Source organism: Georgenia sp. Z1344, from assembly GCF_049856295.1.
Taxonomy (GTDB): domain Bacteria; phylum Actinomycetota; class Actinomycetes; order Actinomycetales; family Actinomycetaceae; genus JB111.
Window position 1 is genome coordinate 115,344 of record NZ_JBNDMZ010000007.1, and the last position, 57,671, is coordinate 173,014.

Below are 57,671 nucleotides of genomic sequence, written 5' to 3' on the forward strand. Positions count from 1 at the left end.
TGACCGTGGCGGCCTCCGCCTCGACGAGCTCGCCCGCCTCCGCGAGCTGCTCCGCCCGCCGTTCCGCCTCGAGCTCGCCGGACAGGTCCGCGAGCAGCAGGTCCTCCCACGCCACCCGGCCAACCTAGGTCGTCGCGCGCCACCGTGGGCCCGGACGACGCACGGATCTCACGAACGCCGGACGGCATCGTCCCGCGCGACACGCCGACACCCTTGCGCATCTCGTCACACCTGTGCCAGCGTTCAGCCATCATTCGACACGAACGAGCACGAACGGACACGTTCGGCGGGACGGCGGCGACATGGCACGGAGCGAGCGCACGAGAGAACCGAGACCGCACGCGCGATCGGCACCACCGCCCGGCGACGGGCGCCCGGCACGGGTCGGCGGCACCGCCCTCGCCCTCCTGGCGACCGCCGCGGTGACCGCCCCGCTCGCCGTCGGGCTCGGCCGGACCGGGTGGAGGGCGGTCGTCGACCTGGCCGCCCGGCCGGTGCTCGGCGCGAACGACGTGCCCGACCTCGTGGCGGGGCCGCTCCTCGTGGCCGGCGCCGCGGCGGCCGCCTGGTACGCGCTCACGGCGATCGCGGGCCTCGGCGTGCTCCTGCTCCCGCGGGCGGGGGCGGGCGCCCACCTGCGCCGATCGCTGACAGGTCTCGTCGGCAGCATCGGCGCTCCTGTGCTGCGGCGCGTCGCCACGGGCAGCGCGGTGGCGGGCCTGTCCCTGGGGCTGGCCGTCGCGCCCGCCGGGGCGACCACGGGCGGACCGGAGGGCACCGGCGACGGGCCCGACCTGCCGGCGGTCCCCACCCTCCCGGAGGTGCCGGACGCCCCCGACACCCCCGGCGGGCCCTGGGTCGACGGCCCGTCGCCCGCGGAGGCCGAGCCGGCGGGCGACGAGCCCACGGGGAACGAGCCGGCGACGTCGGCGTACACCGTCGCGCCGGGTGACTCCCTCTGGACGATCACCGAGGACCACCTCGGCCCCTCGGCCACCAGTGCGGAGATCGCCGAGGCATGGCCCGAGCTCTACGCGGCCAACGCCGATGCGGTCGGCGCCGACCCCCATCTCGTCCGCCCCGGCACCCACCTGACGGTGCCCGCCGCCCTGGAGTCCCGATGAGCGCCCAGCCCACCCACGAGCTCCGTCCGGTCCCCCTCCCGTCGGGACCCCGGCTCGCGGCGGTCCCCGACGCCCCCGGCCGTGTCACCCGCACGACGCCGCGCACCGGACCCGCCGTGGCACCTCACGCCCCGCGCACCTCCGACGAGCGGCCGTGGGACCGGGTGCGCTTCAGCGGCGAGTGCCGCAGGGGCGCCGAGCAGTTCGAGGAGGAGCCGACCGGCGAGCATGCCCCGTCGACCGACGAGGGGCTCGACCGCCTGGCGGCCGGGATCGCCCAGCACGCGGTCGAGGCGCTGCTCGGCTCCCGGTCGGCGGCGCAGCTGTCCCGGTGGCTCGCCCCGGACCTCTACGAGTCGCTGTCGCGGCGGGTCGGGCTCGCCGGCCGCCTCCAGGGACGCCCGCGACTCGTCCGGCACGTCGCCGTCCGGCACGTGCACGGGTGCGCGCCGAGCGAGCGTGCCCGCGAGGTCAGCGTCGTCCTCCACGACGGCGAGCGGGTGCGGGCGGCCGCCGTCCGGCTCGAGGCGTTCCGCTCGCGCTGGCGGGCCGTGGCCCTCGAGATCGGCTGACCGGCGGGCGACGCGCGACCCGGACGACCGGACGGCCGTGACCCCGGGGGGAGGTCACGGCCGTCCGGCAGCGGGTGGGCGGCCGGGCCACGGGGCCCGGCGCCGTCGGTGTCGCGGGGTCAGGCCCCCATCGACCGGAGCATCGAGGAGAAGTCGGGGACGGCGTCGAACTCGTCGGCCGTGTTCCGCGGGTCGGCGGCCGCCACGGCCGTGGCCAGCTCGCCGCCGGCGCGGGCGATGCGGCCGGGCAGGCTGCCGCCGTCGCGCCCCTCGGCGTCGCCGGCCCAGTCGTCCGTCGCGGCGTACACGCCGGTCGACATCGCGCGTCCCCGCAGGTAGGCCACGAGCGGCCGCACCGCGTAGTCGATCGCGAGCGAGTGCCGCGGGGTCCCGCCGGTCGCGCCGATGAGCAGCGGCGTGCCGTCGATCGCCCCCTGGTCGAGGATGTCGAGGAACATCTTGAGCAGGCCGGAGTACGACCCGGAGTAGACCGGGGTCGTCACCACGAGCCCGTCGGCCGAGGCTGTCGCGGACATCGCGTCCTCCAGGGCGCCCGTCCGCACCCCGGTGAGCATCGCGTTGAGGATGTCGTGGGCATGGTCGCGCAGGTCCACGGTCGTCACCTCGGCCGCGACCCCCTGCTCCCGCAGGGCGGTGACGGTGGCCTGGCCGAGCCGGTCGGCGAGCATCTGCGTCGAGGACGGCTGCGAGGTCCCGGCCGAGACCGACACGATGCGCCGGCCGGGAGCTCCGGCCGCGGCGCGGTCGTCGCCCAGGGGGCCCGGGCCGGCCTCGCGCGCGGCGTCGTCGTCGGGCAGGTCGAAGGGGAACGTCATGCTCAGACCTCCAGATCCTCGGCGCGGCGGCCGGTGACGTCGTCGCCGGTGCCGCCCACGTGGGCCGCGCCGGCCGTCCCGCCGGCGAGGGCGGCGGCGACGCGCTCGGCGTGGGTGGGGGCGGCGGCAGGCACGTGCGCGGGGCGGGTCGACTCGGCCTCCCTGCGCAGGGCCGGGACCACCTCGGTGGCGAGGAGGTCGATCTGCTCGAGCACCGTCTTGAGCGGCAGGCCCGCGTGGTCGATGAGGAAGAGCTGGCGCTGGTAGTGGCCGACGTTCTCCCACATCTTCCCGTAGCGGTCGATGACCTCCTGGGGCGAGCCGACGGTCAGCGGCGTCTCGGCGGTGAACTGCTCCATCGTCGGGCCGTGGCCGTAGACGGGCGCGTTGTCGAAGTAGGGGCGGAACTCCGTCTTCGCGTCCTGGCTGTTCGCGCGCATGAAGACCTGACCGCCGAGCCCGACGATCGCCTGGTCAGCCTGACCGTGGCCGTAGTGCTCGTAGCGCTCGCGATAGAACTGCACCATCCGCTTCGTGTGCCGCATCGGCCAGAAGATGTTGTTGTGGAAGAAGCCGTCGCCGTAGTACGCGGCCTGCTCGGCGATCTCGGGGCTGCGGATCGAGCCGTGCCAGACGAACGGCGCGACGCCGTCGAGCGGACGGGGGGTCGCCCTGAAGCCCTGGAGCGGGGTGCGGAACTTGCCCGACCAGTCGACGACCTCCTCGGTCCACAGCCGGCGCAGGAGCGCGTAGTTCTCGATCGCGAGGTTGATGCCCTCGCGGATGTCCTTGCCGAACCACGGGTAGACGGGGCCGGTGTTTCCACGGCCCATCATGAGGTCCATCCGCCCGTCCGAGATGACCTGGAGCATCGCGTAGTCCTCGGCGATCTTCACCGGGTCGTTCGTCGTGATGAGGGTGGTCGAGGTGGACAGGATGATGTTCTTGGTCCGCGCCGCGAGGTAGCCGAGCATCGTGGTCGGCGAGGAGGCGACGAACGGCGGGTTGTGGTGCTCGCCGGTGGCGAAGACGTCGAGCCCGGCGGCGTCGGCGTGCTCGGCGATGGTGAGCATCGCGCGCACCCGCTCGGTGTCCGTCGGCGTGCTGCCGGTCGTCGGGTCCGTCGTGACGTCGCTGACGGTGAAGATTCCGAACTGCATGTCGCCCCTCCTCGTGCTCGCTCGGTTCGATGCTTTTGCATCGATACTACCGCCAACGTCGCCGCCCCCGCATTCATTCCCCGCCGGCCGGGAGGGAGGTCACACCGCGGCCCGGGCGGGCACGGACGCGCCCGCGAGACCGGTCGGCGGGCGCCGGCAGGTCGGCGGGCGCCGGCAGGTCGGCGGGCGCCGGCAGGTCGGCGGGCGCCGGCAGGTCGGCGGGCGCCGGCAGGTCGGCGGGCGCCGGCGGGTCGGCAGGCGTCGCCCGGCGGGCGCACGAACGACGACGGCGACCCACCGTGGTGGGTCGCCGTCGTCGGGGTGGCGCGGGCCGCTCGGGGCCGGACCCTGCGTCAGCCGCGCTTGCGGGCCTTCTTCGCCTGCGCGCGCCGCTGGGCGCGGTTTAGCCCGTCAGCCCCGCCGTCGCCGTCCGCGGCGGAGTCGCCTCCTCGGGCCGGCCGACGGGTCGGCGCGTCGTCGTCGGCACCGGACGTCGCCGAGCTCGTGCCCGAGTAGGTCAGCCCGGTGGGGCGCCGCGGGGCGTCCAGGCCGAGCAGCTCGTCGTCCGTCGGTGTGGCGCCGGACCCCTCGCCCGCCGGGGCGTCGTCGGCGTCGCCCGTGGCGTCCTCGCCGAGGCCGGCGGCGTCCGGGGCGAGCCCGGCGGCGTCGTCCGAGGCGAGCGAGGCGGAGTCCTCCGGCGCCCCGCCGGCATCCGAGGACGCGTCCTCCGACGTGCTCGCGGACGCCGACGCGGCACCCCGCGCGCCGATCGCGGCGCCGGCCGCCGCGCCTCCGCCGGGCACGGGCGGCGCGGGCGTGGCCCCGCCGAGCGCGGACGCGGCGAAGGCGGACCCGGCGGCCGCGGCCTTCTGGGTCGCGGCGGTGCCGGTCCCCGTGCGGGGAGCGGCCGCCCCGGTGCGGGGAGCGGCCGTCGCGCGGCCCGCGGCCGAGACCGCCGTGGCCGCGGCGGAGGAGGCGTCGACCGCCGTCTGCCCGGCCGGCTTGATCTCGAGGTTGAACACGTAGCGGACGGTGTCCTCGCGGATGGCCTCGTTCATCGCCTGGAAGAACGTGAAGCCCTCGCGCTGGTACTCGACCAGCGGGTCGCGCTGACCGGCGGCGCGGAGCTGGATGCCCTGGCGCAGGTAGTCCATCTCGTAGAGGTTCTCGCGCCAGTGCCGGTCGAGGACGGACAGGACCACGCGGCGCTCGAGGCGGCGCATGAGGTCCTCCCCCACCTCCTCCTCGCGGGTGTCGTAGGCGACCGAGATGTCGGAGCGCAGCTCGGTGCGCAGGAGCTCGGGCGTCACGCGGTCACGGTGGCCGGCCTGGTCGACGAGGTCCTCCTCGGTCACCGACACCGGGTAGAAGGCACCGAGCTCCCCGAGGATCGCGTCGAGGTCGCTGTCCTCCGCCGCACCGCCGCCCGCGTGCTGGTCGACGATCGCGTCCACGAGGTCGGAGGCGAAGGTGCGCACCTGGTCCTCGATGTCCTCGCCGTGCAGCACCCGGCGGCGCTGCTCGTAGATGACGGTGCGCTGCTTGTTCATCACGTCGTCGTACTTGAGGACGTTCTTGCGCTGCTCGAAGTTGCGTGCCTCGATCGCCTCCTGGGCGCGCCGGATGCCCGACGACACCCACTTGTGCTCGAGCGCCATGTCGTCGGGGTAGGACGCGTTGTCCATGAGGCGGGCGGTCGGGCCGGAGCCGAACAGCCGCATGAGGTCGTCCTCGAGCGAGAGGTAGAACCGGGACTCGCCGGGGTCGCCCTGACGCCCGGCACGGCCGCGCAGCTGGTTGTCGATGCGGCGCGACTCGTGCCGCTCGGTGCCGAGGACGTACAGCCCGCCGGCGTCGAGCACCGCCTGGTGCTCGTCCTTGACCTGCTCCTGGGCGGCCTCGAGCGTCTCGGCCCACGCCGCCTCGTACTCCTCGGCGTTCTCGGTGGGATCGAGCCCCCGGTCGCGCAGCACGTTCTGGGCGATGTGCTCGGGGTTGCCGCCGAGCATGATGTCGGTGCCTCGGCCGGCCATGTTGGTGGCGACGGTGACGGCGCCCTTGCGGCCCGCCTCCGAGACGATCGCGGCCTCACGCTCGTGCTGCTTGGCGTTGAGGACGTCGTGCGCGACCCCGGCCTCCGACAGCAGCTCCGAGAGCCGCTCGGACTTCTCCACCGAGGTGGTGCCGAGGAGGACCGGCTGCCCGGTCTCGTGACGCTCCTTGACGTCGGCGACGATCGCCTTGTACTTCTGCTCGATGTTCTTGTAGACGAGGTCGCCCTCGTCCTTGCGGATCATCGGCTTGTTCGGCGGGATCGGCACCACGCCGATCTTGTACGTCGAGGAGAACTCGGCGGCCTCGGTCTCGGCCGTACCGGTCATGCCGGAGAGCGTGTCGTAGAGCCGGAAGTAGTTCTGCAGCGTGATCGTGGCGAGCGTCTGGTTCTCCGCCTTGATCTTCACGCCCTCCTTGGCCTCGATGGCCTGGTGCATGCCCTCGTTGTAGCGGCGTCCGCGCAGGCGACGGCCCGTGTGCTCGTCGACGATCGTCACCTCGCCGCCCTCGACGATGTAGTCCTTGTCCCGCTGGTAGAGCTCCTTGGCCCGCAGCGAGTTGTTGAGGAACGAGATGAGCGGGGTGTTGAGCGACTCGTAGAGGTTGTCGATGCCGAGCAGGTCCTCGACCTTCTCGATGCCGGGCTCGAGTATGCCGATGGTCCGCTTCTTCTCGTCGACGTCGTAGTCGACGTCCACCTCGAGCTTCGGCGCGATCTTCGCGAACGCCGCGTACCAGGGGTTGACGTCGCCCTCGGCCGGGCCCGAGATGATGAGCGGGGTGCGCGCCTCGTCGATGAGGATCGAGTCCACCTCGTCGACGATGACGAAGTTGTGACCGCGCTGGACGAGGTCGTCGGTGCTCAGCGCCATGTTGTCGCGCAGGTAGTCGAACCCGAACTCGTTGTTCGTGCCGTACGTGATATCGGCCGCGTACATCTCGCGCCGCTGGGCGGGCGTCTGACCGGAGAGGATGCAGCCGGTCGTCAGGCCGAGGAAGCGGTGGACACGCCCCATGAGCTCGGACTGGTAGGAGGCCAGGTAGTCGTTGACGGTGACGACGTGGACGCCCTTGCCCTCGAGCGCGTTGAGGTAGCTCGGCAGCGTGGCGACCAGCGTCTTGCCCTCACCGGTCTTCATCTCGGCGATGTTGCCCTGGTGGAGCGCGGCGCCACCCATGATCTGCACCCGGTAGTGCCGCTGGCCGAGCACGCGGCGGGCGGCCTCACGGACGACGGCGAACGCCTCGGGGAGGATGTCGTCGAGCGTCTCGCCGTCCTCGAGGCGCTCCCGGAACTCGGTCGTCTGCTCCTTCAGCTCCTCGTCGGTGAGGTCGACGAAGGAGTCCTCGAGCAGGTCGACCTGGTCGGCGATGGTGCCGAGCCGCTTGACGACCCGCCCCTCGCCCATCCGCAGGATCTTGTCGAGGATCGTTGCCACAGCGGCACTCCGTGAGGTGGTCCGTCGCCCCGGCGGGGCGGGCGCGCCGAGCTGCCGCGCCACCCGCCATGGTAGGCGTGCCGCACCGGGCCCGGGGCACGGCGGGTCACCTCCGGCGCCACGGGCGCCTCACACGCCTCCGACGGCGGAGCTCACCGGCCCGGCGAGATCCCCCTCGGCGCCGCTCGCGTCGATCCGGTCGGCCCCCACCCAGCGCGCGACCTCGGCGAGCTCGGCCGCGAGCGCCGCCGCGATCTCCTCCGCGCCGGGCCAGGCCGCGGGACCGCGGGTGGGCAGGTCGGGGACCTGCCCGGGGTCCTCGGCGTGGACCTCCTTGACGAGGAGCGCGCCGGCCGCCCGGTCGGCCTTGAGGTCGACGCGCGCGACGAGGTGCTCACCGAGCAGGAAGGGCAGGACGTAGTAGCCGTGCGTGCGCAGGTGGGCGGGGGTGTAGATCCCGATCCGGTAGTGCATCCCCCACAGGGCGGCGAGCCGCCCGCGCTCGAACACGAGCGGGTCGAACGGCGCCAGCAGCGCGCGGGCACGCACCGGTGACGGGGCCGGGGCGCCGGGAAGCCGGTAGTGGGGTCGGGCCAGGCCGCGGACCGCGACCTCCTCGAGAAGTCCGTCCTCGACGAGCTCGCCGACCGCCGTCGTCGTCGTCCCGATACGCAGCCGGTGGTAGTCCGCGAGCGCCCGGACGTCCGCCACCCCGTGGGCGCGGGCGGCCGCGAGGGTGAGCTCGCGCACCGCCTCCGGCCAGGACGGTGCGGGCTCGAGGGCGGCGGGCGGGAGCACCCGCTCCGGCAGGTCGAGGCGCTGCTCGAACGAGGCGGTCCGGCCGGCCACGGCGAGCCGTCCGGTGCGCCACATCCGGGTGACGGCGATCTTGAGCGGGGACCAGTTCCAGCCCCACTGGGTCTTCTCCGCCCGGTCGTGCGCGAGCGCGTCGTGCAGCTCGGTGGCCGACATCGCCCCACGGTCGGTGATCGCCGCCTCGACCTCGGCCATCACCCGCGGGTCGCCGAACTCGTCCGCACGGAAGCGCTCCTCCTCGGCTGCGCGGCGCGCGGCCTGGAGCGCGTACGTGCGCGGGGGAACGAGGGAGGCCTCGTGGCACCAGGTCTCGACGAGGAGGCGAGGTGCGCGGCCCGTCGCGCGCTCGAGGATCGCCGGGTCGTAGGGGCCGACGCGTGCGAGGACGGGCAGCGTGTGCGCACGAGCGAGGACGTTGACCGAGTCGATCTGCAGCAGCGCGGTGTCCGCGATCGCGCGAGCGACATGCCGCCGCGCGGGCCAGGCGGGACGGCGCCGGGCGAGGCCCTGCGCCGCGATCGCGACTCGGCGCACCTGACGGATCGACATCTGCTGGACCGGCATCGCGCCATCGTGCCACCGGGCGCCGACATGCCCCCGCCCGGCAGGTCGGCCGGGCGGGAGCGCGGGTCAGCAGGTGGAGTCGAGCCGGAGCACGCCGTACGACCAACCCTTGCGGCGGTAGACCACGCAGGGCTGACGGGTCTCGGAGTCGACGAAGAGGAAGAACGGGTGCCCCACCATCTCCATCTCGTACAGGGCCTGGTCCACCGTCATGGGCTCGGCCTTGTGCAGCTTGTCCCGCACGATGACCGGCGAGTCACCGAGCTGGGTCTCGACCGCCTCGCCGGGGCTCGTCGACGGGGCCGGGTGCTCCGCGATCGGCGCGTCGCCGGCCAGCCCGTCCTGGGGCTCGTGCTGCTCGACGTCGAGCGGGGGCGCGGCGGGCAGCGCACGGTTCGCGTGCCGCTGCCGGTCCTTGCGCCGGTCGTGGTGCCTCCGCAGCCGCTCGAGCAGCTTGCCGGTCGCGAGGTCGAGCGCCGCGTACCGGTCGGCGGCGCTCGCCTCCGCCCGGATCACCGGCCCCTTGTCCCGCAGCGTGATCTCGATCCGCTCGGCCTGGTCGGCCAGCCGGGGGTTCTTCTCGAGCGTGAGCTCGACGTCGACGCGCTGCGTGCGCGGAGCGAGCTGGGTGACCTTCGCGAGCTTGTCCTCCACGTGGGAACGGAAGCGGTCGGCGACATCCGTGCCGCGGCCCTTGACGACGATCTCCATGGTGACCTCCATCGGTCGGTGCGGGGGCGGACGTGACGGGCCCGCCTCTCGAAACTCCGGCGCCGTGGGCGCCGGTCAGGGTGCGTGCGACCTCCTCCCTCCCGGGGGACGGAACAGCCACCCGTCGCGTCTCCGCGTCCCGGGTGGCTCCATGCACCAACGTTACCCGGTTCGCCCCGTCCCGGACACCTGGCGGACACCCTGGCGCGTGCCCGGTCGCAGGTCACCGGCCCGGAGCCCGCGCCCCGGCGACGACGAGGGCGCCGAGCACGTCCGCACCGGCCCCGCGCAGGGACTCCGCGCAGGCGGCGAGGGTCGCGCCGGTGGTCAGCACGTCGTCGACGAGGAGCACCGCGGTGCCGGCGGGGACCGGCGCGCGCAGGTCGGGCGGGCGGCTCCGGTTCGCCACGCGGGAGCGGGCCGACGAGCCGCGCTGCCGGGCCGGGCCACCCGCACGCCGCAGGAGGTCGACGGACGCGATCCGCAGGCGCGCCCGCGGGGTCGGACCTGACGACGGGGCATCGGCTGCGCGGGCGGCGGCGTCGGCCAGCCCGGCAACCACGGCGTCGGCGAGCTCGACGGCGACGAGCATGCCGTGCCGGCGTCGCATTGCGCCTGAGGGGGCGGGGACGACGAGCAGCGTGCCCCCGGCGTCGTCGCCCCGGACGTCGCCGGCCAGGAGGGGCCACATCCGTGACCCGGCGAGCCGTCCGGCGTCGACCAGCTCGCGCCGGAGGTGGCCGCACCGGCCCGTCTTCCAGTCGATGACGATGCGACGGAGCGGGCCGTGGTAGTCGCCGAGGGACCAGGCACGCAGGACGGGCTCGTCGAACCCGGCGAGCAGCGGAGCGCCGTCCGTGCACTCCGCGGGCCCGGCGGTGAGCAGGCGCCGGCACGTCCGGCACAGCGCGACGCCCCACGTCCCGCACCCGGCGCACTCGGCGGGCACGACGAGCTCGAGCGCGGCCAGGAGCGGCGCGGGCAGGCGTGCGCGGGAGCGGTCGCGGGGATCAGGTGGTCGCACCCGGGCAGGATCGCCGCCGCATGCGCGCCCCCGCGGGCCGCACCCGTCCGGGCGGTGGATCGCCCTGCCGGTGCGACGCCTGTGGACCCGCGTGCCGGGGTCAGCCCGGATAGGCCGGGTCGGCGAGATCGTCGGCCACGCGCGTCCAGGAGGCGCCCGTGCGCTCGTAGATCCCGTCGTCCGACGTCTGCACGACGATCGAGGTCTCCCCGCGCCCGCCCGTCAACGACACCGCGCCCTGGAGCACGGGCAGCGGCTCGGTGTCGCCGCCGATCCGGACGAGGTAGGGGCGGGGGCCGGGGTCGGTGGCCGTGCGGCCGAGCACCACCAGGGTGGTGGAGTCGATCCACGCGAGGTCGGTCGCGTCGACGAGGCCGACCCCGACCCGGGCCTGGGCCGTCCCGAGCGAGCGGGGCGTGTCGTCCGTCGCGCGCTGGACGCCCGCGACCTCGACGAGCACCGAGCCGCCCTGCTCCCGGATCACCGCGACCCGCGACCCCTCGCGGGACACGCGCAGGGCCCGGACGACCGACCCGTCGAGCCACGGGGCGTCGACCTCGGCCGTGCCTCCGCTCGGCACGGCGGTGCGCAGGGAGCCGGTGTTCGTCGTCTCGCCGGTCCACGCCCAGCCGTAGCGGTCCATCGACGGCGCGACGAGGTTCGAGCCCGAGACGACGAGGCGGGCGCTGCGGCCGGCCGTGGGCGCCGCCATCATCCGGGTCGGGCCGTCGAGGTAGACCTGCCCGTCGGGCGGGTCGGCGGGCGAGCCCGCCGGTGCCGACGCCTCGCCGGTGCGGGGCGCGGCGGCACCGGTCACGCGCACGGCCAGCCCGCCGTCGAGCTCGACGAGCTCGCCGTCGGATACCGCGAGCAGCGGCTGCGGCCTGTACGGGTAGGCGGGCAGCTGCGGCACCGAGCCGATCGCGAGCGCGTTGCCCCCGACTGTGACGGTGACGTCGGAGACGCCGGGCACGGCCGCGAGCGTGCGGCGCAGCTGCGCCACGAGCAGCTCGCGCTCCCGGCTCGAGGCCTCGAGGACGTCGTCGGTGAGGTCGACCGTGGCGACTCCGTCGGCCACGTCCACCGAGCTGAGCACGAGCCGGGTCGAGAGCGGGGCGGGCGTGAGGACCGCCGGCTCGAGCCAGGCCGAGGGACCGGACAGGACCCCCTGGACGAGGGAGGCGGCCAGGTGCTGGCGCGGGTAGTGGCGCAGGTCGGCGACCACCGTCTCGCCGTCCGCCGCCGGGAAGTACAGCGGGGCGGCGGTGTACTGCACGGAGAACGACTCGGCCGAGAGCAGGACGCCGTCCTCGAGGTCGATGATCCGCCACTCGCCGTCGTCGTCGCGGGCCAGCGTGAAGTCCGTGACGATCTCGTGGTCGCTCGCCGACTCCGTGTAGTGGCCCGACCCGTCGACGACCGCGAGGAGCTCGGTGCTCACCGAGACCCCGCCGTCGTCCGTCGTCGCGATCGACGGCTCCACGTGGTCCGCGTAGACGCGCGCCTGGGCGAGGGGCTGCCAGCCGGTCGTGGCCTGCCCGCCGAGGAACTCCCGGGCGACCGAGAAGTCGTCGGCGAACCCCGTGGCGCTGGCCGCGAGGAAGCCCTGGACGACCTCCTCCGGGGTCGCGCCCTCCTGCGGCCCGCGCGCGTACAGGCCGAGCGACGGCGCGGCCGAGACGGTCGGGTCGGCGGCGACGACGGGCCCCGAGCCGGGCAGCTGCGCGCAGCCGGCGAGCAGGGCGAGGGCCAGGAGCGGCGCGAGCACCTTCGCCGCCGCGCGCCGGAACGCGGAAGCGGGTACGGCACCGGGCGGCGACCCGGCCCGGGACGGGAGCCGGCGCGCCGTCATCGCTCCTCCCCACGCGCGTCGAGCGCCGGCGGGACGAGCCCGACGAGCGGGGCGGCGAGCGCCGGCTCCACGCTGGCGTCGTCGGGCCACAGCTCGATCGGCGAGGGACCGACCTCTCCCCCGTCCTCGCGTGGGAGCGTGAGGAGGAAGGCGGCGCCCTCGCCGGGCCGCCCCGCGGCGGCGAGCGTCCCGCCGTGCAGGCCGACGTCCTCCTGAGCGATGGACAGCCCGAGACCGGTGCCGCCGGTCGTGCGGGTGCGCGCGGTGTCGCCGCGCCAGAAGCGGTCGAAGACCCGGTCGGCCTGCTCCTCGGACATCCCCACGCCGTGGTCGCGGACGAGCACCGCGACCGACCGGTCGTCGGCGGCGACGGTGAGGTCGACGGGACGTCCCTCGGAGTGCTCGATCGCGTTGACGAGCAGGTTGCGCAGGACCCGTTCGATGCGGCGCGCGTCGACCTCGGCGATGCAGACCGGGGTCACGCGGTGCACCCGGACCTCCGTCCCCTTGCTCTCCGCGAGCAGGATGTGGCCCTCGACCACGCCCTCGACGAGCTCGCCGAGGTCGGTCGGTCCGACCTCGAGGGTCGCCGCGCCGGCGTCGAACCGCGAGATCTCGAGCAGGTCGGCGAGCATGTGGTCGAAGCGCTCGATCTGCGCGACGAGGAGCTCCGCCGACCGGCGCACCGGCGGGGGGAACTCGTCGCGCTGGTCGTGGATGAGGTCCGCGGCCATGCGGATCGTCGTCAGCGGCGTGCGCAGCTCGTGCGAGACGTCGGAGACGAACCGCTGCTGCAGCCGGGACAGCTCGGACATGTCCTTGATCTGCTGCTGGAGCGAGTCGGCCATCTCGTTGAACGACTCGCCCAGGCGGGCGACCTCGTCCGAGCCGCTGACGTCCATCCGCTCGTCGAGGAGCCCGGCCGCGAGGCGCTCGGCCGTGCGCGATGCCTGCCGCACCGGCCGCAGCACCCACCTGAGGACGAGGGCGGCGATCGCGGCGACGAGGGCGACCAGGGCGAGTGCCGCGACCCCGAGGACGGAGGTGACGACGGCGATCATCTGCTGCTCGGGCTGGAGCCCGTAGACGGTGTAGAGCTCGTACTCGCCAGCCACCGGGAGGACCACGGGCGCCCCGACGACGATCGCCGGCACCTCCTCGCCGTCCATCGACACCGTGGCGGACTGCCAGTGCAGCGACGCCCCCGGCTCGACGGCCGCGTGCATCTCCGCGGAGATGACGTCGCGGATGGCGGCCGAGCTCGTCGGCTCGAGGATCGTGGGCCCGGACTGGTGCTCCTCGTCGCGGGTGATGACCGTGCCGATCACCCCCGGAGCCGCTCCCTGACTGAGGTCGACGATGTCCGTCGCGGCCTGCTGGGCCTCGCTGGGGGTGGAGGAGAGCGAGTCGTCCAGGGTCGCCTGGGCCCGTGCGGCGCGGTCGGCGGCGTCACCGACGACCTGCTCGACCCGGGCGTCGAAGAGCCGGTCGCGGATCTCCACCGAGACCACGGCTCCGATGATCCCCAGGCCCAGCATCCCCCCGATCGCGGTCACGGTGACGACGCGGACCGCGAGGGAGCCGCGCCACCGGCGCGCGAGGTCGAAGGCCCGTCGGCGGAGCCGGGCGCGCCATGACCTCTTGCGTGCCGGCCGCGCGGGCGTCCGTCCCGCCGTCCCGGTGGCCTCCGGCACCTCACCGCCGGCCCCCTCCGCGCGGGAGGGGCGGGAGTGGGTGGTCGAGGTCGAGGCCTCCGACGTCGGGGCCGGTCGCTCCGACCCCGCCGGCGTCGGCTCGTCGGGCGAGCTCACGCCTGGACGGGCCCGGCCCGGTAGCCCACGCCGCGGACCGTGACGACGACCTGGGGGTTCTCCGGGTCGAGCTCCACCTTGGCGCGCAGGCGCTGGACGTGGACGTTGACGAGCCGGGTGTCCGCCGAGTGCCGGTAGCCCCACACGGTCTCGAGCAGCTGCTCGCGCGTGAAGACCTGTCGAGGCTTGCGGGCGAGCGCCACGACGAGGTCGAACTCGAGCGGCGTGAGCGAGATGAGCTCGTCACCCCGCCGCACCTCGTGGGCGGCCACGTCGATGTCGAGGTCGCTGATCCGCAGGCGCTCCGGGTCCACGTCCTCCTGCCGGCGCAGGCGCGCGCGGATGCGGGCGACGAGCTCCTTGGGCTTGAACGGCTTCTGGACGTAGTCGTCCGCACCGGCCTCGAGCCCGGCGACCACGTCGAGCGTGTCGGACCGCGCCGTGAGCATGACGATCGGGACGTCGGACTCCGCGCGGATGATGCGGCAGATCTGGATGCCGTCGAGCCCCGGCAGCATGAGGTCGAGCAGCACGATGTCCGGGTGCGTCTGCCGGAAGGTCTCCGGCGCCGCGGCGCCGTCGGCGACATGCACGACGTCGAACCCCTCGGACTGCATGACGATCCCGATCATCTCGGCCAGGGCGACGTCGTCGTCGACGACAAGGAGTCGAGCACTCATGGCCCCAGTGTCCTACACGGACCGGGCAGTTCAGTCGGCGGGCGCGCCGTGAATGCGTGGCACGATGTCGCGCAGGTGACGACGACGGAGGCGGGATGACGCAGGGCGGCGCGGGGAACGACCCGCGGGGACCGTACGGCGGGTGGGACGGGCAGGCCTCGTCCCCCTCCGGAGACGGCGACCCCGGTGGGTACGGGCAGTACGGCGCGGACCCCACCGCACCCGTCGAGCAGCCCCCGACGGGGCAGTACGGCCAGTACGGAGCCGGCCCCACCGCGGGTCCTCCCGCACCGGGCGCGTGGGGCGCCCCGGGCGGGACGACGCCGGGCACGGCGTCGTCGGGCTACGGCCAGTACGGGGCGGCCGACGCCCCGGGCTCCGGCGCCTGGGTGGCCGACAGCCTCGCCGGCGGCCGGCCGGGGATCATCGCGCTGCGCCCGCTCGGCGTGGGCGAGATCCTCGAGGGTGCGTTCCGCTCCGTCCGGCACAACCCGGGCACGATGTTCTTCTACGCCGGGGTCGTCAGCGTCCTCACGCTGGTCCTGTCCCTGGCGACCAGCTGGCTCTCGGTCAACGCCACGCAGTCGATGACCATCGAGGAGTCGGCCGGCGTGCAGGGCTTCTCGAGCTTCGCGCTCGGCATCGTCACGGCACTGACCTCGCTGATCGCGACCGGCGCCCTCGTCGTCTCGGTCAGCCGGTCGGCGATCGGGAAGAAGGCGTCGATCGGCGAGGTCTGGACGGCGGTCAAGGGCCGGATCCTCTCGCTCGTGGGTCTCAGCCTCCTGCTCGGCCTCATCATGACGGGCCTGGCGTTCGTCACCGGCATCATCATGTCGGTGGTCGCCTTCGCGTTCCTCGCGGCCGTCATCGGATCGTTCGACGGCTCGACGACCGGTATCACGACGGCGGTCGCCGTCGTCGTCATCGCCCTGCTCGCGTCGTCGATCCCGGCGATCATCATCATGATCCGGCTGTCACTGTCCTACCCGGCGGTCGTCCTGGAGAAGGCCGGGCCGGGACGCGCCCTGTCCCGCTCCTGGTCGCTGACGTCGCAGTCCACGTGGCGGCTCGTCGGCGTGTACCTGCTCACCGCCATCATCGCGATCGTCATCGCGGGGGTCGTCTCGCTGCCCGTCGGGCTGCTCGGCGGCGCCGCGGGACTGTCCGACACGGTCGTCCTCGTGCTCACCACCGTGGTGTCCGTGCTCGTCAACCTCATCATCACGCCGTTCACGGCCGGCGTGACGTCGCTCGTCTACATCGACCAGCGCATGCGGCGCGAGGGGCTCGACGTCCAGCTCGCCCGCGCCGCCTCGGACCGTGCCTGACCTCCTCACCGGTCGGATCGCGGAGGTCCCCGTCACGCCGGACGCCCCCGAGGCGCACGAATGGGCCGTCGACGAGCTCTCCCGCCGGATGTACGACACCTCGCCGGGCCTCCTCTCGCGCGTGCTCGACAGCATCGGCGACGCCCTGCGCAGCCTGCTCGAGGGCATCACGAGCGGTGGCTCGTCGGTCTCCCCGAGCCTCCTGCCGTTCGTCGTCGTCGGGGCGATCCTCGCCGTGGTCGTCATCGCTCTCGTCCTCGCCGGACCGGTCCGGACCCGCATGCGGCCCCAGGTGCCGACGGCGTCCGGGGTGCTCTTCGAGGACGAGCGCGGCTCGCGGGACCTGCGCGCCGCGGCGGACGAGGCGGCCCGCGCGGGCGACTACTCGCTCGCCGTGATCGAGCGGTTCCGGGCGATCGTCCGTGCCCTCGACGAGCGGGCCCTCATCGAGGACCGCCCGGGGCTGACCGCGCACGAGGCCGCCGGCCTCGGCTCGCGCGCGGTGCCCGGGCTCGCGGACGAGCTGACCTGGGGCGCGCGCCTCTTCGACGCCGTGCGGTACGGGGACACGACGGCCGCCCACGACGACGACGAGCGCCTGCGGGCCCTCGACGACGCCGTGCAGCGCGTCCGCCGGCCCGCCGGGCAGGAGTCCGTCGAGGCCGGCGCCGCCGAGCTGCCGCCCTCGCTGCACGGGGTGCTCGGATGAGCGCGGACGCGTCCGGCGGCACCGTACCCACGACGGACGCCGCGACGACCGACGCCGCGGACCGGTCCGACACGGTCGACGAGCTCGTCCCCGAGATCGGCGAGGTCACCTCGGGCGCGCCGACCCGCCGCACGTCCCGGCGCAGGACGATCCTGCGCGTGGGCATCCTCGCCGTGGTCCTCGCCGCCCTCGGGCTCATGATGTTCCTCCGCTCCGCGGAGCGCGACGCGGACCCGCTCTCGGCGCACAACCCCCGACCGGGGGGCGCCCAGGCCACCGCCGAGATCCTGCGCGACCAGGGCGTGGACGTCGCGGTCGTCGACAGCCAGCGGGAGGTCCTCTCCCTCGCCGGCGAGGGGACCACCGTGCTCGTGACGAACGCCCGCCTGCTCACCGAGGACGCGGCCGCCCAGCTGGCCGGCACGGGGGCCGACCTCGTCCTCGTCAACCCGACGACCCCCGTGCTGCGCGGACTCGGGTCGCCGCTCGAGACCACCGGCGGCGGCAGCCAGGACCCGGTGCAGGCCGACTGCGAGGACCCCGACGCCGCGGCGGCGAGCCGGATCGGCCCGTTCCGCGGCGGCCTCGCCGGCTCCGGCGCCGACGTCACCACGTGCTTCACGCCCGACGACGCCTCCGCGTACGCCGTGTGGGACGGGGAGGGGCCGGCCGTCCGCGCGCTCGCCGACGGCTCCCTCATGTCGAACGAGCGCCTCGACGAGGACGGCCACGCGGCGCTCGTGCTGCGCGCCCTCGGCCACCACGAGAACCTCTACTGGTTCACCCCCGTCGACCCGGTCGAGGCCGTCGACCTCTCGGCGACCCCGCCCCCGGAGCCGCTGTCCCCGCGCTGGATGCTGTACGTCGGCTGGGCGGCGGGGTTCGCGGTCCTCGTCCTCGCCCTCGCGCGCGGGCGCAACCTGGGCCGCGTCATCCCCGAGCCCCTGCCCGTGGTCGTCCGGTCCGCCGAGACCGTCCGCGGGCGCGGGGCCCTCTACCGCCGGTACGGCGCGACCGCCCACGCCGCCGCCGGGCTGCGCGGCGGCGCCGCGGCACGGCTCGCCCGACGCCTGGGCCTGCCCCCGTCGGTCCACCGGACCGACCTCACCGACGCCGTCGCCCGCGCGAGCGGACGCGACGAGGCCTGGGTCCGCGACCTCTTGTACGGCGCACCGCCGACCACGGGCGCGGACCTCGGCCGCCTGGCCACCGACCTGGACACCCTGGAGAGCGAGGTTCACCGACCGTGACCCACCACCCCGAGAACGACCGGTTCGCACCGCGTGACCAGCAGGCCTGGGGGCCGGGCCGTCCCGGGCCGGGCTCCCCCGGCGCTCCCGGCGGGCCGGCCCGGCCCGGGGCCCCCGCGGGCCGCCCCGCCCGCGGCCACGACGAGTCGCCCGAGGCCCGGGCCGCCCGCGACCGGCTCGGCGCCCTGCGCGCCGAGGTCGGCAAGGCGGTCGTCGGCCAGGAGGGGGCGGTGACCGGGCTGCTCATCGCGCTCGTCTCGGACGGCCACGTCCTCCTCGAGGGCGTCCCCGGCGTCGCGAAGACGCTCCTCGTCCGCACCCTGGCGACCGCCCTGTCGATGGACACCAAGCGGGTCCAGTTCACCCCCGACCTCATGCCCGGCGACATCACGGGCTCGCTCATCTACGACGCCCGCGCCGCCGAGTTCTCCTTCCGGCCGGGCCCCGTGTTCACCAACCTCATGCTCGCCGACGAGATCAACCGCACGCCCCCGAAGACGCAGTCGGCGCTGCTCGAGGCCATGGAGGAGCGTCAGGTCACCTCCGACGGCGAGGCCCGCCGCCTCCCCGACCCCTTCATGGTCATCGCGACGCAGAACCCGGTCGAGCACGAGGGCACCTACCCGCTGCCCGAGGCCCAGCTCGACCGCTTCCTCCTCAAGCTCGTCCTCGACCTGCCCGCACGGGAGGAGGAGATCGAGGTCCTGCGCCGCCACGCCGCCGCGTTCGACCCGCGCAACCTCGCGGGCGCCGGCGTCGTCCCCGTCGCAGGTCCCGCCGACCTGGCCGTCGCCCGCGCCGAGGTGGCCCGGGTGGAGGTCGCGCCCGAGGTGCTCGGCTACGTGGTCGACCTCGTGCGCGCCACCCGGACCTCACCCGCGCTCTCCCTCGGGGTCTCCCCCCGCGGCGCCACCGCCCTCCTGGCCACGGCCCGCGGCTGGGCCTGGCTCACGGGTCGCACCTACGTCACGCCCGACGACGTCAAGGCGCTCGCGGTCCCGACCCTTCGGCACCGCGTCGCCCTCCACGCGGAGGCCGAGCTCGAGGGCGTCACCGCCGTGGGCGTCCTCCAGGGCCTGCTCTCCTCGGTCCAGGTCCCGCGCTGATGCTCCCCACCCCGCTCGCCGCGGCGCTCGCCGGGCTCGGGGTGGTGGCCGTGGCGCTGCACCCCACCTGGGTGACGCTCGCGATCTGGATCGCGGTCGTCGTCCTGGTCGTGCTCGGCGACGCCCTGCTCGCGCCGAGCCCGAAGGCGCTGCGCATCACGCGCGACGCGCCCCGGGCCGTGCGCCTGGGCAACCCCGCGACGGTCACGCTCACGGTGTCCAACGACTCCCGGCGCCGTGCCCGCGGCACGCTGCGGGACGCGTGGCCCCCGTCCGCGGGCTTCGGAGAGGACGCCGGTCCGGACCGGGCCGGGGCCGACCGCCACCGGCTCGACGTGCCCCCGGGCGAGCGCCGGCGCATGCGCACCGTCCTGCTCCCCCTGCGCCGCGGCGAGCGTGTCGCCGGCGCGGTCACCGTCCGGCTGACCGGCCCGCTCGGCCTCGGCTCCCGGCAGGCCTCGCTCGACGTCCCCGCGACCGTCCGCGTGCTGCCCGCGTTCCGCTCGCGCCGGCACCTGCCCTCGCGGCTCGCCCGGCTGCGCGAGATGGACGGCCGGGCGAGCGTGCTCGTGCGCGGCCAGGGCACGGAGTTCGACTCGCTGCGCGAGTACGTCCTGGGTGACGACGTGCGGTCGATCGACTGGCGGGCCACGGCCCGGCGCGGCGACGTGCACGTGCGGACGTGGCGGCCCGAGCGGGACCGGCGGGTGCTCGTCGTCGTCGACTCGGGACGCCTGTCCGCCGCGCGGCTCGGCGACGAGCCCCGGCTCGACGCGTCCATCGAGGCGGTCCTCCTGCTCGCGGCGCTCGCCTCGCACGCGGGCGACCGGGTCGACGTCGTCGCGGTCGACGCCGAGGTCCGGGCCCGCATCACCGGCATGGCCGGCCCCCGGCTCATGAGCGGCCTCGCGGACGGCCTCGCGGTGGTGGAGCCCGCGCTGCTCGAGACCGACTGGACCACCGTGGCGCAGACGGTGGGCGAGACGCTCTCGCAGCGGGCGCTCGTCGTGCTGCTCACGGCGATCGACCCCTCGACGATGAGCTCCGGCCTCCTGCCCGTCGTGCGCCGCCTCGCGCGGGACCACACGGTCGTGGTCGCCGGCGTCGAGGACCCGGCCGTCGAGGAGCTGCGGCAGGACCGCTCGGACTCCCTCGCCGTGTACGACGCGGCCGCGGCGGAGCGCGCCGGGCTCGAGCGCGAGGCCGTGGCGACCCGGGTACGGCAGGCGGGCGCCGACGTCGTCCAGGGCCTGCCCGACCAGATCGCCCCGCGCCTGGCCGACGCCTACCTCGCGCTCAAGGCGGCCGGCCGCCTGTGACCACCCGCGGGTGACGACCTGACCGCGGCGACCCGCCCGTGACGAACGGCCGGTGACGAACAGCCGGTGACGGCGTGCCCGTGACGCGGCGCCGACGGTGCCGTCAGCCGGCCTCGGCGACCCGGTAGCCGGCGTCGTCGTCGGCGAGGTCGGCGGTGAGCTGCGCACGGTGCGCCCGGCCGCCGGCCCACAGGGTCCACACCCAGAAGGCCACCCAGACGATCGCGCCGATGACGATCTTCACCCACCAGTCCAGGGCGGTCGTCCCGGTCACGTACCCCTCGACCAGGCCCGAGACGAGCAGGACGACGACGAGGGCCCCCGCCACCGTGATCGTCGTGCGTCCCTCGACCGCCAGCGCCGTCTGCCGGCGCCGCCCCCCGGGCACGAGCATCGTCCAGAACAGCTTGAGACCGGCCCCGCCCGCCACGAAGATCGCGGTCAGCTCGAGCAGTCCGTGCGGCGCGAGGAGCGAGAAGAACACGGACAGGTCGCCGTGGACGGCCATGACCGCGCCGGACTGCCCGATCGAGACGGCGTTGAGCGCGAGGACCTGGACCGGCCAGACGCCCGTGATGCCCAGCCCGATGGTCTGGGCCGCGATCCACGCGTTGTTCGTCCACACCTGGGCGGCGAAGTCGTGGGACGGGTAGTTCGAGTAGTAGGCCGCGAACTGCTCGTCGGCGTAGCTCTCCAGCTGGGCCGTGGACCCGAGCTCGGCGAGCGCCCCGGGGGTCGTCGCGAAGTACCAGCCCGCGGCGAACGCGACGAGGAGGAAGGCGACCGTCACCCCGTGGGTCCACCACCGCACGCGCCACAGGGCGAGCGGCATCGTCACGAGGAACAGGTCGCGCACGGCCCGCCAGCTGATCTCGTGGGTCCCGGTGATCCTCCCGCGCGCGCGGGCGAGCATGTCCGAGAGCCGTCCGGTGACGTAGGCGTCGGCCGAGCGCGTGCGGACCCGGGAGAGGTCGGCCGAGGTCGCCTGGTAGAGGCGGACGAGCTCGTCGGCCTCCTGGCCGGTCAGGGTGCGCCGGCCGGCGAGGTCGTCGAGCCGCTCCCAGCGGCCGGACCGCACCGCTCCCAGCGCCTCGGCATCCACGCGTCGTACCCTGCCACACGTGGCCGCCTCCCCCGCTCCCCCCGCCCGTCGCGGACGACCGCGCGACCAGGCCGGGGCGCTGACGTCGGCGGGGCTCGCCGGGGACGTCGTCGTCACGTCGGAGGCGGTCGCGCTCGACCTCGCGCCCACCGGGTTCGCCACGCGCGTGCTGTCCGGCCTGCTCGACGGCTTCGCCTACCTCGTCGGGCTGCTGGCCTCCCTGCTCATCGTCGTCGGGCTGCTCGACGACGGCATCAACGAGGCTCAGCTGCAGACCCTCGTCATCTCCTTCATGGCCCTGTGGTGGGTCGTCGCGCCGATGACGGTCGAGGCGATCAGCCGCGGCCGCTCGCTCGGGCGGATCGCCACCGGGACACGGGTGGTGCGCGACGACGGCGGACCCGTCCGGCTGCGGCACTCCGCCGTGCGCGCGCTCGTGGGGGTCGGCGAGCTGTGGCTCACCGTCGGCGGCGGGGCGATCATCGCCTCCCTCGCCTCGGCGCGCGGGCAGCGGCTCGGCGACCGGCTCGCGGGGACGATCATCGTGTCCGTGCGCGCCTCGGAGGCGCTCCGGCTCCCCCTCGTCATGCCGCCCGAGCTCGGCACCTGGGCGAACGGTCTCACCGTGCGCGCGATGCCGGCGACCCTCGCGGCCGCGGCCCGCGACCTGCTCGGCCGCACGGCCCTGATGACGCCTCAGACGCGTATCCGGGTCGCCCGCTCGCTGGCCGCCCAGGTCGAGCCATTCGTCTCCCGCCCGGCACCGCCCGGGACGCACCCGGAGCGGTTCCTCGCGGCCGTCCTCGTCGTGCGGCGGGACGCCGAGCGGAAGAGGCTCGCGGCGGCGCAGGAGCTCGAGGACCGCTCGGCGGCGCTCATGCTCCGTCTCCCCCACGAGGTGACCGACTACGCCTGACCGGTCACCGCCGGCCCGTTCGTCGTCGCGCCCTTCGTCGTCGGGCCGTTCGTCAGTCCCGCCCGGTGAACGTGAGCGGACGCCGCCGGTTCGTCAGTGCCCGCCGGTGGAGTCCTGGACCCCCTCCGGGTCCGGCGCGGGATCGACCTCCCAGGTCTCCCGCCCGGCGGGGATCGCCCCCTCATCGAACGGCGCGGGCTCGATGTAGATCTGGAGGCGCAGCGGCACGGAGTCCCGCGCCCGCACCTCGGCGGCATCGATCGCGCGTGCGACGTCGGCGGCGGTCTCGACCGCGGGGACGGCGACCTTGGCGGCCACGAGCACCTCGTCGGGCCCGAGGTGGAGGGTGCGCATGTGGATGATGCGCTCGATGTCCTCGCCGTCGACCAGCGACCGCTCGATGGCGTCGTGGTGCTCGGGCAGCGCGGACTCGCCGACGAGCATGGAGATCATCTCGCGGGCGAGGAAGATCGCGATGACGACGAGGAGCACGCCGATCGCGCCCGAGCCGATGGCGTCCCACCGGCCGTCGTCGGTCGCGAGGGTCATGCCGACCCCGAACAGACCGAACACGAGGCCGAGGAGCGCCCCGGTGTCCTCGAGGATGATCGTCGGGATCTCCGGCGAGCGGGACTCCTTGAGGTACCGGAACCACGAGCGGTCGCCCTTGACCGCGGCCCCCTCCTTGAGGGCCGTCCGCAGGGCGAAACCCTCGAGCACGAGCGCGAGGAGCAGGACCGCGACGGGCACCCACTTCCAGTCGGTGATCGGGTGCGGGTCGCTGAACTTGTGCCACGCCTCGTACATCGCGAACAGGCCGCCGAGCGAGAACAGGACGATCGAGACGACGAACGCGGCGACGTAGCGCACCCGTCCGTAGCCGAACTGGTGGACCTCGGAGGCCTTCTTCGTCGCCCGGCGCCCGCCGATGAGGAGCAGCGCCTGGTTGGAGGAGTCCGCGACGGAGTGGACACCCTCGGCGAGCATCGAGCTCGAGCCGGTGAGCAGCCAGCCGAGGAACTTCAGCACGGCGATGCCGAGGTTCGCGAACAGAGCGGTGATGACGGACTTCATTCCGGAGCCGGCGGCCATGGTCGTCCTTCGTGGGCTGGTGGCTGTCGCCCGCGGTCCCGGGCGGCACGAGTGTAGGGGCACGGTGGCTCGGCCGGTCGCACGCGAGGGCTCACCTCCCACCTCTGCGAGCCTGGTCACATGGGGCGAACTCCCCGCCCTTATCGCTCGACGGATCCGGTCCGGTCCGTCAAGGTGGTCGCCATGCGGTCCATGTCGCGGGTCCTCGTCGTGCCTGCGGGCATGCTTGCGCTCGCCCTGACCCTCGGCGCCTGCTCGGACGGCCCGTCCGTCAGCTCCCGGTCCCCCTACGCGGACGACCCGGCCCCCTCGGCGCCCTCGCTCCCGAGCACCCCTCCCGGCACGGACCCGGACGCCGACCCGTCGGAGTCGCCGACCGAGGACGGGACGGACCCCGCGGACTCGCCCGACGGCACGGAGACGCCGTCCTCCGGCGAGGCGCCCACCACGGACGACGAGGAGTCCACGGAGACCCCGACCGCCACGCCGGACACGCGCCCGGAGGACCCGACCGAGGCTCCGAGCGAGGCGCCGACCGCCGCCCCCACCGAGGCACCGACCTCGGGCGAGGAGGACGAGCCGGTCGAGCAGCGCCCCGGCGGCCAGGACATCCGCGCGGCCGCGGGGGCCGCCCTGTCCGCCTACCCGGGGGCCGCGCTCGTCTCGGTGGTGCACCGCGACGACAACTCGGGCGAGGTCCCGCCGCCGGACACCGGCTACGTCGTGGTCCTCGTGGCCGGCCCGGACCGGGTCGAGGTCTCGCTCGACTCCGCGTACGGGGTGGTCGGGGCCGAGGTGAGCCCCGCCGACACCGTGCTGCGGGCACTCGCCGAGGAGGACGTCATCAGCGCCGACACCGCGCTCGACCAGGCCCTCGCGAGCGGCCTGCTCGAGGGGGAGGTCGTGCGCAGCATCGAGCTCGTGTCGTTCTCCGGGGCGCTGACGTGGGACATCCACGTGTTCGGCACGTCCGAGCGCGTGGCGTCGATCGCCGCCGAGGCCGCCGGGTCCGAGGAGAGCTCGTCCGCGGTGCCGTCCGCCCCGGGCTCCGAGTCGCCCACGGACTGACCGGCCGACCAGGTCGGGAGGCGCGCGGCGTCAGTCGTCGTCGCGCGGGGGTCAGTCGTGCGGGCCGAGCGAGGCGGGACACGGCCCGAGAGCGGGCAGCGCCCGGCAGCGGTCAGAGCCGGGCAGCGGTCAGAGCGACCGGGCCTCGTCCTCGAGGAGGATCGGCACGCCGTCACGCACCGGGTAGGCCAGGCCGGCCGCGGCCGAGCGAAGCTCCGCGGTGCCGTCCGGTGCCACGGCGTCCGTCAGCTCGTCCCCGGTGACCGGGCAGCGCAGCAGCGCCCGCACCCACGGCTCGAGCTCGCCGCCGCCGACGGTCACGCCGTCGGCCCGCACCGCCTGGGCGACCGGTCGGTCGGTCGGCTCCTGGGCAGCCTTCCCGCGGAGCGCCTGTTCCTGGCCGTCCCGTCCGACGGACTCGTCGTGGGTCATCGCTGCTCGCTCTCGTCGGTCGTCGCGTCGTCGCCGCCACGCAGGAGGCGCAGGTGCCCGCGCCGGGTGATCTCGTGCTCCCGCGCCGGCGGCTCACCGGTCAGGGGGGCGGGTGTCCCGCGGTGCATCGCGACGGCGCGCTCCGCCGGCCGGTGCTCGCGCGGACCGCGCGCGGCCGCGGCCCGGACCGCGTCGGCGAGCGCCTCGATGTCGTCCGACGACGGCGGTGCCGCCTCGAAGGAGGTGCTCAGCCGGACGACGTCCCAGCCGCGCGGGACGGACAACCGCGAGGCGTGGACGTCGCACAGGTCGTAGGCGTGAGGCTCCGGGGTCGCCGACAACGGACCGAGCACGGCGGTGGAGTCGGCGTACACGTAGGTCAGGGTGGCGGCGGCCGAACGGGTGCACGACGGCTTGGTGCACTGGCGGACGGCTCTCACACCTGCTGACGCTACCTGGTCCACCGGCCCGGGCGCGGCTCCGTCACGCGTCTCGTGCGCCACTGCCGGGGTGCGGGGTGGCAGGTCCCGGCGGCGACGCGGCAGCCGGACGACGACGGCACGGCCGCTCGTCCTAGGATCGCCAGGTGTCCGAGTCCACGGGCCCCGCGGTGGGGCCGCACCTGCCCGCGCTCCCCGCGCGACGCGACGGCCGCCGCCGCGAGCGCCACGGTCGCGGACCACGTGGCCCGCTCCTCCCGTGGCAGCTGCCCGGCTGGCGGACCCGGGCGGACCGGTTCGACGACCTCCTGCTCGACGCCGTCGAGCGCCTGGAGAAGGGCTGGGCCGCGGAGCTCTCCGGCGTGGAGATCGCGGTCGAGGACGTCCCGCCGTCGGACCCCGCCCCGTGGGAGCACCGGGCGATCGCCCTGGGCCGGTACTACGCCGGCGACCGGGCCGCCGGGCTGCCCCGGCGCATCGTCGTCTACCGGCGCCCGGTGGAGTCCCGCGCCGTCGACGCCCACGACCTCGGCGAGCTCGTCACCGCGGCGCTCGTCGAGCAGGTGGCGGCGATGCTCGGCCGCACGCCCGGCGAGATCGACCCGGACCACCCGGGCGCCTGAGCGACGCCTGCCGGCGGACTCCCCCCGTGCCGGGCGAGCGCCGTCACCGGTCGCGAACGTGCCGGACCTTGCAGGGCCCGGCCGTGATCACCGGACGAGGACGTCGATCTCGCCGGACTCGCGCGCGTCGGGCACGGCACCGAGCACCCCGACGAGGCGGCCGGTCGGCACCTCGGTGTCGAGGAGCACGGCCGACAGCACGCCCGGGCCGTCCGCCGCGTCCGGGGCGCCGTCCTCCCCGCCGGCGTCGGAGCCCGCGTCGTCGCGCGCCCCGTCCGCCTGCTCGGTGGCCACCCGAACGACGGTCGCTCCTTCGGGAGCATCGGCGAGCACCGTGCTCCCCGGCGTCACCTCGATCTCCTCGGCCGCGCCGGGTCGGGCGAGATCGCTCACCGTGACGACCGTCGGCGCCTCGCCGGGGTTGGTCACCGCGATCCGCGAGCGCACCCCGAGCGCCCCGCCGGGCAGGACGTGGACGGCGGACGACGCGGGCTCGGCGGCCGCCGTCCACGCGAGGTCGACGGCGAGGTCGCCGCTCCCCTCGGGGCTCGCGCCCTCCTGGGTCGTGACGGCGGAGGCCGCCACCGCGCCGTCGGTCCGCACGCGCACGCCGTGCACGCCCTCGGCCACGCCGGTCAGCGGGACGTCGAGCACGACGCCCGGGTCGAGGACGACGTCCTGCGCCCCGCCCAGGGGCGTCCAGCCGTCCTCCGTCGTCAGGTCGAGCGACGCCGTGACGACCTCGTCGGCCGGGTTGACGAGGCGGACGGCCGCGGTGCCCCCGGGCGCCACCTCGACGACGGGGACGTGCACCTCGCCGGCGGGTCCGGTGCCGGCGGTGACGACGTCGAGCCCGGCGGACGCGAGCCCCTGCGTGCGCAGGTCCTCGAGCGACGCGGCGAGCCGTCCGCCCCTGCCGTCGACCCGCAGGGCGATCGCCGGGCTCTCGACCGAGGCCTCGACGGGCAGCTGGACGGTGGAGCGGGGCGGGACGACCACGTCGCTGAGCGCGGGGGCGTCGACGATCCCGACCGCGGTGTGCACCGTGACGTCGGCCGTCACGGGCACGGGCCCGGCGTTGGTGAGGCTGAGCAGCGCGGTCGACCCGAGCTCGGTGGACCCGCCGACGAGCCACGCCGACGCCGCCGGCGCCTGGCAGGTCGCGGCGGCGATGCCGCGCAGGTCGCCGGCGTCGGTCCGCACGACGACGGCACCGCCGCCGCTGCCCGGCGCGGTCGCCCCCGCCTCGTCGACCGGCGCGACCGTGAGGACGCCGGGGTCGGCGGTCGCCGTCGCCAGGCTCCGGATCGCGGACTCCCCCGCGGCCACGGTGTCGAGCCCGACGCTCTCGCCGGCACCGGAGCCCTCCGCCCACTCCGCCTCGGCGACCGGGGCGTCTCCGACGGCCCACGTGTGCAGCTGGGTGGTCGAGCGGACGGTGCGGTCGCCCTCGTCCTGGTCCGGGTCCGCCGGGCCCGTGTCCTCGGTGGTGGGGACGGGGACGGGCGCACACACGTGGGTCGACCCCGTGGCGGGCAGCGCGATCCCGGAGGCCTCGGCCGGGCGGAGCTCGGGCGCCGGGAGTGCCTGCCCGGCCCACAGGGCTCCCCCGGTCAGGGCGAGCACCGCCACGGCCCCGACGGCCGCCCCGGCCGCGCGTGCTGCTGTCCTACCGGTCACCACTCCTCCTCCCGGCGCACGCGCAGCGGCAGGGCGAGGAGCACGACGACGCCCAGCACCACCGCCTGCGCGGCGCCCATCCACACCGACCACGGCTCGCGGTGGACCACCGACAGCTCGCCACCCTCGCCCGCCGGCACGGCGAACGCCTGCCGGCCCTCGACCTCGACCACCTCGAGCGGCGCGCCGTCGAGCGTGGCCTCCCAGCCCCGGTGGGGCGTCTCGGCCAGCAGCAGCACGCGGTCCGCGTCCGTCGACTCGACCACGGTGTCCACCTCGACCGCCTCGGCGTCGACGTCGGTCACGACCACCGCGTCGTCCGCAGCATCACCACCAGCGTCGTCGCCGTCCGCGCCGTCGCCCTCCGCCCGGCCGCCGTCCGGCAGGTCGGCGGCGTCGACGAGCCGCACGCGCGCGATCGAGCTGGCGCTGCCCTCGACCTCCGGGTCGCGCGAGAGCCGCAGCACGGTGCCGGACCCGTCGTCGGTCACGCCCTCGAGCCCGGGGACGGTGGCGAGCCGGGCGACGAGCGCCTCACGGTCGGCGTCGGTCGCCCCGGGCATCGGCTCCGGGTCGACGACGACGACGCCGACGGCGTGGTGCGAGAGCTCCTCGACGGCGCCCGGCTGCCCGCCGTCCGCCAGCAGGGCCACGACGTGTGCAAGGTCGTCGGACGCGCGCTCGTCGGCCGTGCCGAGCCTGATCGTCACGGCGGCGTCGGCCTCGCGCCGGCCGTCACCGCGCCACAGCTCGGCGGCGACCTCGTCCGCGCCGGCCTGGAGGTGGAGGACCCGTGAGCGCAGGCCGGACGCCTGCTGCTCGACCGACAGCGCCGGCACCGCGCCGCCCGCCCGGGGGGCGAGGTGGTTCCACGTGCCCGCGGACGCGACCCACGTGCCCGCGGAGGCGAGCGGCACGAGCACGAGCACGATCGCGCCGACGGCGGCAAGGCCCTGACGCAGCCCGAGCTCCTGACCGCCGAGGGCCTCGGGGATGCCGTCGGCCGCGGCGACGACCGCGAGCAGGAGGCCCAGCAGGGCGAGGGTGGCCCCCGGGCCGGCCCACCCGGCGATCTCGGCGCCGTCGATCCCCGTGCCGCCCGGCACGCGGGTGGCGGCGACCGCAGTGGCGACCCCGAGCGCCGTGACGACCCAGCCGGCGCGGACCGCACGCGCCCGGCCGAGCCGGAGGAGCGCGAGGAGAGCGAGGACGAGCAGCAGGACGCCCGGCACGAGGAGGAGCAGGTCGCGCCAGGGCAGGTCGAGCACCTGGGTCGGGTCGGCGGGTGCACCCGAGGGCAGGTCCTGCGGGAGCCCGAGCAGGGCGAGCCACGCGGGCCCGGGGGCCGACGCGAGCCCGTGGCCCGGGTCCGCGACGGCGATCGCGAGGGGGCCGCGCTCGAGCGCCGTGACGATCGTCGGCGCGAGCAGCGCCAGCGCGGGCACCGGGACGAGGAGCAGGAGGCCGCGGCGCCGCGGGACGAGCGGCGCGAGCACGAGCAGCCCGACGAGCGCGGCGGGCAGGAGGATCGGCGCGCCGGCGCTCGCGAGCGCCAGGGCGAGCCCGGCGCCGGCGGCACCCGTGATCGCGCCCGCCCGCGTCGTGCGGCGCGGCCGGACGACCGCACCGTTCCCGGGGTCGTTCGCCGCGGCACCGTCGTTCCCGGGACCGTCGTCCTCGAGCGGCTCGCCGTCGACGTCGACCCGACGCGCGTCGACCATCCCGGAGCGGATGACGTCCCGGCGCCGCACGCCGGCCACCCAGGCGATCCCGAGGCCGACGAGCGGGAGCGCGACGTGCGCGAGGACGGCCCCGAGCCGCCCCTCGCCGAGGGCCAGCCACAGCGTGGGGGCGACCGCCCAGGCGAGCGCGGCGGCGGCGCGCAGGAGGAGGGAGCGCGTGGCGGCGCCCGTGGCGGCCCACGCCGTGAGGGCCGCGGCCGGCACGGCGAGCAGGACCGCGAGCGTGGCCACCCAGCCCGGGGAGAGGCCGACGAGGCCGAGCACCCAGGCGGCCGCGGCGAACAGGGTGAGCATCGGGTCCGCCGGGCCGGGGGCGCCGACCCCGGAGTCCATCCAGGTCGAGCGTGCCGTGATCCACAGGTCCTCGGCCGACCGGCCGAGGTGGGCGAGCGCGCCGCCTACGGGCTGGCCGCCGCCGACGAGCGGGAGCACGAACGGCAGCGCGAGCGTGAGGGCGACGACGACGACCAGGCCGAGCGTCACCCGGCGGCGTCGGCCGAGCTCGGCCCGCTCGGCGAGCTCGAGCTCCGAGGGCGCCTCGGCGAGCCGGCGCGCCGTGGCGGTCTGCCGGCGGATGGCGGCGCGCGCGGCGCGGACCTCGCCCGGCGTCGCCTCGAGCTCGCGCAGCGCGGCCCGGGAGCCGCGGCCGGCGGATGCGATCCGCCGGCGCGCGGCGGGGACCTTCGGCAGGCGGGCGACGAGCCGGCCGACGGCGGAGAGCTCGGCGACGGCGAGCGGCGTGTCTTTGCCGAGCATCCGCCACAGGGCGCGCAGCGGCCCGAGCAGGACGTAGCCGAGCGCGAGCAGCGGCCAGGTGCCGCGCGCGGCGAGCAGGGCGTTGTAGAGCTGGGCGGTGCGCCGCGCGGAGAAGGAACGGGCGGGGCTGCCGCGGTGGGCGCCGCCGGTCCCGGGGTCGCTCGCCCCGTCGAAGCCGGGGTGGGCGTCGGCCGGGCCGCCGTCCCGCACGTCCCCGTCCACGGCGAGGGCGCCGCGGGCGGCGTCGTCGTCATCGTCGGCGTGGTCGACGACCCGGACGCCGCCGTGCCCCGAGTCGCGCAGCCCCAGGTAGGAGGCCCGCCGGTGGAGCACGTGGGCGGTGGGCTCGACGACGACCCGGTACCCCGCGGCACGCACGCGCCGGGAGAGTTCGAGGCCGTCCCCGAACGGGCCGAGCACCTCGTCCGTGCCGCCGAGCCGCTCCCACACCTGCGCGCCGACGAGCATGCCGGCGGTGCCGACCGCGAGCACGTCCTGGCGGTGGTCGTGCTGGCCCTGGTCGATCTCCTTCGGTTCGACGTCCGCCACGCGGCGCGCCCGGCGCGTGGCCCGCACGCCCACCTCGAGCAGCCGGCCGGGGTCGTCCCAGTCGACCTGCTTGGCGCCGACCACGGCGAGCGACCGGCCGGCCTCCGCGGCACGGAGCTGACGGTCGAGCGCCCGGGGTGCCGGCGCGGAGTCGTCGTGCAGCAGCCAGAGCCAGTCGGGGTGCGACGCGGCCCCGGCATCGAGCACACCGTCGGTCACCGCGCGCATCTCACCGGTGGTGACGGGCGACATCTCGCCCGTGGCCGCGCGGAAGCTCGAGCCCGCGGTCGTCGCACCGCCGGTTCCCGCGTCCGTCCGGCCGGAACGGCGTGCGGCCCGCTCGACCAGCTTCGCGTAGGCGTCCAGGCCCGCGGAGACGGCGCCGCCGAACGTGCTCGCGCCCTGCGCGGTGACGAGGCGGACGCGCGAGACGTCCTCGAGCCCGGACCGGTGGACGACCTCGACGATCGGCTCGCCGGTGCCGATGTCACGGCCCGGGGCGGCGACGTCGACGACGACGACGACCTCGGGGTGATGGGACTGCGCGGCGACGGCGGCGAGGGTGCGTTCGAGGTACGGCGTCACCCCGCAGGTGACGACCACGGCGAGCGTCGTCGCCCGCGCGGGTGCAGCGGTGGTGCGGTCGACCACCTGCTAGACGGCGAGACGCTTGACGCGGCGGCGCTCGCGCTCCGAGAGGCCGCCCCAGATGCCGAACCGCTCGTCGTTCTCCAGCGCGTACTCCAGGCACTCCGAGCGCACGTCGCACGACGAGCACACCCGCTTGGCCTCCCGGGTCGAGCCACCCTTCTCGGGGAAGAACGCCTCGGGGTCCGTCTGCGCGCACAGGGCGCGGTCCTGCCAGGACAGGGGTCCCTCGTCACCGTTGTCGAGGTGCTCGAGCCCCGAGAGGTCGGTGTCCTCCCAGGACGTGGTCAAGGGTCCGTCACCCAGGATGTTCCACATGTCAGTCACTGCTCCAGTCGCCGCCGTTGGCGTGAATTACACCCGTGTCATCCGCACCCCGTCAAGGGGAGGGACCAGCATCACGGCGCGTCGCCCGGCGTGTCGCCCTGGGACGTAGCCTGGTCCGGTGCACGATGCCCTGCTGATCATGGACCATCTCGCGACCCTCGGAGCCGCGCCCGCCGTCACCGCCTACGCGCCCGACGGGCGGCTCGAGGTCTCGGGCCGCGTCGCCCGCCAGTGGGCGAGCAAGATCGGCGGTCTCCTGCGCGACGAGCTGGACGCCGAGCCCGGCGACCTGCTGGCCGTCGACCTCCCCCCGTCCTGGCGGGCGCCGCTGTGGACGCTCGGGGCCCTGGTCGTCGGAGTCACGCCCCACCTGTCCGGCGCCCCGGCCGCCGACCACGGTGCGGGACCGGCGGGCTCAACGGGTGCCGCGGGCTCCACGGGTGCCGGGCCGTCCGCCACGGCCCCTGCGACGGCCCCGCTGGCCACCGTCACGCACGAGCCCGCCGCCGCGGGCGCGGTCGCCGGCACCGTGCTCGCGCTGGCCGAGCCCTCGATGTCGATGCGCTGGGCCGGCGACCTCCCGGCCGGGGCTCTCGACGCCTCCGCCGAGACGCTCGCCCAGCCCGACGAGCTCATCCTCCCGCCGACCCCCGCCGAGGGGGACCCGACCGCTGAGGCGGGTGCCGCCGTCGGGCGGGGTCTCGACCGTGGTGCGCGCGTGGCGCTCGTGCCGACCTCGACGGCCCACGGGGTCGCGTGGGTGCTCGGCACCTGGCTCGCGGGCGGCTCGGCCGTGCTCCTCGCCCCGGGGACCTCGCCCGAGGAGGCGGCGCGACTCGCCGAGGTGGAGCGCGCGACGCTGCAGGCGGCAGACTAGGGCGATGCGCGGAATCATCCTGGCCGGCGGCGCCGGCACCCGGTTGCACCCCATCACCATCGGCGTGAGCAAGCAGATGGTGCCGGTCTACGACAAGCCGATGATCTACTACCCGCTCACCACGCTCATGCTGGCGGGCATCCAGGACATCCTCGTCATCACGACGCCCCACGACCAGGCCCAGTTCCAGCGCCTCCTCGGCGACGGCTCGCAGTTCGGCATCAGCCTCGACTACGTGGTCCAGTCGGAGCCGAACGGTCTCGCGCAGGCGTTCGTCCTCGGCGCCGACCACGTCGGCACGGACCACGCGGCGCTCGTGCTCGGGGACAACATCTTCTACGGCCCCGGCATGGGCACGCGGCTGCGCCGCAACACCGAGGTCGACGGCGGGGCCGTGTTCGCGTACCACGTGGCCGACCCGACCGCCTACGGCGTGGTCGAGTTCGACGCCGACCACCGCGCGATCTCCATCGAGGAGAAGCCCGCGCAGCCGCGCAGCTCGTTCGCCGTGCCCGGCCTGTACTTCTACGACAACGACGTGCTCGAGATCGCGAAGAACCTCGAGCCCTCCGCCCGCGGCGAGTACGAGATCACCGACGTCAACCGCGCCTACCTCGAGGCCGGTCGCCTGTCCGTCGAGGTCCTCCCCCGCGGCACCGCCTGGCTCGACACCGGCACCTTCGACTCGCTCGCCGACGCGACCGCGTTCGTCCGCACCGTCGAGGCCCGGCAGGGGCTCAAGGTCGGCTGCCCGGAGGAGGTCGCCTGGCGCATGGGCTTCCTCACCGACGACGAGCTGCGCGAGCGCGCCGAGCCGCTGCGCAAGTCCGGGTACGGGGAGTACCTGCTCGGGATCCTCGCCCGCGGTCGCTGAGCGGCTGACACGCCGACCATCTGCCCCGCCGGCGGGCGACGAGCCGACCGCCTGGCGACGAGCCGCCGGGCGACACGCCTGACGACTCTCTCGCCCGGTTGTCATCACTTTCTCATGACGCCGTGCTGGGATGACGTTCATCATGACGTCACCCGCAGGACACCTCGGGGGCGCGGCCTCCCCTGCGGTCGGCGCGCCCGGGAGTGGCGCGGGCTCGGGCGTCCCGTCCACGACGAACCCCGGAACCGAGCACGACGACGACACGCGTGCCGCATCGTCGCCGACCCCCGATGAGCCCGGACCCGGCACCCCGACCGCCGGCGCCACGGCTGCGCACCCGGCGCCCTCCGGCCTCGCCGTCGTCCCGTGGCGCCGCGTGGCCGTCGCGCTGTCGGTGGTCTCCCTGCTCGTCACCGTCGCCAGCTACATCCCCACCCGCTGGACCGGGGGCGGGCTGTTCTACGGCGGCGGCGAGTGGCACCACATCTTCGACGTCGCGCTCGAGAACTCGGTGGCCACCACCTGGTCGACGATGCTCATGACCGCCGGGGCCGTGCTGTGCGGCCTGTGCGCGTGGCTCGTCCGGCGCCAACGGTCCGGCGCCGCCTGGCCGTGGGTGCTCCTCGGGCTGGGGCTCGCCGCCTTCGCCGTCGACGAGGCGTCGAGCCTGCACGAGCGGCTGCCGCTGGTCGTCGACCGGCTCGGCATCGAGGCCTCGATCACCTACGCCTGGCTGATGATCGGCATCCCGCTGGCGATCGCGGTGGTGGTCGGCGTCGTCGTGTGCGCCATCCGGCTGCCACGGAGCGCGCGGTGGCTGATGATCGCGGGGATCCTCGTGTTCTTCGCCGGGGCGGTCGGTGTCGAGATGCTCACCGGCGAGCTGCGCACGTACGCCCCGGACGTCCACAACCGGTTCCTCTCCGAGCTCATCCACTCCGAGGAGCTGCTCGAGCTGCTCGGCATCGGGATCGCCGTGTGCGCGCCGCTGAGTGCGCTGCGCGTGACGCCCCGCCGCGCGGACCCGGGCGAGCTGCACCTCGTCGTCGCGACGCGCTGACCGCGGCGCCGACCAGCTCCCGCCGCTCCCGCCTCGGCTCAGGCCCCCGCGACCACCGACACGTCGAGCAGTCCCGGGAAGTCCTCGAACCAGTCCGCGGCGTCGGCGCTGCACCGCAGCCGCACCGTCGTGCCGTGGGGGTCGAGGTTCGCCGGGTGCCGCGGGTGCGCGCCGCACGGCGGCACCGGGAGGCCGTAGAGCTCGCCCTCGTCGAGGTAGTTCTGCACGTCCTCGAAGATCGTCGCCGCCGCGCAGCTCGCCGTCCCGTGACTCATGCCGACCAGCTCCCGGTCATAGCTGAACGGCTCGGTGAGGCGCGGTCCCGAGACCGCCACCCGAACCGTCGGGTGATCACCGGGCGCGGGCTCGCCGGGAACCACGGCCACCGTGACGCCGGCCGACCGGAACGCCCACGTCAGGCACGCCTCGACCAGGCCGATCACGGCCGGGTCGGCAGCGGTGCGCACGGTCACTGCTCAGGCCCGGGGCGCGACGGCTCAGGCCCCGAGGACCTCGGGCGCCGCGGCCCGCCAGCGCTCGTCCCACGCACCGATCGGCTCGACCCCGGCCGCCCGCAGCGAGTCGTGCCCGAGCACCGAGTACGCGGGGCGGGGGGCCTTCGCGGGGAACGCGTCCGCCGTCGTCTCCCCCACCATGGCCGGATCCTTGCCGAGCGTCTCGACGATGAGGCGCGTGAAGCCGTGCCAGCTCACCTGCCCCGAGCTCGTCGCGTGGTAGGTCCCCGGGGCGGCGTCGGCGGCGACGAGGCGCACGATCAGGTCAGCGACGTCGCGGGTCCAGGTCGGCTGGCCCACCTGGTCGGTGACGACGGACAGCGAGTCGCGCTCGCCGGCCAGGCGCGCCATCGTCCGGGGGAAGCACTTCCCCCCGGCGCCGTAGAGCCACGCGGTCCGCACGATGAGCGCGCGCGGGTCCTCGGCGCGCACGGCCCACTCACCGGCGGCCTTCGTCCGGCCGTACGCGGAGGCCGGGGCGATCGGCGCGGCGGCCGGGTACGGCTCGCTCGCGACGCCGTCGAACACGTAGTCGGTGGAGACGTGGACGGTGCGCGCACCGGCGGCCGCGGCGGCGCGGGCGAGGAGCTGCGGGCCGACGGCGTTGAGGCGGAAGGCCGCGGGCTCGGCGTCCTCGGCGTCGTCGACGGCGGTCCAGGCTGCGCAGTTGACGACCACGTCGACGTCCCGCACGGTCCGCGCGACGAGCGCGGGGTCCGTGATGTCGAGGTCGTCCCTGCCGAGCGCCGTCACGTCCTCGCCCGCCTCACGGAGCGCGGCGTCAAGATCCTGGCCGAGCATCCCGGCCGCCCCGGTGACCATCCAGCGCACGTCGTGCCTCCCTCGGCCCGCCCGGCCCCTCCGCGCGACGACCACGACCACAGTAGTGGCGCCCCGCGCGGCTAGGCTGGCCCGGCACGCGGCCCGGTCCCGCGCGGCCACGTACCGCGCACACCCGCGCCGCTGACGACCACACCCGCGCGACGGAAGGACCACGCCATGGAGATCCGCGAGCTGAAGGTCGGCGGCGCCTACGAGATCACCCCGAAGCAGTTCACCGACCCGCGGGGCGTGTTCTTCGAGGCCTACAAGTCGAGCGAGTTCGAGAAGGTCGTCGGGCACACGCTCTCCCTGGCCCAGACCAACAGCTCGGTCTCGGCCGCGGGCGTCCTGCGCGGCATCCACTTCGCGCAGCTGCCGCCCTCGCAGGCCAAGTACGTGTGGTGCCCGCGCGGCGCGCTGCTCGACGTCGTCGTCGACGTCCGGGTCGGCTCGCCCACCTACGGTCAGTGGGACTCGGTCCTCCTCGACGACGTCGACCGCCGCGCGATCTACGTCGGCGAGGGCATCGGCCACGCCTTCTGCTCGCTCGAGGACGGCTCGACCGCGGTCTACATGTGCTCGACCCAGTACGCGCCGGGCCGCGAGCACGGCATCCACCCGCTCGACCCGGCCATCGGCATCGAGTGGCCGAGCGTCGACCGCGCCGGCAACCCGATGGAGCTGCTGCTCTCGGACAAGGACTCCGCGGCGCCGAGCCTGGCCGAGGTCGCCGACCAGGGTCTGCTCCCCACGGCGCAGGAGGCCGCCGACTTCTACGCGAGCCTGAGGTGAGCGAGGGCCCGGCTCGGGAGAGCGCCGCACCGGCGCACGGGGCGGGAGGGCACGGCCCGACGGCGGTCGACACCGCGGTGTGCGCCGTCGTCGTCACGTACTCCCCCGACCTCGAGCGGCTCGACCCGCTCCTCACGGCGCTGGGCGCCCAGTGCGCGCGCGTCGTCGTCGTCGACAACGGGCCGGGCGGTTCGGGGCTCGAGGCGGCCTGCGAGCGCCACGGCGCCGAGCTCGTCGCGCTCGGCGAGAACACGGGCATCGCGAACGCGCAGAACGTCGGGATCGAGCGGGCGGTGGCGGACGGGGCCACCCACGTGCTGCTGAGCGACCAGGACTCGCTGCCCGCCCCGGACATGGTGGCCGAGCTGCTCGCCGGTCTGGACCGCGGCGAGGGGCAGGGACGAGGACCGGTCGGCGCCGTCGGGCCCGTCGCGGGTGACGTGCGCTCGGAGACCGAGGAGCTCGTCTACGTGTCGCGGCGCTGGGGCCCGCGGCGCGCACGGCCGGACGAGGTCGACGACGACGGACTGATCGACGCCGCCTTCCTCATCGCCTCGGGCTGCCTCGTACCGGCCGCGGTGCTCGAGCGCGTGGGGCCGATGAACGCGGACTGGTTCATCGACCACGTCGACCTCGAGTGGGGGCTGCGCGCGCGGCGGGCCGGGTACCGCCTGCTCGCCGTGACGACCGCGCGGCTCGACCATGCCCTCGGCGACAGCCTCGTCAAGCTGCCCGGGCGCGCCCAGGAGGTGCACGTCCACTCGGCGTTCCGCACGTACTTTCTCGCGCGCAACACCGTGCTGCTCCTGCGCTCGGGGCTGCTGCCGCCGGCGTGGGCGGTCGGCTACGCCGTGTGGCTGGGCAAGTACGTCGCCTTCAATTCACTTCTTGTTCCTGGCCGGATCGACCGCGCACGGAGGATGATGCGGGGTGTGGTCGACGGAGTGCTCGGCCGCACCGGTCCCGCTCGCTGAGGAGCCCAGATGTCCTTCCCCCGTCCGCGCCTCGCCACCCTGTGGCTCGCGCTCGCCACCGCCGGCGCCGCACTGGTCGCCCCGTCGGCCGCCGTCGCCTCCCCGCTCGGGCCAGTCGGGACCGACTCCCCCGACGACGACGGATCGCCCGGTGCCGCGGCGTCGTCGTCGGACGGTGTCTCGTCGTCGCCGGACGGCACCACGACACCCGACGGGATCGGCTCCCCGGACGGCATCGGCGCACCCGATGCGGGCGCCCTGCCCGAGGGGTCGACGGACGCCTCCTCCGAGGCCACCACCGATGACGGGACCACCGCCACCGAGGTGTACCCGCGCCCCGCCGACGGCACGTGGGAGATCGAGGGCCACGGCTGGGGCCACGGCATCGGCATGTCCCAGTGGGGCGCCCAGGGCGCGGCGCTGCAGGGCGTGAGCAGCACCGACATCCTCTCCTTCTACTACCCGGGCACCCGGCAGGCGGACATCGGCAACCCGGTCGTCCGCATCCGCCTCCTCGCCCTCGCGGGTCGGACGTCGGTCACCGCGTGGGCGCCGTCGGGCCAGACGCTGCGCGCCACCGCGGGCGGGACGAACCTCGGCGCCCCCGCGGGCGGCCGCCTGACGGTCACGCGCACGTCGACCGGGTTCCGGCTCGAGCACCGCACCACGCCGGGCGGGTCCGTCGGCTGGTCGACGACGACCACGGCCCCGGTCACGCTCGCCACGAACGACGGCGTCGTCGTCGGGGCCTCCCCCACCGGCGGCGGCACCTGGTACCGCGGCGAGGCCGCCGTCCAGCCCACCTCCGGCACGCTCGAGGTCGTCAACCACGTGCGGATGGAGGACTACCTGCGCTCGGTCGTCCCGCGCGAGGCGCCGGCGTCCTGGCACTACTCGGCCCTCGAGGCGCAGTCCGTGGCCGCCCGCACCTACGCCCGGCACGAGATGCGCACCGGCGGCATCTACGACCTGTGCGACACGACGAGCTGCCAGGTCTACGCGGGCCGCGGATCTGTGAGTGCGAGCGGCGCCCTCACCGGCCACGAGCACGCCCGCACGGACATCGCGATCGCCTCGACCAACGGACGCATCCTCGAGGGGCGGACGACCGCCGGGGGCGCGTGGGGCCCGGCGTTCACGCAGTTCTCGTCGTCCAACGGCGGCTACTCGGTGGCCGGCTCGCGCCCCTACCTCATGGCCCGCGCGGACCCGTGGTCCGGGACCGCCCCCGGCGACCCGGTGACGAGCTGGTCGACCACCCTGCGTGCCACCGACGTCGACGCCCGGTGCGCCGCCGGCGGGACCGTGCGAAGCCTCGTCGTCACCGCGCGCGACGGCCGGGGCGACCTCGGCGGGCGCATCACCGGCCTGCGGCTCGACTGCACGACCGGCCCGGTCGACGTCACCACCGAGTTCACCCGTCGCCTCGGCATGCGCTCGAGCTGGTGGCGGCCGGTGCCCGAGGAGTACCCCTCGGTGTTCTTCCTCAACGACGCCTGGACCGCGTGGGCGAACCACGAGGTGCGCCTCGGCGCCGCCACCTCCTCGCCCCTGGCCGGCGACTGGGACGGCGACGGCACGGACACGGTCGGCGTGCGCGACGGCAACCGCCTCACGCTCGCCCGCGACCACAGCGGCGCGACGACGACCACCCTCGACTACGGCCGCGCCGGCGACGTGCTGCTGACCGGCGACTGGGACGGCGACGCGGGCGACAGCTTCGCGGTCCGCCGCGGGAACACCTACCTCCTGCGCGACGCCCTGACGTCGGGGGTCGCCGACACGGTGCTCGACTACGGCCGGGCGGCCGACGAGGTGTTCGTCGGGGACTGGGACGGCGACGGCGTCGACACGCTCGCGGTACGCCGCGGGAACCGGTTCTTCGTGTCGAACTCACTCGTCTCCGGCTGGGCCGATGCCGAGCTCGACTACGGCCGGGCCGGGGACACGGTCCTCGTGGGCGACTGGGACGGCGACGGCGTCGACACCTTCGCCGTGCGGCGCGGCAACACCTACCTCGTGCGCAACGAGCTGACCTCGGGCGACGCGGACATCGAGCTCGCCTTCGGACGCGCGAGCGACTCGGTCGTCGTGGGCGACTGGGACGGCGACGGCGAGGACACCCTGGGCGTGCACCGCGTCGAGGCCTGGTAGCAGGCCCACGAGCTCACCGCCGAGATCTCAGCGCTCGGGCTGCCCGTCCCCGTCCGCAGGCACGGACCCAGTCCCGTCCGCGGGCACCGGGCCCGCCTCGTCCACAGGCACCGGCCCGGCCTCGTCGACCGCCACCTCGGCGGCACCCTGCGGCGCGTGCCGCCGGACGAGCACGCCGGTGCCCAGGCCCAGCGCGAGGTCGACCACGGTGAGCAGCACCCGCGACATGAGGATGGTGACGAGCACGCCGCCCCCGCTGAGCAGACCGGCGAGCATGATGCCGAGGATGCTCTCGCGCACACCCACGCCGGCGGGCACGATGACGACGAGGAACCCGACCACCCACGCCAGCGCGTAGCCGCTGACCGCACGCGCGAACGTCCCGAGCGTGGGGTCCAGACCGACGGCGGTGGCGATGAGCCACACCTGCAGGCCGGCCAGCAGCCAGCCGACGATCGCCCACGAGGATGCCCTCAGCACGCCCCGCGCGGAGAGCGGGTGCTCGAGCGGTGGGCGCCGGATGAGCTTCAGCGCCACGCCGAGGATGCGGTTGAGCACGGGCGGCAGGAGCACGACGACGAACACCGGCAGGAACCAGACGACCCACCCGACCTCGGAGCGCACGGCCGGGTCGAACGCCACCGCACCGGCGGCGAGCGCGAGGCCGGTGACGATGGAGACGAGCAGCGAGACGACCATGCCGGAGACCGACCGGCGCCGCGGGATGTCGATGTCCTTGCCCATCTCGGCGGCCGCCACGATGTTCCACACGCCTCCCGGCAGGTACTTGCCCACCTGGGACACGAAGAACAGCCGCGCCGCCGGGGCGAGCCCGAGCCGGGACCCGAGGTCGATGAGCACCTCGCGCCACGAGAGCATCGTCGCGACGACGTAGAGGACCGAGACGAGCAGGCCGACGACGACGATCCACCACGGCATCTGGCTGAGCGAGTCGACGACGATGTCCCACTGGTTGGCCACCGCCAGGACTGCCGCGCCGATCGCCGCGACGAGGAACAGGCCGCGCACCCACGGCGACCGCAGGGCTCCGAGGATCTTCTTCACGAGGTCAGCTCGCGCCACAGGGGCTCGACGACGGCGGACGGCGTGAGGTCGCGGGCCCGTTCGCGCGCGCGGGCGCGGAGGTCGGCGACCCGCTCGGGGTCCGCGAGGAGGCGCTCGAGCGCGTCGGCGAGCGCGGCCGGGTCGCCCGGAGGGACCAGCAGCGCGGCGTCGCGGAGGAACCGGCGCTGCGGTGGGGTGTCGGAGGTGACGACGGCGCAGCCCGCGGCGAGCGACTGGTAGACCTTGTTCGGCACGACCTTGAGGCCCTTGTCGGTGTCGCCGAAGATGCCGAGACCGATGTCGTGGGCGGCCACGAGGTCCGGCAGCTCGTCGGGAGCGACCCAGTCGACCCACTCGATCCCGGGCACGCCGCCCAGGACAGCCCGCGCCTCGGCGTGGTCCTGCCCCGTGCCGACGAGCGTGACGCGCAGCGGGACCCCGCGCCGGTGGAGCTCGGCGAGCGCCCGGGCGATCGTCACGGTGCCCTGCAGCGGGGTGAACAGCCCGTAGAAGACCATGCGGGGCGTGGCCGAGGTGCTCGTGGCGCGCCGCTCCCCCGCCAGCCGCCAGACCTCGGTCGCACCGACGGGGACGACGACGGTCCGCTCCCGCACGGCCGGCGCCGCGAGCTCGGCGTGCTCCTCGGTGTCGACGACGACGACGTCCGCCGCGCCGGTCGCCATCCGGTCGAGCGCCGAGAGCGCGGCTCCGCGGACCCGGTCGTCGACGCCCCGGTCCCGCGCGGTGCTCGCGGCGAAGATGAGGTGGTCGAGGACGATCGTCGCGCGCGGGAACAGGGCCCGGGCGAGGAGGACGTCGAAGTGTCCGAGGTAGCCGACGACGACGACGTCGGGCGCCCGCTCGCCGCCGAACGCGAACGAGCCGTCGACGAGCCCGGCCCAGCGACTCGCCAGACGCGCGGCCAGCCGCGGGAGGAGCCACGGCCGCCGCAGCATGTCGACCCGGTCCGCCGTGGTCAGGCCGAGCGGGCGGTCGAGCTCGCGGACCGTGGCGCCGCGCGCGGCGAGGCCCGCGAGCAGAACCCCGGAACGCGGGTGGACGGACGTGTCGTAGGTGCCGAAGCCGAGAACCCTCACCGGCCCGGACGCCCCTGACGCAGCTCCTCGGGCGCGGCGACGTCGGCGTGGCCGTCGGTCGCGTACCCGTTCGTGCCGTTCGCCTCGGGCGCGCCGTAGCCGTCGGCCCCGGCCGACGCGTATCCGGCCGGCTCGTACCCGGCGTGGTCGTCGCCCCCGATGCCGCCGATGTCCCGCGGCACCCCGTTGCTGTCGACCCCGGACGCGGCCCCGTTCGGGGCGACGGCGTAGTCATGGGAGCCGGGCACCACGGCGGCCGGGGTTCTCAGGTGGGGGACCTCGGGGACGGTCGCGCGTCCGGTCGTCGGCTCCGCGGCCCGCGGCGCGGTGCCGGCGGACGGGGCGTCGCCCGGTGCCGGTCCCACGCGGGCGGCGTCCCGACCCGGCTGCGCGTCCGCGCCGCGACCCCCGGCCGTGACGGACGGGTCGGGCCGGCCGTCGAGGACCACGGACGGTCCGTCCATCACGGCCGTCGAGGTCTCGCCGAGCCGGGCCGAGATCGCGTGGTCGGAGTACTGAAGGGACTTCACCCGCTCGAGGTTCTCCTCCATCAGCACGCGGTTGGTGCGCAGGAGGTCGGCGATGACGGACAGCGCGAGGCTCAGCAGGGCGCCGATGAGCGCCGCGGTACCGAAGATGAGGGACTGGACGTGCCCGCCGGCCTCGCCCATGAGGAACAGGACGAGGAACCGCACGAACGGCACAAGCCCGGCGACGAGCAGGATCGTGCCGACGGTGCCGAGGATCGCGTGCGGCTTGAACATGAGGTACGAGCGGATGATCGCCGTACCGGACTTGAACATGTGCTGCCAGATGTTCTTGAACAGCCGGGACTCGCGGGTCTTCGGGTTCGTCGCGATCGGCACCGACGCGATCCGCAGGCGCTTGTTGCCCGCCTGGATGATCGTCTCCATGCAGTAGGAGAACTGGGTGACGACGTTGAGCCGGATGAGCGACTCCTTGGAGTACGCCCGGAACCCGGACGCCGCGTCGGGCAGCTTCGTGCCGGCGGCGAGGTTGACGACGTCGGAGCCGACCTTCTGCATCGCCTTCTTGAACGGCGAGAAGTGGGCGATCGTCGCCGTCTGGCGGTCGCCGATGACGATGTCGGCCTCGTTGTGGACGATCGGCTGGACGAGCTCGCCGATGACCTCCTGGGGGTACTGGTTGTCGCCGTCGGTGTTGACGACGATGTCCGCGCCGTGGGCCAGGGCGTAGTCGACGCCGTCGCGGAACGAGCGGGCGAGCCCCTGGTTGCGCGAGTGCCGCACGAAGTGGGTGACGCCGAGGTTCTTCGCGACCTCGACGGTGCGGTCCGTCGACCCGTCGTCGACGACGAGGATGTGGACCTCGTCGATCCCCGGGATCTCCCGCGGGATCGTGGCCAGGACGAGCGGGAGGGTCTCCTCCTCGTTCAGGCACGGGATCTGCACGAACAGCTTCATGGGGTACCTCGGGTGTCGGTCGCGGCGCACCCGCGGCTGCCCCGCGAGGCAGCGGTCGGGCTGGCCCGGAACCTGGCCAGGGTACCGTAGGGGCCGCGCGAGGCCTGGGACGTCCCCTCGGCGTGAAGGGGAGATCACTGGTGGCAGACGGCGTGGACGACGGGGGTGCTCGAGCACCGGCCCCCGACCTGCCGTCGGAGCAGCCGGGCACCCGGTGGGCGCGCCTGCGGCCCGAGCTCCCCTGGGCCGGCGGAGTCGGCGTCCTCGCCCTGCTCATGAGCGTGACGGCGATCCTGTTCGGCACCTCGCTGTCCGCGCTCGACGAGCAGACGCACCTCGACTACGCCTACCAGGTGGCGCACGGAAACCTGCCGGCCGACGGCGACCGGCTCTCCGACTACGTCCTCGACCAGTGGTCGTGCCGCGGGCAGTCCAACCTGCCCGACCTGCCCTCGTGCGAGGACGCCCTGGCCGACGAGGTCGAGCCCACCGCCTACCCGGCGCTGGGGCAGAACTACAACTCCTTCCACCCGCCCACGTACTACGTGACGCCGGCGGCCACCGGGCTGGTGGCCGAGGCGGTCGGCCTGGAGTTCTCCACCGGCGCCCGGTTCGCCAACGCGCTGTGGCTCACGGCCGGCGTCGTCGCGGTGTACGCCGCCCTGCGCACGTGGCGCCTGCCGAGGCCGACGGCGGCCTCGGGCGCGGCGCTGCTGCTGGCCTTCGAGCCCGTCATCGTCTCCGGCTGGCAGGTGACGAACGACGGCCCGGCCATGCTCGTCGGAGCCGGCGCCCTGTGGGTGCTCGGCCGGTGGGCGCTGCACGGCCGCATCGGCTGGCTGTGGCCCACGCTCGTCGCCCTGCTGGCCGCGGGCACCAAGGTGATGAGCGCCGTCGCGATCCTCGCCGTCGTCGGCCTGATCGCCACCATGGCGGTCGCGGACGTGCGGCGGCGCGACTGGCGCACGCTCGGGCACCGGGCGGCCACCGTGCTCGCGCCGGTCGCCGTCGTCGCCGCCTGCATGGTCGGCTGGTCCCGGTTCCAGGCCGGGCGAGGGGCCGAGGGCTGGGACAACCCGCTGTACGGGATCAGCACGCGCCCGGTCGAGGGCAGCCCGTGGGACGAGACCGTGCCCACCCTGTTCGACGCGTTCGGGCTCGTGAAGTCCTCGCAGTTCCCCGGCGAGCTCACCGGCTGGCAGCTCGACACGGTGACGGCGGCCTGGTGGGTCCTCATGGCGGCCGCGCCGTTCATGGTCCTCGTCGCGTTCGGCGCCGGCCGCGCGGAGCGCCTCCTCGGCCTGGCGGCGATCGCGGGGACGATCGGGGCGGGCATCATCGTCCAGGGCCAGGAGGTCCTCAGCTCCGACCACGCCTTCCGACTGATCTCGGGCCGGTACGCGATCACCCTGCTGCCGATCACGGTGGCGGCGCTCGTCGCCTCCCTGCACCACCGCCGTCTCGGCACGTTCCTCCAAGTCGGCGTCGCCGTCAGCGTCGCCGTCATGTGGCTGTCCCTCTCAGGAGTTCTATGACATCCGCCCCGCGCCGCCGTCGGGACGTCTTCCGGGTCGCGGTCCTCGCCGTCACCCTTCTCGTGGCCGGGATCGGCGCGCTCTGGGCGACGATCACGCCCGGGTTCCGCGCGCCCGACGAGCCCCAGCACGTCAACACGGTCCTGCGCCTCGCCGACGGCGGCGGCTGGCCGGCGCCGGGCGAGCAGACGTTCCTCCAGGGCATGCACGTGGCCGCGGACGAGGCGGGCTGGGTCGACACCGGGCTGGAGCTCATCCGCCAGAACTCCCACCCGCACCCGGGCGCCGACGTCACCTCCGGCCAGCTGCCGTTCGTCCTGGCGGTGCCGGACCCGCCGGCGGTCGCGGACCGCACCGTCGTCCTCGACGTCGACCACCGCGTCACCCTGTTCGAGCAGGTCGACCAGATGACGCAGCACCCGCCGGGCTACTACGCGCTCGCCGCCGGGTACCTCACCGTCCTCGGCGCGGACGACTGGCGCTGGGACACCCAGCTCCTCGCCCTGCGCCTCCTCGACGTCGTGCTCGTGGCCGGGGTCGTCCCTCTCGTCGTCGTCGCGGCCCGGCGGCTCGGCGCCTCCCGCTCGGCCTCCCTCGTGGGCGCGTTCGCCCTCACCGCCCCCTCGCAGCTGCTGTTCGTCGGCTCGGCGGTGACGAACGACGCCCTGCTCAACCTGTGCGGCGCCGGCGTGCTCGCGCTCAGCGCGGTCGTGCTGACGAGCCGGTGGGACTGGCGGCACGTCGTCGGCCTCGGCGCGGTGCTCGGCGCGGGCCTCATGACCAAGGGCTTCATGCTCGGGTTCATCCCCATCGTGGCGCTCGCGTTCCTCCTCTCGCCCGCCTCCGACCGTCCGCTCGGTCGGCGCGCGCTCGGCGGGTTCTGGTCCCTCGGGGTCGCCTTCGCGATCGGCGGCTGGTGGTGGCTGAAGAACCTCGTCGTCCACGGCACGTTCCAGCCCGACGGCTACCCCGGGCGCGAGCCGCTCGAGGACACCTCGCACCTCGGCCTCAACATGTGGGACTTCGCGGTCGGCGCCGAGCGGTCGATCGTCACGAGCACGTGGGGCAACTACGGCTGGCTCGAGTCGCCGATGCCGAGCTGGTTCCAGCACGCGCTCACCTACCTCACGCTCGTGCTCGTCGTCGTCGGCGTGGTCCTCGCGGGCCGGCACCGGCGGCACCTGCTCGTGCTGCTCGCCGCGTGGGTCGGCGTGCTCGGCGTGGTGGTCTACGGCGCGATCGTCGAGTACTACTCCACGGGCCTGCTCGCCGGGCTGCAGGGCCGGTACCTGTACGTGGCGATCCTCGGCATCCTCGTGGCGCTCGCCGTGCTGCTCGAGCGGGTCACCGCACGTCTGGCGCCCGGGCCGATGGTCGCGGCGCGCGTCGGGGCCGCGGCGCTCTGCCTCGCGCTGGCCGGGTACGGGCTGTGGTTCGGGTTCGACGCGTTCTACGTCGAGTTCTACGAGACCTTCTCGACCGGCCTGAGCCGCTGGAACAACTGGAGCCACGTCGGCGTGCCGAAGCTGTTCGCCCTCGCCGCCGCCACCGTGGCGGCCGCCCTCGGTTCCCTCGCGCTGCTCGCGATCCAAACCCGGCGCGACGCCGAAGGTCGCGTCGCGGTCACCCCGGGAACGACGGGCACGACGACGAACGGCGCGCGCCCGTTGACGACCGCCGGCGCGACGACGACCGGCCGGGCGGCGACCGGCGAGGCGGCCCCGGCAGCCTCAGCGGCCGAGCCGGCCCCGGACCTTGCCGACCCCGCGGCGGACGAGCTCGACGGTGCCGGCGTCGCGCCGGACGCGGCGGGCGGCGCCGAGCAGGCGGACGGCCCGGCTCCCGGCGATCGCCGGCGGGACGCGTAGCCCCGAGCGCGGCAGCGCGTACGGCTCGACGTGGGCGCCGGCGGCGTCGAACGGCTCGTCGTCGGTCACCGGATTCCAGCCGGTCGAGACCCGCGGCCCCTCGCTGCGCACCCGCGCCGCGGCGTCGATCAGCAGCTCGCGGTAGGTCCGCCCCTGGACGTGCGGGGACCACGTGAGCAGCGCCTCCCGTCGCGCGCGGGCCCCGACGCGACGCCGCAGGGCCGGGTCGTGCACGAGCGCGTCGAGGGCGTCCGTCCATCCCTCGACGTCGGCCGGGAGGAACCCGGTGACGCCGTCCGTGACCGACTCCCGGAAGGGCTGCGTGGGCGAGGCGACGACCGGCGTCTCGACGAGGGCGGACTCGAGCCACTTGATGGCGGACTTGGCCTCGTTGAAGATCGAGCCCGGCGTGAGGGGGGCGAGGCTGATGTCGACGTCCCGCAGGAGGTCCGGCAGGTCGTACCAGGGGACGAACGGGAGGCGGCGCACGCGCTCCGCGTAGGGCTCGAGCGCCGGCGTGGACGTGAGGTGGCCGCCGAGCCACAGCTCCGTGGCCGGGTGGCGCCGCAGGACCTCGATGACGGCGGGCTCGACCATGGCCCAGTCGGCGTCGTGCGTGGTCGTGCCCGAGAAGTAGCCGATCCGGACCGGGCCCTCGGCCCGCTCGCGCCGCAGCGCCGCGTCGGAGCGGCGCGCGAGAAGGGTGCCGACCCCGTTGGGGAACCGGTAGGAGGGCATCCCGGTGACGGCGGTGGCGTGCTCGCACAGGGTCTGGGTCGAGCCGACGTAGGCGTCCGCGAGCTCCATCGACGTGCGGTAGCGGCGCACGCCCCGCCACCACAGCGCGAGCTCGTCGGCGGGCATCCCCTCGAGGCCGTCGACCTGCCCCTCGAGGGCGGGGTCGAAGATGAGGTCGTCGATGTCGAAGAGGACCGGCACGGCGCGCTCGCGAGCGCGGACGGACGCGACGAGCTCGACGATCTGGTCGGTCGCCGGCACGCGGTAGAGGACGAGGGCGTCGCACGACTGCGCCTCCTGCAGGAGGCGGGGGTCGCGGTAGTGGCGCACCCGGGCGGCCACGCCGTGCAGGCCGAGCGCCTCGGCGGCGAGCTGGGTGCGGTACCGCTGCGGCGCCCCCTGGATGCCGCTGACGAAGAGGACCTTGCGCATGAGGGCCCGCTCGGCCGCCCCCGCCCCGGTCAACGCCCCGGTCATCGCCCCCGCCTCCTCCCCCGCCGGCTGCCCGCTCATCGCCGCGTACCGCTCGATGAGCCCCGCGACCTGGTCGGACAGCGCGCGCACCGGGCTCGCGGCGCCCTGCCCGGTTCTCGCGCGCGCGGCGACGGGGTCGGCCACGAGGTCCCGCAGGCGCGCGAGCAGCGTGTCCGGGTCGCCGGCGGGGACGATCCACCCGTTGACGTCCTCCGCGACGGCCTCCTCGGGCCCGAGCGTGTCGGTCGCGAGGACCGCGAGCCCGGCGAGGAGCGCCTCCCGGGTGAGGATCGAGTGCGACTCGCGCATGATCGAGGGCAGGACGAGGACGTCCACCCCCGCGAGGACCTCGGCGCGCTCCTCCGGGGCGAACGGCTCCCGCAGGCGGACCTGCGGCGGGAGCGGGGAGTCGCCGTCGGCCCGGGTCCCGTACATGTCGAGCGTCCACGCCCGGTCCGGGTCCTCCGCGGCGAGCCTGCGCGCCACGTCGAGCAGGAGCGGCCCGCCCTTGACGGGGTCGTTGCCGCCGGCGAACACGAGGCGCAGCGGCCCGTCACCCGTGCGCGGCACCGGCGCCGGCCTCGTCGTCGGGCCCTCGTCCTCCCCCACGCCCGGCAGCCCGTTCTCGTCGACCTCGAGCAGCTCAGCGGGCACCCCGTTGGCGAGGAACGTCGCGGCGGCGGAGGCGGACGGGGCGAGCACGACGTCGGCGTGGGCGAGCTCGGTCGCCAGCGCCGCGAGTCGGGCGTCGGCGGCGTCGCGCCCGCGCTCGCACCGGCACACGCCGCAGCCGACCACGAGCGCGCACGGCCGCAGGTCCTGGTCCACGAGGAACTGGCGCGTGCACTGCCACCACCAGTCGTGGGCGGTGACGACCACCGCGGCGCCGGACTCCTTGGCCGCGCGCACGAGCGAACCGCCGAGGGTCTGCAGGGAGTGCAGGTGCACGACGTCGGGCCGCACGTCCTCGAGCCACCCGCGGAAGTCGGCCTCGACGGCGGGGTTGGCCCAGTTCTTCCTGTCCGACCACGAGGTGTAGGGGTGGGTTTCGATCCACCGCACCCGCACGGTGCCGTGCTCACCGGTGTCCGTGTCGTCCCAGGTGGACAGGGCGGGGCGCGCGTCGTCGAGGTGGCCGGCGTAGACGTGGGCCTCGTGCCCGGCGGCGGCGAGCGCCCGCGCGATGCGCCGCGGGACGAGCGTGCCGCCCGAGACGAAATTCGGCGGGTAGTGGGCCGAGACCTGGGCGACGCGCATGCCCCCGATCCTAGGCAGCGGGGCCGGTCGCACTAGTTTGGCTGCATGGCCGAGACCCCTTCCACCTGGCTCGACGACCTCGCGGCGACCGACGCCGAGCTGCACGCCACGCTCGCCGGCCGCCTCGAGCTCCTCGGCCGGGACGCCTGGTCCCGCCGCACGCTGGAGGCCGAGGCGGCGCTCGGCCAGGCGCGCGCGACGATCACGCTCCAGGACCGGCTCCTGCGCGACCTCGCGGTTCGCCACACCGAGCTCGAGGACGACATCCGCGAGCTGCAGAACCCCGGGTCCACCCGCGCGCCGGGGGGCGGCGCCCCGGACGACGACGCCGGTCCGTCCCGCGCGCGCCGGCTGCTCGCGTCCGTGCCCGGCCGGGCGAAGGTCGCCGTCACCGATCCGGCGCGGGCCCTGCGCGCGGTCCGCCGCCGGCTCCCGGGCGGCGGCGAGTGACCGCCCCGGGGACGGACGGGGCCACGAGCGAGATGCCCGACGACGACACCCCCGCCGCCGGACCGCCGCGGATCTCGCTGCTCGTCCTGCCCGGGACCGAGGAGCAGCTCGCCGCCACGCGCGCGTCGCTCGAGGCGCAGGGCGAGGGGCCGTGGGAGCTGCTGGAGATCGGGCCCGAGCTCCCGGCCGGCTCGCCCACCGACGGGGCGGCTGCACACTCCACCGACTCCCCCACACCCGAACCTTTCGGCGACGCACCCGCACCCCCGCCCCGCTACCGCGACCTCCCCTCGGCGGCCGCGGCGGCCGGGGGCGACTGGGTCGGCGTGCTCGGCGCGGGCGACTCCCTCGAGCCCGGCGTGCCGGCCGCGATGCTCGAGGCGATCGACGCCGCCCCGGACGTGCGCGTGGTCAACGCCGACGAGCGCCTGCCCGACGGCCGCACGCACGCCAAGCCGTCATGGATGCCGCGGGCGCTCGACCACCTCGACGTCCTCGGCCGGCTCACCCTCGTCCGCGCCGACCTGCTCGCCGAGGTCGGCGGGCTGACCGACGACCCGGCCGCCGAGTGGGACCTCCACCTGCGCCTCGCCGAGCACCTGGGCGCCGGGGACCCGCTCGCGCCGAGCCCGCACGTCCTCCACCTGCCGCTCACCTCGCTCGCCCGCGCCTCCGACCCGGCCGAGCTGCTCGACGCCGGGGCGGCCGCCGTCGAGCGCTCGCTCGTCCGCCGCGGGTCGGGGAACGTCGTCGTCCGGCCGCACGAGACACCGACCGGTCTCGGGGCCGAATCGGGCGCCGGAGCCGGGGCCGGGGCCGACGAGGGTTCGCACGAGACCTCCGCCCCGCCGTCGGACCATCTCGTCCTCGAGCGCGCGCTGCCGACCGCTCCCCGGGTGAGCATCGTGATCCCCACCGGCGGTGGGCACCGGCCGACCCCCGGCGGCGAGGTCCGCTCGGTCGACGTCGCGCTGGCGACCCTGCTCGAGCGGACCGACTACCCCGACTACGAGGTCGTCGTCGTCACCTCCGAGGGGACCGACCCGGGCGTCGCCGCGCACTGCCGCGGCCTCGACCCGCGGGTGAGCGTCGTCGAGGTCGACGGCCCGTTCAGCTTCTCGCGCTCGATCAACGCCGGCGTCGGCGCGGCGACCGGCGAGCTCGTCCTCCTGCTCAACGACGACACCGAGATCGTCGAGCCGACCTGGCTGCGCAGCCTCGTCGCGATCGGGCTCGAGGACGGCGTCGGCGCGGTCGGGGCGCGCCTCCTCTACGGCGACGGCACGATCCAACACGCCGGCATCGTCATGAGCGCGGACCGCACGCCGTCCCACCTCCTCGCGCACGAGGCCGACGGCGAGCGCCGGTTCGGGGTGGGCAGCGCCGACCTCGAGCACCTCGCCGTGACGGCCGCCTGCCTGCTCACGCCGCGCGAGGCGTTCGTGCGTGTCGGGGGCCTGAGCGAGGACCTGCCGCTCAGCTACAACGACGTCGACTACTGCCTCAAGCTCCGGGCCGCCGGGCTGCGGACGGTCTGCGCCGGGAGCGTGCGGGTGGTCCACCACGAGTCGGTCACCCGGGATGCGACCGTGACCGACCGCGAGCACGCGGCCGTGACCTGGTGGTCCGGGGTCACGGCGCTCGACCCCTGGTACTGGGGGGTCTGACCGGGCGCGTGTCCGGAGCGGCGCCGGTCGCGTCAGGCGAACAGCGCGAGCACGTAGACCGCGAACACGGTCAGGTGCACCGCCCCGTGGACCGCCGTCACGCGTCGGCCGGCGAAGGTTGCCACCGAGAGCACCAGCGCGACGCCGAGGAGCAGGAGGTTCGCCGGCGACTCCGCGAGCACCACCTGCTGCCCCGTGAGCGCGCCGATGACGAGGACGGCGGGGATCGTCAGGCCGACCGTCGACACGAGAGCGCCGTGGCAGAGGTTGCTCACGCGCTGCACCTCGCCGGCGAGCGCCGCGCGCACCGAGGTGATCGACTCCGGCAGGAAGACGATGCACGCGATGAGCAGCCCGGACAGGGCGGCGGGCGCGCCGAGGCGGCCGAGTCCGTCGTCGAGCAGCGCGGCCATGTCGTGCGAGAGCAGGACGATCGGGAGGACGGTGACGACGAGCAGGCCGGCCCGCAGGAGGATCTCGGTGCGGTGCGCGGCGAACGTCTCGCCCAGGGACGCCCCGACGTCGCCGTCCGCCGAGTCCTGCCGCACCCGCGGGTCGACCTCCCGGAAGTCGTCGGCCTGCGCGCCCGTCTGGCGCCAGAGGAAGAAGGCGTACAGCACGACCGTCAGAGCGACGACGACCACCGCCTGGCCCCCGGTGTACGAGCCGTCCGTGCCGATCGCGGCCGGCAGCGCGAAGGCCAGCGCCACGAGCACGACGAGCACGGCGAGGTAGCTCGAGGTCCCGGTGCGGTTGTGCTCGAGGTCGCCGTGCCGCATCCCGCCGACGAGCAAGGAGAGCCCGACGACGGCGCACAGGATGATCATCGAGACCGCCATGACGGAGTCGCGGGCGATCGTCGCGTGGTCGCCTGGGCCGAGCATGACGGCGGAGATGAGGACGACCTCGATGACGACGATCGACAGCGTGAGCACGAGCGACCCGTAGGGGTCGCCGAGGCGCCGGGCGAGGTGCTCGGCCTCGCCGACCACGCCGAAGGCGCACAGGAGGATGACGCCGACGATCACCGCGAGCGTGCCGACGAGCAGCGGGCCCGGGACGGGCGGCTCGAGCAGGGGGCCGGCGAGGGCGAGCGCGAGGACGGCGCCCCAGCCGATCGCCAGGCGCAGCCATGCCGCGGGGGTGAGAACGGTGCGGGCGGTATCGCCGAGGCGGGAGGTGACGGTCACGGGTGATCCTTCTCCGCGGGGCCGTCCCCGAGCCGTTCCGCCGGACGGGCCGTCCCGTCCGGGGCGTGCGGTCGCGCACCGGGACGAGGCTAGCCGACCCGGGCGCGCCCGGCAGTGCCCCCGGTCACCAGTGCCGGCGAGCGGGCGGTCCGTGGCCCCGCCCGCTACCGCCCGAGCCGGCGGCGCACCTTCCGCGTCACGCCGCCCACCCCGTCGGCACGCAGCGTCCGCCACGCCCCGCCGACGTCGGCCCGCAGCCGCGTGGCCCGCGAGACCTGTCCCGGCTGCAGGCCGGCGGCGCGCTCGGCGGCGAGCCGCCCCGCGTCCGCGGACCGCCGCGGGTCCCGGCAGAACGCGACGAGCGGCGCGAGTGCGTCGGTCCACGTGTGCGTGGCTGCGACACGGGCGACCGACTCGCGGGCCGCCGCCAGCCGCGCCTCGTCGGTGAGCAGGCCCGTCAGCGCGTCGGCCAGCGCGTCGACGTCCTCTGCCGGTACGGCCGCGCCGAGCCCCTCGGCGGTCACCAGCGCGCCGAAGTGGTCGCCGTCGGTGCAGACGATCGGCAGCCCGGCCCACAGGTAGTCGAGGATCCGGGTGCGGAAGCTGAACGCGGTCTCGACGTGGTCGAAGTGGGCGGAGACGCCGATGTCGGCGTCGAGCAGGTAGTCGGCGCGGCGCTCGTAGGGCACCCAGTCCTCGTTGAAGAACACGTGGGTGCCGGTGAGGCCGAGCTCGTCGGACAGCTCGCGGGTGCGCACGGCCATCGCCATCTCGGGCACGTCCGGGTTGGGGTGCTTCATCCCGAGGAAGTACAGGCGCAGGTTCGGCACCGCCGCGCGCGCCCGGTCGACGGCCCGGATGACGGTGAGCGGGTCGAACCAGTTGTAGACGCCTCCGCCCCACAGGATCACCGGGTCGTCGGCCGCGATGCCGTCGACCACCCCCTTGATGCCGTGGGCGCGCTGCACCGGCGCCGCCGGGTCCGTGCCGAACGGGACGACGTCGATGAGCGAGCGCAGCGACGTGTCGGCGTCGTAGGTGTCGGGGTTGACGCGCCCGGCCGCGGCGAGGTGCCCGATCCACAGGTCGCGCTGCTTGCCCGACGCGCACAGGAAGAGGTCGCCGCGCCGCGCCTGGGCGCCGAGCTCGGTGAGCGCGCGGGCGAGGGCCGCGTGCCGCTCGGCGGCGGGCCGGAAGCGCTCGACCTCGAGGGACTCGAGGTGGAAGGGGTCGTACAGGTCGACCACCAGCACCACGTCCGCGTCCTGCAGCCAGTCGAAGGTGGAGACGACGTACCCCTGCACGACGACGACGTCCGCCGCCCCGACCTCCGCGCGGAAGGTCTCGACGGTGGTCTGCGCCGTCGTGAAGCCCTCCCCCTGCCGCGAGCAGCCCCCGAACGTGACCAGCCGGACGTCGTGCTCCGCGCCGAGCGCGCGGGCGATCTCGAAGGCCCGGATCGCCGGGCCGGCCATCCGCTCGGCGAGCGTGTCGAGGGTGACGACGAGGATGCGTCGGCGGTCGGTCATCGGGTCTCCTCGGGGTCGGGGGCGCCGTCGAGGTCCGGGGTCGGGTCCGCGCTCTCCATGGGGACGATCCCCGTGGGCCCGTCCTGTCCGGTCGGCTCCGGGGCGCCGGCCGGGACGGCCCACGCGGAGGCGGACTGGATGTACCCGCCCCACCACCGCGTCGCGCCGTTCTCGACGACGAACCGAGCCGAGTCCCGCACCTGGTCGTAGGTGTGCTGGGTGGTCGAGTCGGTGAGCGAGGTGACGACCACGTAGCCGCCGGGGGCGAACGGGACCCGCCCGGCCGAGCAGTCGATGACGCCGCGGCCGCGGATCGTGCCCAGCCGCGGCCCGTCGTCGAACGTGTTGGACGCCCACAGGTAGGTGCCGTCGGTGTGCTCGATGCCGATGCCCATGACGGGGTCGGTGACGGGCTCGTGCGCGTCGTAGTGCACGCGGACGGTCATGTCCTCGTCCTGCCGCACCGGGCTGCCGGGCCCGCCGGCGCCGAAAACCTCGACCTCCTCGATCGTCAGCTCGCCCGAGCCCCAGTGCGTGCGCCCCTTGTCGTCCAGCCGGGTCGAGGCGTGGGTGGAGTCGAGGTAGCGCTCGAGGACGTGGGAGGCGGGGCCGACGGCCTTGAGCTCGCCGTGGTCGAGCCACGCGGCCTGGTCGGCCATCGTGCGCAGGGTGGGCATCGAGTGGGACACGACGACGACGGTGCGACCCTCGCGGCGGAACTGCGCGAACTTCGCGGCGCACTTCTCCTGGAACGCGGCGTCGCCGACCGCGAGGACCTCGTCGACGAGCAGGATCTCGGGGTCGACGTGGATGGCCACGGAGAAGCCGAGGCGGACGTACATGCCGGACGAGTAGTTCTTCACGGGCTGGTCGATGAACTGCTCGACGCCGGAGAAGCCGACGATGTCGTCGAACTTCGCGTCGATCTCGGGCCGCGTCATCCCGAGGATCGAGCCGTTGAGGTAGATGTTGTCCCGCCCGGACAGCTCGGGGTGGAAGCCGGAGCCGACCTCGAGTAGCGCCGCCATCCGACCTCGGGTCGTGATCGACCCGGAGGTCGGGTAGAGGATCTTCGCCAGGCACTTGAGCAGGGTCGACTTGCCCGAGCCGTTGTCCCCCACGAGCGCGAACGTCGAGGCCTCGGGGATCTCGAGCGAGACGTCCTTGAGCGCCCAGAAGTCCTCGTGCACGGAGCGACGGCGCCGCATGACGGCGGCCTTGAGCGTCTGGTTGCGCTCGTGGTAGACGCGGAACCGCTTGGAGACGTCGTCCACCGTGATCGCGGCGGCGCCGGGGGTCTCGGTGCTCACAGGGCCTCGGCCAGTCCCTTCTCGTGCCGGGAGAACAGGTGCGCGCCGACCACGAAGGTGCCGGCCGCCCAGGCGAGGACGACGAGCGTGGTGCTCAGCTCCGGCAGGCGGTTGTCGTACAGGAGGTTGCGGAAGACCTCGGCGAACTGGACGAGCGGGTTGAGCAGGTAGACGTCGAGGATCGAGATCGGCCCGAGCAGGTCGCCGATGCGCTCCGACTGCTCGGCGACGAGCCGCACGGGGTAGACGATCGGCGTGAGGTAGAACCACATCTGGAACAGGATCGTCACGAAGTGCTGGGTGTCGCGGAAGTAGACGTTGGCGATCGAGGCGAGCAGCCCGGCGCCCATGGCGAAGACCGCGAACACCGCCATCGCGAGGACGAGCAGCGGCAGCAGCGGCAGCGGGTTCGCGCCGACGATCAGCAGGACCACCGTGAGGACGCCCATCTCGATCGACCACGTGAACAGCCAGGACGCGACCGTGGAGACGATGAGGGCGCCACGCGGGAAGTGGACCTTCTTGATGAGGTTCTCGTTGCCGACGAGCGCGTTCATCGAGCCCGTGACGACGTTGGTGAAGAACGTCCACGGCAGGAGCATGCACAGGAGCCAGACGGCGAAGATGTCGAGCCCGGACGGGTCGCCCGGGTCCGGCTCGATCCGGATGATGAAGGCGAAGACGACCGTGTAGATCGCCATGGCGGCCAGCGGGTTGGCGAGCGACCACAGCTGGCCGAGCGCGGTGCGGCTGTACTTGCCCTTGACCTCGCGCATCGTGAGGTTGACCAGCAGCTCCTTCGAGCCGCGCAGGTCGCGCAGGAACCTCACGTGCGTCCGCCCTCCCGTGGCGCCGGTGCTCCGCGGGCGCGGGGCACCGACCAGGGTAGACCAGCGCCCCGCGGCAGCGAGGCCGCGGGGCGCCGGGTCGGGCTGCGGACGGTCGACGGGGGAAGACGCCGTGCCGCAGCTGTCGGACTGGTCAGGCTCAGTCGGGCAGGACCCGGAAGTACGTCGGCTCGCCGCCGACCCACGAGTTCGGTCCCACGCGGGTACCCATCGAGGGGTTCCAGGCGGCGACGTTCTGGCCGTCGCCGAGGTTGATCGCCACGTGGCCGGGCCACCAGATGAGGTCGCCCGGGCGCGCCTCGGACGCCGGGACCTGCTCGAGGTTGGCGAACGCGCCCCACATCGTGGTCCGCGGGATCTCGATGCCGTGCTGCGCGTAGACGTAGTGGGCGAACCCGATGCAGTCCCAGCCGGCGGGCGTGGTGCCGGCCCAGCGGTAGGGCGAGCCGACGTAGCTCATCGCGGTGGCGACGACCTCGTCCCCGATCCAGTCGGTCGCGGGCGGCGTCTCGCGCTCCTCGGTGCGCGACGGGGCCTCGACGACCCGCGTGTCGCGGCGCACGCCGAGCGTGTCGACGCGGTCGCCGTCCCAGTCGCCGGCCATCACCGTGTCGGCGGTCCGGCCGTAGGAGACGACCTGCTCCGCGACGCCGTTCGAGAGCGTGTTGCGCAGGTGGTACTGGTTGTCGCGGCGCACGCCGAGACCGTCGACGCTGTCGCCGTTCCAGTCGCCGACGATGATCTGGTCGTCCGACTGCCCGTAGTCGACGACGGCGTCCGCGTAGCCCGAGCGCAGCGTGTTGCTGAGGAAGTACTGGTTGCCGCGGCGGACGGCGATCGTGTCGACGCCGTCACCGTCCCAGTCGCCCACGACCACCTCGTCGCCGGCGCGGCCGTAGTGGATGACCTGGTCGGCGACCCCCGAGGTCACCGTGTTGCGGATGTGGAACTGGTTGCCCCGGCGGACCGCGAACGTGTCGACGCCGTCGCCGTCCCAGTCGCCCACGAAGACCTCGTCGCCGGCGCGGCCGTAACGGATGCTCTCGTGACCCGGGCTCGTGGTGTTCGACGTCGTGATCGCGAACTCCTGGCCGCGGCGCACGGCCACGGTGTCCACGCCGTTGCCGTTGAAGTCGCCGACGTAGGCGTTGCCGTCCGGGTGGCCGAACTGCATCGTCACGGCGGTCTGCCCGGAGCTGGAGTTGGACAGGTGGAACTCGCTGCCGGAGCCACCGATGTCACCGCCCGCGGCGGACATGGCCGGCGGGGCGGTCACCACGGCGGCGCCGAGGACGGTCAGGGTCGCGGCAGTGAGCCGGGTCGTCGTTCGCACCAGAGTCGCTCCTCGTTCCGGCGTCCTCGCCCGGGTCGGGCGCGGTCCGCGCAGTTGCGGTCC

General features: G+C 75.0%; 47 protein-coding genes and 1 pseudogene (1 of these 48 only partly in view). 20 read left to right on the forward strand and 28 right to left on the reverse strand.

The genetic code is table 11. The features are described 5' to 3' along the window. Positions 1-115: the beginning of a hypothetical protein gene (locus ACPYO6_RS09225; RefSeq protein ID WP_425714562.1), read on the reverse strand. 401 nt of this gene lie to the left of the window's left edge; 115 of the gene's 516 nt are visible here — the first part of the coding sequence; it begins with the start codon at positions 113-115; the stop codon falls past the left edge of the window. A 307-nt stretch (positions 116-422) separates the two neighbouring features. Here ACPYO6_RS09225 and ACPYO6_RS09230 point away from each other — a divergent pair, with 307 nt between their 5' ends. After that, a complete protein-coding gene (locus tag ACPYO6_RS09230; RefSeq protein ID WP_425714563.1) occupies positions 423-1,124 on the forward strand; it encodes a LysM peptidoglycan-binding domain-containing protein in 702 nt (233 codons plus the stop codon). Continuing rightward, positions 1,121-1,696 carry an Rv3235 family protein gene (locus ACPYO6_RS09235; protein WP_425714564.1) on the forward strand — a complete coding sequence of 192 codons (576 nt, stop codon included), beginning with the start codon at positions 1,121-1,123 and terminating at the stop codon, positions 1,694-1,696. Before ACPYO6_RS09230 ends, ACPYO6_RS09235 begins: the two co-directional genes overlap by 4 nt. A 119-nt stretch (positions 1,697-1,815) precedes the next feature. On the opposite strand, the gene ACPYO6_RS09240 is transcribed toward ACPYO6_RS09235, so the two are convergent. The 9 genes from ACPYO6_RS09240 to mtrA form a co-directional block, all read right to left on the reverse strand. Then, complete coding sequence (locus ACPYO6_RS09240; protein ID WP_425714565.1) at positions 1,816-2,532, reverse strand: CE1759 family FMN reductase; 717 nt, start codon at positions 2,530-2,532, stop codon at positions 1,816-1,818. Positions 2,533-2,534: 2 nt separating this feature from the next. After that, positions 2,535-3,692 (reverse strand): LLM class flavin-dependent oxidoreductase, encoded by a 1,158-nt coding sequence (locus ACPYO6_RS09245; RefSeq protein ID WP_425714566.1) that lies wholly within the window; start codon positions 3,690-3,692, stop codon positions 2,535-2,537. Between the two features lie 353 nt (positions 3,693-4,045). Further along, complete coding sequence (gene secA / locus ACPYO6_RS09250) at positions 4,046-7,156, reverse strand: preprotein translocase subunit SecA (RefSeq protein ID WP_425714666.1); 3,111 nt, start codon at positions 7,154-7,156, stop codon at positions 4,046-4,048. 159 nt (positions 7,157-7,315) lie between these two features. Further along, positions 7,316-8,566: a winged helix-turn-helix domain-containing protein gene (locus ACPYO6_RS09255; RefSeq protein ID WP_425714567.1), complete on the reverse strand. Its 1,251-nt coding sequence runs from the start codon at positions 8,564-8,566 to the stop codon at positions 7,316-7,318. Positions 8,567-8,632: 66 nt separating this feature from the next. Continuing rightward, positions 8,633-9,277, reverse strand: coding sequence for a ribosome hibernation-promoting factor, HPF/YfiA family (hpf, locus tag ACPYO6_RS09260; protein WP_425714568.1), 645 nt, complete (start codon positions 9,275-9,277; stop codon positions 8,633-8,635). 223 nt (positions 9,278-9,500) lie between these two features. Beyond that, complete coding sequence (locus tag ACPYO6_RS09265) at positions 9,501-10,301, reverse strand: ComF family protein (RefSeq protein ID WP_425714569.1); 801 nt, start codon at positions 10,299-10,301, stop codon at positions 9,501-9,503. A gap of 100 nt (positions 10,302-10,401) precedes the next feature. Next, complete coding sequence (locus tag ACPYO6_RS09270; RefSeq protein ID WP_425714570.1) at positions 10,402-12,153, reverse strand: LpqB family beta-propeller domain-containing protein; 1,752 nt, start codon at positions 12,151-12,153, stop codon at positions 10,402-10,404. Beyond that, positions 12,150-13,964 carry an MtrAB system histidine kinase MtrB gene (gene mtrB / locus ACPYO6_RS09275; RefSeq protein ID WP_425714571.1) on the reverse strand — a complete coding sequence of 605 codons (1,815 nt, stop codon included), beginning with the start codon at positions 13,962-13,964 and terminating at the stop codon, positions 12,150-12,152. Before mtrB ends, ACPYO6_RS09270 begins: the two co-directional genes overlap by 4 nt. After that, positions 13,961-14,644 (reverse strand): MtrAB system response regulator MtrA, encoded by a 684-nt coding sequence (gene mtrA, locus ACPYO6_RS09280; protein WP_425714572.1) that lies wholly within the window; start codon positions 14,642-14,644, stop codon positions 13,961-13,963. Before mtrA ends, mtrB begins: the two co-directional genes overlap by 4 nt. 95 nt (positions 14,645-14,739) lie before the next feature. Here mtrA and ACPYO6_RS09285 point away from each other — a divergent pair, with 95 nt between their 5' ends. The 5 genes from ACPYO6_RS09285 to ACPYO6_RS09305 are packed head-to-tail and all read left to right on the forward strand — an operon-like array spanning position 14,740 to position 20,359. Then, positions 14,740-15,975 (forward strand): glycerophosphoryl diester phosphodiesterase membrane domain-containing protein, encoded by a 1,236-nt coding sequence (locus tag ACPYO6_RS09285; RefSeq protein ID WP_425714573.1) that lies wholly within the window; start codon positions 14,740-14,742, stop codon positions 15,973-15,975. Then, entirely contained in the window at positions 15,968-16,684 is a 717-nt protein-coding gene (locus tag ACPYO6_RS09290; RefSeq protein ID WP_425714574.1) for a DUF4129 domain-containing protein, read from the forward strand. The genes ACPYO6_RS09285 and ACPYO6_RS09290 overlap by 8 nt, the downstream gene beginning before the upstream one ends. Beyond that, complete coding sequence (locus tag ACPYO6_RS09295) at positions 16,681-17,934, forward strand: DUF4350 domain-containing protein (RefSeq protein ID WP_425714575.1); 1,254 nt, start codon at positions 16,681-16,683, stop codon at positions 17,932-17,934. The genes ACPYO6_RS09290 and ACPYO6_RS09295 overlap by 4 nt, the downstream gene beginning before the upstream one ends. Then, complete coding sequence (locus ACPYO6_RS09300; protein WP_425714576.1) at positions 17,931-19,040, forward strand: AAA family ATPase; 1,110 nt, start codon at positions 17,931-17,933, stop codon at positions 19,038-19,040. The genes ACPYO6_RS09295 and ACPYO6_RS09300 overlap by 4 nt, the downstream gene beginning before the upstream one ends. Beyond that, entirely contained in the window at positions 19,040-20,359 is a 1,320-nt protein-coding gene (locus tag ACPYO6_RS09305) for a DUF58 domain-containing protein (RefSeq protein WP_425714577.1), read from the forward strand. The genes ACPYO6_RS09300 and ACPYO6_RS09305 overlap by 1 nt, the downstream gene beginning before the upstream one ends. Before the next feature lie 103 nt (positions 20,360-20,462). Here ACPYO6_RS09305 and ACPYO6_RS09310 read toward each other — a convergent pair whose 3' ends face one another. Further along, complete coding sequence (locus ACPYO6_RS09310; RefSeq protein ID WP_425714578.1) at positions 20,463-21,461, reverse strand: stage II sporulation protein M; 999 nt, start codon at positions 21,459-21,461, stop codon at positions 20,463-20,465. A 19-nt stretch (positions 21,462-21,480) separates the two neighbouring features. Between ACPYO6_RS09310 and ACPYO6_RS09315 the strand changes: the two genes are divergently transcribed. Then, on the forward strand, positions 21,481-22,377 hold the full coding sequence (locus ACPYO6_RS09315) for an RDD family protein (protein WP_425714579.1): 897 nt from the start codon (positions 21,481-21,483) through the stop codon (positions 22,375-22,377). Positions 22,378-22,470: 93 nt separating this feature from the next. On the opposite strand, the gene ACPYO6_RS09320 is transcribed toward ACPYO6_RS09315, so the two are convergent. After that, the gene (locus ACPYO6_RS09320; protein WP_425714580.1) at positions 22,471-23,469 is read right to left on the reverse strand and encodes a cation diffusion facilitator family transporter; all 999 of its coding nucleotides are present in this window, start codon (positions 23,467-23,469) and stop codon (positions 22,471-22,473) included. 183 nt (positions 23,470-23,652) lie between these two features. Here ACPYO6_RS09320 and ACPYO6_RS09325 point away from each other — a divergent pair, with 183 nt between their 5' ends. Then, a complete protein-coding gene (locus ACPYO6_RS09325; RefSeq protein WP_425714581.1) occupies positions 23,653-24,537 on the forward strand; it encodes a hypothetical protein in 885 nt (294 codons plus the stop codon). 129 nt (positions 24,538-24,666) lie between these two features. Here ACPYO6_RS09325 and ACPYO6_RS09330 read toward each other — a convergent pair whose 3' ends face one another. Next, positions 24,667-24,969, reverse strand: a complete 303-nt coding sequence (locus tag ACPYO6_RS09330; RefSeq protein ID WP_425714582.1) for a Trm112 family protein — start codon at positions 24,967-24,969, stop codon at positions 24,667-24,669. Next, a complete protein-coding gene (locus tag ACPYO6_RS09335; protein ID WP_425714583.1) occupies positions 24,966-25,409 on the reverse strand; it encodes a DUF3499 domain-containing protein in 444 nt (147 codons plus the stop codon). The genes ACPYO6_RS09330 and ACPYO6_RS09335 overlap by 4 nt, the downstream gene beginning before the upstream one ends. A gap of 146 nt (positions 25,410-25,555) precedes the next feature. On the opposite strand from ACPYO6_RS09335, the gene ACPYO6_RS09340 reads away from it, so the two are divergent. Further along, a complete protein-coding gene (locus ACPYO6_RS09340; RefSeq protein WP_425714584.1) occupies positions 25,556-26,032 on the forward strand; it encodes a metallopeptidase family protein in 477 nt (158 codons plus the stop codon). An 87-nt stretch (positions 26,033-26,119) separates the two neighbouring features. Here the strand turns inward: ACPYO6_RS09340 and ACPYO6_RS09345 are convergent, their stop codons facing one another. The 3 genes from ACPYO6_RS09345 to ACPYO6_RS09355 are packed head-to-tail and all read right to left on the reverse strand — an operon-like array spanning position 26,120 to position 31,725. Next, the gene (locus ACPYO6_RS09345; protein ID WP_425714585.1) at positions 26,120-27,712 is read right to left on the reverse strand and encodes a DUF5719 family protein; all 1,593 of its coding nucleotides are present in this window, start codon (positions 27,710-27,712) and stop codon (positions 26,120-26,122) included. Then, positions 27,709-31,410 carry a glycosyltransferase gene (locus tag ACPYO6_RS09350; RefSeq protein WP_425714586.1) on the reverse strand — a complete coding sequence of 1,234 codons (3,702 nt, stop codon included), beginning with the start codon at positions 31,408-31,410 and terminating at the stop codon, positions 27,709-27,711. The genes ACPYO6_RS09345 and ACPYO6_RS09350 overlap by 4 nt, the downstream gene beginning before the upstream one ends. Before the next feature lie 3 nt (positions 31,411-31,413). Then, positions 31,414-31,725, reverse strand: coding sequence for a WhiB family transcriptional regulator (locus ACPYO6_RS09355; protein ID WP_425714587.1), 312 nt, complete (start codon positions 31,723-31,725; stop codon positions 31,414-31,416). Between the two features lie 127 nt (positions 31,726-31,852). Between ACPYO6_RS09355 and ACPYO6_RS09360 the strand changes: the two genes are divergently transcribed. The 3 genes from ACPYO6_RS09360 to ACPYO6_RS09370 all read left to right on the forward strand — a co-directional run bounded on the left by ACPYO6_RS09360 (position 31,853) and on the right by ACPYO6_RS09370 (position 34,545). Continuing rightward, positions 31,853-32,611 (forward strand): TIGR03089 family protein, encoded by a 759-nt coding sequence (locus tag ACPYO6_RS09360; protein WP_425714588.1) that lies wholly within the window; start codon positions 31,853-31,855, stop codon positions 32,609-32,611. A gap of 4 nt (positions 32,612-32,615) precedes the next feature. Next, positions 32,616-33,485, forward strand: a complete 870-nt coding sequence (gene rfbA / locus ACPYO6_RS09365; RefSeq protein WP_425714589.1) for a glucose-1-phosphate thymidylyltransferase RfbA — start codon at positions 32,616-32,618, stop codon at positions 33,483-33,485. 142 nt (positions 33,486-33,627) lie between these two features. After that, positions 33,628-34,545, forward strand: coding sequence for a hypothetical protein (locus ACPYO6_RS09370; RefSeq protein ID WP_425714590.1), 918 nt, complete (start codon positions 33,628-33,630; stop codon positions 34,543-34,545). A gap of 38 nt (positions 34,546-34,583) precedes the next feature. On the opposite strand, the gene ACPYO6_RS09375 is transcribed toward ACPYO6_RS09370, so the two are convergent. Together ACPYO6_RS09375 and rfbD are read right to left on the reverse strand one after the other, a co-directional pair. Further along, on the reverse strand, positions 34,584-35,012 hold the full coding sequence (locus ACPYO6_RS09375; protein WP_425714591.1) for a hypothetical protein: 429 nt from the start codon (positions 35,010-35,012) through the stop codon (positions 34,584-34,586). Between the two features lie 30 nt (positions 35,013-35,042). After that, positions 35,043-35,891, reverse strand: coding sequence for a dTDP-4-dehydrorhamnose reductase (gene rfbD / locus ACPYO6_RS09380; protein WP_425714592.1), 849 nt, complete (start codon positions 35,889-35,891; stop codon positions 35,043-35,045). 168 nt (positions 35,892-36,059) lie between these two features. Between rfbD and ACPYO6_RS09385 the strand changes: the two genes are divergently transcribed. The 3 genes from ACPYO6_RS09385 to ACPYO6_RS09395 are packed head-to-tail and all read left to right on the forward strand — an operon-like array spanning position 36,060 to position 39,802. Next, positions 36,060-36,674 carry a dTDP-4-dehydrorhamnose 3,5-epimerase family protein gene (locus tag ACPYO6_RS09385; protein WP_425714593.1) on the forward strand — a complete coding sequence of 205 codons (615 nt, stop codon included), beginning with the start codon at positions 36,060-36,062 and terminating at the stop codon, positions 36,672-36,674. Next, positions 36,671-37,648 (forward strand): glycosyltransferase family 2 protein, encoded by a 978-nt coding sequence (locus tag ACPYO6_RS09390; protein ID WP_425714594.1) that lies wholly within the window; start codon positions 36,671-36,673, stop codon positions 37,646-37,648. The genes ACPYO6_RS09385 and ACPYO6_RS09390 overlap by 4 nt, the downstream gene beginning before the upstream one ends. A 9-nt stretch (positions 37,649-37,657) precedes the next feature. After that, complete coding sequence (locus ACPYO6_RS09395; RefSeq protein ID WP_425714595.1) at positions 37,658-39,802, forward strand: SpoIID/LytB domain-containing protein; 2,145 nt, start codon at positions 37,658-37,660, stop codon at positions 39,800-39,802. A gap of 27 nt (positions 39,803-39,829) precedes the next feature. Here ACPYO6_RS09395 and ACPYO6_RS09400 read toward each other — a convergent pair whose 3' ends face one another. From ACPYO6_RS09400 to ACPYO6_RS09410, 3 genes are read right to left on the reverse strand one after another with little or no spacing between them, the layout of a single operon-like run. Next, positions 39,830-40,867: a lysylphosphatidylglycerol synthase domain-containing protein gene (locus ACPYO6_RS09400; protein WP_425714596.1), complete on the reverse strand. Its 1,038-nt coding sequence runs from the start codon at positions 40,865-40,867 to the stop codon at positions 39,830-39,832. Then, a complete protein-coding gene (locus ACPYO6_RS09405) occupies positions 40,864-41,964 on the reverse strand; it encodes a glycosyltransferase family 4 protein (RefSeq protein WP_425714597.1) in 1,101 nt (366 codons plus the stop codon). Before ACPYO6_RS09405 ends, ACPYO6_RS09400 begins: the two co-directional genes overlap by 4 nt. Further along, the gene (locus ACPYO6_RS09410) at positions 41,961-43,409 is read right to left on the reverse strand and encodes a glycosyltransferase (protein WP_425714598.1); all 1,449 of its coding nucleotides are present in this window, start codon (positions 43,407-43,409) and stop codon (positions 41,961-41,963) included. The genes ACPYO6_RS09405 and ACPYO6_RS09410 overlap by 4 nt, the downstream gene beginning before the upstream one ends. A gap of 140 nt (positions 43,410-43,549) precedes the next feature. Between ACPYO6_RS09410 and ACPYO6_RS09415 the strand changes: the two genes are divergently transcribed. Both ACPYO6_RS09415 and ACPYO6_RS09420 read left to right on the forward strand, forming a co-directional pair. Continuing rightward, positions 43,550-44,944 carry a hypothetical protein gene (locus ACPYO6_RS09415; RefSeq protein WP_425714599.1) on the forward strand — a complete coding sequence of 465 codons (1,395 nt, stop codon included), beginning with the start codon at positions 43,550-43,552 and terminating at the stop codon, positions 44,942-44,944. Continuing rightward, positions 44,941-46,230, forward strand: a pseudogene (locus tag ACPYO6_RS09420) (ArnT family glycosyltransferase); the annotation flags it as partial. The gene ACPYO6_RS09415 and the pseudogene ACPYO6_RS09420, both read left to right, overlap by 4 nt. A gap of 444 nt (positions 46,231-46,674) precedes the next feature. Here the strand turns inward: ACPYO6_RS09420 and ACPYO6_RS09425 are convergent. Then, on the reverse strand, positions 46,675-49,281 hold the full coding sequence (locus tag ACPYO6_RS09425) for a glycosyltransferase (protein WP_425714600.1): 2,607 nt from the start codon (positions 49,279-49,281) through the stop codon (positions 46,675-46,677). Between the two features lie 45 nt (positions 49,282-49,326). Between ACPYO6_RS09425 and ACPYO6_RS09430 the strand changes: the two genes are divergently transcribed. Continuing rightward, complete coding sequence (locus ACPYO6_RS09430) at positions 49,327-49,731, forward strand: hypothetical protein (RefSeq protein WP_425714601.1); 405 nt, start codon at positions 49,327-49,329, stop codon at positions 49,729-49,731. Positions 49,732-49,763: 32 nt separating this feature from the next. Further along, positions 49,764-51,398: a glycosyltransferase gene (locus ACPYO6_RS09435; protein WP_425714602.1), complete on the forward strand. Its 1,635-nt coding sequence runs from the start codon at positions 49,764-49,766 to the stop codon at positions 51,396-51,398. A 32-nt stretch (positions 51,399-51,430) separates the two neighbouring features. Here the strand turns inward: ACPYO6_RS09435 and ACPYO6_RS09440 are convergent, their stop codons facing one another. The 5 genes from ACPYO6_RS09440 to ACPYO6_RS09460 form a co-directional block, all read right to left on the reverse strand. Then, positions 51,431-52,588, reverse strand: a complete 1,158-nt coding sequence (locus tag ACPYO6_RS09440; RefSeq protein ID WP_425714603.1) for a calcium:proton antiporter — start codon at positions 52,586-52,588, stop codon at positions 51,431-51,433. Positions 52,589-52,752: 164 nt separating this feature from the next. Further along, complete coding sequence (locus ACPYO6_RS09445) at positions 52,753-54,117, reverse strand: glycosyltransferase family 4 protein (protein WP_425714604.1); 1,365 nt, start codon at positions 54,115-54,117, stop codon at positions 52,753-52,755. Beyond that, positions 54,114-55,427, reverse strand: a complete 1,314-nt coding sequence (locus tag ACPYO6_RS09450) for an ABC transporter ATP-binding protein (protein ID WP_425714605.1) — start codon at positions 55,425-55,427, stop codon at positions 54,114-54,116. The genes ACPYO6_RS09445 and ACPYO6_RS09450 overlap by 4 nt, the downstream gene beginning before the upstream one ends. Beyond that, complete coding sequence (locus ACPYO6_RS09455; RefSeq protein WP_425714606.1) at positions 55,424-56,257, reverse strand: ABC transporter permease; 834 nt, start codon at positions 56,255-56,257, stop codon at positions 55,424-55,426. Before ACPYO6_RS09455 ends, ACPYO6_RS09450 begins: the two co-directional genes overlap by 4 nt. A gap of 157 nt (positions 56,258-56,414) precedes the next feature. After that, entirely contained in the window at positions 56,415-57,608 is a 1,194-nt protein-coding gene (locus tag ACPYO6_RS09460; protein ID WP_425714607.1) for a C40 family peptidase, read from the reverse strand. Positions 57,609-57,671: the final 63 nt, after the last annotated feature.

What these genes read in the sequence shown, in the direction of transcription:
- ACPYO6_RS09410 (WP_425714598.1), bottom strand. Translation starts at nt 43,409, where the DNA reads ATGAAGCTGTTCGTGCAGATCCCGTGCCTGAACGAGGAGGAGACCCTC.
- ACPYO6_RS09330 (WP_425714582.1), bottom strand. Translation starts at nt 24,969, where the DNA reads ATGACCCACGACGAGTCCGTCGGACGGGACGGCCAGGAACAGGCGCTC.
- ACPYO6_RS09425 (WP_425714600.1), bottom strand. Translation starts at nt 49,281, where the DNA reads ATGCGCGTCGCCCAGGTCTCGGCCCACTACCCGCCGAATTTCGTCTCG.
- mtrA (WP_425714572.1), bottom strand. Translation starts at nt 14,644, where the DNA reads ATGAGTGCTCGACTCCTTGTCGTCGACGACGACGTCGCCCTGGCCGAG.
- ACPYO6_RS09355 (WP_425714587.1), bottom strand. Translation starts at nt 31,725, where the DNA reads ATGTGGAACATCCTGGGTGACGGACCCTTGACCACGTCCTGGGAGGAC.
- ACPYO6_RS09295 (WP_425714575.1), top strand. Translation starts at nt 16,681, where the DNA reads ATGAGCGCGGACGCGTCCGGCGGCACCGTACCCACGACGGACGCCGCG.
- ACPYO6_RS09435 (WP_425714602.1), top strand. Translation starts at nt 49,764, where the DNA reads ATGCCCGACGACGACACCCCCGCCGCCGGACCGCCGCGGATCTCGCTG.
- ACPYO6_RS09235 (WP_425714564.1), top strand. Translation starts at nt 1,121, where the DNA reads ATGAGCGCCCAGCCCACCCACGAGCTCCGTCCGGTCCCCCTCCCGTCG.
- ACPYO6_RS09320 (WP_425714580.1), bottom strand. Translation starts at nt 23,469, where the DNA reads ATGGCCGCCGGCTCCGGAATGAAGTCCGTCATCACCGCTCTGTTCGCG.
- ACPYO6_RS09240 (WP_425714565.1), bottom strand. Translation starts at nt 2,532, where the DNA reads ATGACGTTCCCCTTCGACCTGCCCGACGACGACGCCGCGCGCGAGGCC.
- ACPYO6_RS09430 (WP_425714601.1), top strand. Translation starts at nt 49,327, where the DNA reads ATGGCCGAGACCCCTTCCACCTGGCTCGACGACCTCGCGGCGACCGAC.
- hpf (WP_425714568.1), bottom strand. Translation starts at nt 9,277, where the DNA reads ATGGAGATCGTCGTCAAGGGCCGCGGCACGGATGTCGCCGACCGCTTC.
- secA (WP_425714666.1), bottom strand. Translation starts at nt 7,156, where the DNA reads ATGGGCGAGGGGCGGGTCGTCAAGCGGCTCGGCACCATCGCCGACCAG.
- ACPYO6_RS09325 (WP_425714581.1), top strand. Translation starts at nt 23,653, where the DNA reads ATGCGGTCCATGTCGCGGGTCCTCGTCGTGCCTGCGGGCATGCTTGCG.
- ACPYO6_RS09445 (WP_425714604.1), bottom strand. Translation starts at nt 54,117, where the DNA reads ATGACCGACCGCCGACGCATCCTCGTCGTCACCCTCGACACGCTCGCC.
- ACPYO6_RS09385 (WP_425714593.1), top strand. Translation starts at nt 36,060, where the DNA reads ATGGAGATCCGCGAGCTGAAGGTCGGCGGCGCCTACGAGATCACCCCG.
- ACPYO6_RS09305 (WP_425714577.1), top strand. Translation starts at nt 19,040, where the DNA reads ATGCTCCCCACCCCGCTCGCCGCGGCGCTCGCCGGGCTCGGGGTGGTG.
- rfbA (WP_425714589.1), top strand. Translation starts at nt 32,616, where the DNA reads ATGCGCGGAATCATCCTGGCCGGCGGCGCCGGCACCCGGTTGCACCCC.
- ACPYO6_RS09285 (WP_425714573.1), top strand. Translation starts at nt 14,740, where the DNA reads ATGACGCAGGGCGGCGCGGGGAACGACCCGCGGGGACCGTACGGCGGG.
- ACPYO6_RS09395 (WP_425714595.1), top strand. Translation starts at nt 37,658, where the DNA reads ATGTCCTTCCCCCGTCCGCGCCTCGCCACCCTGTGGCTCGCGCTCGCC.
- ACPYO6_RS09245 (WP_425714566.1), bottom strand. Translation starts at nt 3,692, where the DNA reads ATGCAGTTCGGAATCTTCACCGTCAGCGACGTCACGACGGACCCGACG.
- ACPYO6_RS09370 (WP_425714590.1), top strand. Translation starts at nt 33,628, where the DNA reads ATGACGTCACCCGCAGGACACCTCGGGGGCGCGGCCTCCCCTGCGGTC.
- ACPYO6_RS09255 (WP_425714567.1), bottom strand. Translation starts at nt 8,566, where the DNA reads ATGCCGGTCCAGCAGATGTCGATCCGTCAGGTGCGCCGAGTCGCGATC.
- ACPYO6_RS09270 (WP_425714570.1), bottom strand. Translation starts at nt 12,153, where the DNA reads ATGACGGCGCGCCGGCTCCCGTCCCGGGCCGGGTCGCCGCCCGGTGCC.